At 39.9% G+C, this 57,671-nt stretch carries 48 protein-coding genes (1 of these 48 only partly in view); 23 read left to right on the top strand and 25 right to left on the bottom strand.

Annotated elements, in window-relative coordinates; all coding sequences use genetic code 11:
- Position 1: 1 nt before the first annotated feature.
- The 6 genes from H8S90_RS22370 to H8S90_RS22345 all read right to left on the bottom strand — a co-directional run bounded on the left by H8S90_RS22370 (position 2) and on the right by H8S90_RS22345 (position 5,692).
- Positions 2-955, bottom strand: a complete 954-nt coding sequence (locus tag H8S90_RS22370) for a transketolase family protein (RefSeq protein ID WP_187340008.1) — start codon at positions 953-955, stop codon at positions 2-4.
- 2 nt (positions 956-957) lie between these two features.
- Positions 958-1,803: a transketolase gene (locus H8S90_RS22365; protein ID WP_187340007.1), complete on the bottom strand. Its 846-nt coding sequence runs from the start codon at positions 1,801-1,803 to the stop codon at positions 958-960.
- 90 nt (positions 1,804-1,893) lie between these two features.
- Positions 1,894-2,355, bottom strand: a complete 462-nt coding sequence (bcp, locus tag H8S90_RS22360; RefSeq protein ID WP_187340006.1) for a thioredoxin-dependent thiol peroxidase — start codon at positions 2,353-2,355, stop codon at positions 1,894-1,896.
- A gap of 114 nt (positions 2,356-2,469) precedes the next feature.
- A complete protein-coding gene (locus H8S90_RS22355) occupies positions 2,470-4,194 on the bottom strand; it encodes a M23 family metallopeptidase (RefSeq protein WP_187340005.1) in 1,725 nt (574 codons plus the stop codon).
- A 58-nt stretch (positions 4,195-4,252) separates the two neighbouring features.
- Positions 4,253-4,864 (bottom strand): fumarylacetoacetate hydrolase family protein, encoded by a 612-nt coding sequence (locus tag H8S90_RS22350; protein WP_187340004.1) that lies wholly within the window; start codon positions 4,862-4,864, stop codon positions 4,253-4,255.
- A 306-nt stretch (positions 4,865-5,170) separates the two neighbouring features.
- Positions 5,171-5,692: a T9SS type A sorting domain-containing protein gene (locus H8S90_RS22345; RefSeq protein WP_187340003.1), complete on the bottom strand. Its 522-nt coding sequence runs from the start codon at positions 5,690-5,692 to the stop codon at positions 5,171-5,173.
- 290 nt (positions 5,693-5,982) lie between these two features.
- Between H8S90_RS22345 and H8S90_RS22340 the strand changes: the two genes are divergently transcribed.
- Positions 5,983-7,926, top strand: coding sequence for a KUP/HAK/KT family potassium transporter (locus tag H8S90_RS22340; RefSeq protein ID WP_187340002.1), 1,944 nt, complete (start codon positions 5,983-5,985; stop codon positions 7,924-7,926).
- Between the two features lie 9 nt (positions 7,927-7,935).
- Here the strand turns inward: H8S90_RS22340 and H8S90_RS22335 are convergent, their stop codons facing one another.
- A complete protein-coding gene (locus tag H8S90_RS22335; RefSeq protein WP_187340001.1) occupies positions 7,936-9,639 on the bottom strand; it encodes an amino acid permease in 1,704 nt (567 codons plus the stop codon).
- 106 nt (positions 9,640-9,745) lie between these two features.
- A complete protein-coding gene (locus H8S90_RS22330; RefSeq protein WP_187340000.1) occupies positions 9,746-10,432 on the bottom strand; it encodes a hypothetical protein in 687 nt (228 codons plus the stop codon).
- 211 nt (positions 10,433-10,643) lie between these two features.
- Here H8S90_RS22330 and tyrS point away from each other — a divergent pair, with 211 nt between their 5' ends.
- Entirely contained in the window at positions 10,644-11,936 is a 1,293-nt protein-coding gene (gene tyrS, locus H8S90_RS22325; RefSeq protein ID WP_187339999.1) for a tyrosine--tRNA ligase, read from the top strand.
- A 64-nt stretch (positions 11,937-12,000) separates the two neighbouring features.
- Here the strand turns inward: tyrS and H8S90_RS22320 are convergent, their stop codons facing one another.
- The 3 genes from H8S90_RS22320 to H8S90_RS22310 are packed head-to-tail and all read right to left on the bottom strand — an operon-like array spanning position 12,001 to position 15,856.
- Positions 12,001-12,987 (bottom strand): acyl transferase, encoded by a 987-nt coding sequence (locus H8S90_RS22320; protein ID WP_187339998.1) that lies wholly within the window; start codon positions 12,985-12,987, stop codon positions 12,001-12,003.
- Positions 12,988-13,012: 25 nt separating this feature from the next.
- Entirely contained in the window at positions 13,013-13,357 is a 345-nt protein-coding gene (locus H8S90_RS22315; RefSeq protein WP_187339997.1) for a hypothetical protein, read from the bottom strand.
- A 3-nt stretch (positions 13,358-13,360) separates the two neighbouring features.
- Positions 13,361-15,856: a penicillin acylase family protein gene (locus H8S90_RS22310; protein ID WP_187339996.1), complete on the bottom strand. Its 2,496-nt coding sequence runs from the start codon at positions 15,854-15,856 to the stop codon at positions 13,361-13,363.
- A gap of 740 nt (positions 15,857-16,596) precedes the next feature.
- On the opposite strand from H8S90_RS22310, the gene H8S90_RS22305 reads away from it, so the two are divergent.
- Together H8S90_RS22305 and H8S90_RS22300 are read left to right on the top strand one after the other, a co-directional pair.
- Positions 16,597-19,593, top strand: coding sequence for a SusC/RagA family TonB-linked outer membrane protein (locus tag H8S90_RS22305; RefSeq protein WP_187339995.1), 2,997 nt, complete (start codon positions 16,597-16,599; stop codon positions 19,591-19,593).
- Positions 19,594-19,651: 58 nt separating this feature from the next.
- Positions 19,652-21,169 carry a RagB/SusD family nutrient uptake outer membrane protein gene (locus H8S90_RS22300; RefSeq protein ID WP_187339994.1) on the top strand — a complete coding sequence of 506 codons (1,518 nt, stop codon included), beginning with the start codon at positions 19,652-19,654 and terminating at the stop codon, positions 21,167-21,169.
- Positions 21,170-21,221: 52 nt separating this feature from the next.
- Here H8S90_RS22300 and H8S90_RS22295 read toward each other — a convergent pair whose 3' ends face one another.
- Positions 21,222-21,515 carry a hypothetical protein gene (locus tag H8S90_RS22295; protein ID WP_187339993.1) on the bottom strand — a complete coding sequence of 98 codons (294 nt, stop codon included), beginning with the start codon at positions 21,513-21,515 and terminating at the stop codon, positions 21,222-21,224.
- A gap of 182 nt (positions 21,516-21,697) precedes the next feature.
- On the opposite strand from H8S90_RS22295, the gene H8S90_RS22290 reads away from it, so the two are divergent.
- The 11 genes from H8S90_RS22290 to H8S90_RS22240 all read left to right on the top strand — a co-directional run bounded on the left by H8S90_RS22290 (position 21,698) and on the right by H8S90_RS22240 (position 38,304).
- Complete coding sequence (locus H8S90_RS22290) at positions 21,698-22,708, top strand: LacI family DNA-binding transcriptional regulator (protein ID WP_187339992.1); 1,011 nt, start codon at positions 21,698-21,700, stop codon at positions 22,706-22,708.
- Positions 22,709-22,887: 179 nt separating this feature from the next.
- Entirely contained in the window at positions 22,888-24,777 is a 1,890-nt protein-coding gene (locus tag H8S90_RS22285) for an alpha-amylase family glycosyl hydrolase (protein WP_187339991.1), read from the top strand.
- Positions 24,778-24,840: 63 nt separating this feature from the next.
- The gene (locus tag H8S90_RS22280; RefSeq protein WP_187339990.1) at positions 24,841-27,819 is read left to right on the top strand and encodes a SusC/RagA family TonB-linked outer membrane protein; all 2,979 of its coding nucleotides are present in this window, start codon (positions 24,841-24,843) and stop codon (positions 27,817-27,819) included.
- Positions 27,820-27,839: 20 nt separating this feature from the next.
- Positions 27,840-29,426: a RagB/SusD family nutrient uptake outer membrane protein gene (locus tag H8S90_RS22275; RefSeq protein ID WP_187339989.1), complete on the top strand. Its 1,587-nt coding sequence runs from the start codon at positions 27,840-27,842 to the stop codon at positions 29,424-29,426.
- Between the two features lie 20 nt (positions 29,427-29,446).
- A complete protein-coding gene (locus H8S90_RS22270) occupies positions 29,447-30,496 on the top strand; it encodes a SusF/SusE family outer membrane protein (protein WP_187339988.1) in 1,050 nt (349 codons plus the stop codon).
- A gap of 35 nt (positions 30,497-30,531) precedes the next feature.
- Positions 30,532-32,385 (top strand): glycoside hydrolase family 13 protein, encoded by a 1,854-nt coding sequence (locus H8S90_RS22265; protein WP_187339987.1) that lies wholly within the window; start codon positions 30,532-30,534, stop codon positions 32,383-32,385.
- A 19-nt stretch (positions 32,386-32,404) separates the two neighbouring features.
- A complete protein-coding gene (pgmB, locus tag H8S90_RS22260) occupies positions 32,405-33,082 on the top strand; it encodes a beta-phosphoglucomutase (protein ID WP_255501699.1) in 678 nt (225 codons plus the stop codon).
- An 89-nt stretch (positions 33,083-33,171) separates the two neighbouring features.
- Positions 33,172-35,499, top strand: a complete 2,328-nt coding sequence (locus H8S90_RS22255) for a family 65 glycosyl hydrolase domain-containing protein (protein WP_187339986.1) — start codon at positions 33,172-33,174, stop codon at positions 35,497-35,499.
- A gap of 52 nt (positions 35,500-35,551) precedes the next feature.
- Complete coding sequence (locus H8S90_RS22250; RefSeq protein WP_187339985.1) at positions 35,552-36,910, top strand: MFS transporter; 1,359 nt, start codon at positions 35,552-35,554, stop codon at positions 36,908-36,910.
- Between the two features lie 353 nt (positions 36,911-37,263).
- Positions 37,264-37,716, top strand: a complete 453-nt coding sequence (locus H8S90_RS22245) for a hypothetical protein (RefSeq protein WP_187339984.1) — start codon at positions 37,264-37,266, stop codon at positions 37,714-37,716.
- 12 nt (positions 37,717-37,728) lie between these two features.
- Positions 37,729-38,304, top strand: coding sequence for a hypothetical protein (locus H8S90_RS22240; protein WP_187339983.1), 576 nt, complete (start codon positions 37,729-37,731; stop codon positions 38,302-38,304).
- 159 nt (positions 38,305-38,463) lie between these two features.
- On the opposite strand, the gene H8S90_RS22235 is transcribed toward H8S90_RS22240, so the two are convergent.
- The 4 genes from H8S90_RS22235 to pxpB are packed head-to-tail and all read right to left on the bottom strand — an operon-like array spanning position 38,464 to position 42,164.
- The gene (locus H8S90_RS22235) at positions 38,464-39,645 is read right to left on the bottom strand and encodes an NRAMP family divalent metal transporter (RefSeq protein WP_187339982.1); all 1,182 of its coding nucleotides are present in this window, start codon (positions 39,643-39,645) and stop codon (positions 38,464-38,466) included.
- On the bottom strand, positions 39,642-40,403 hold the full coding sequence (locus H8S90_RS22230; protein ID WP_187339981.1) for a LamB/YcsF family protein: 762 nt from the start codon (positions 40,401-40,403) through the stop codon (positions 39,642-39,644). The genes H8S90_RS22235 and H8S90_RS22230 overlap by 4 nt, the downstream gene beginning before the upstream one ends.
- 19 nt (positions 40,404-40,422) lie before the next feature.
- On the bottom strand, positions 40,423-41,415 hold the full coding sequence (locus H8S90_RS22225; protein WP_187339980.1) for a biotin-dependent carboxyltransferase family protein: 993 nt from the start codon (positions 41,413-41,415) through the stop codon (positions 40,423-40,425).
- An 8-nt stretch (positions 41,416-41,423) separates the two neighbouring features.
- Positions 41,424-42,164: a 5-oxoprolinase subunit PxpB gene (gene pxpB, locus H8S90_RS22220; RefSeq protein WP_187339979.1), complete on the bottom strand. Its 741-nt coding sequence runs from the start codon at positions 42,162-42,164 to the stop codon at positions 41,424-41,426.
- A gap of 170 nt (positions 42,165-42,334) precedes the next feature.
- Here pxpB and H8S90_RS22215 point away from each other — a divergent pair, with 170 nt between their 5' ends.
- The 3 genes from H8S90_RS22215 to H8S90_RS22205 all read left to right on the top strand — a co-directional run bounded on the left by H8S90_RS22215 (position 42,335) and on the right by H8S90_RS22205 (position 43,881).
- A complete protein-coding gene (locus H8S90_RS22215) occupies positions 42,335-42,478 on the top strand; it encodes a hypothetical protein (protein WP_187339978.1) in 144 nt (47 codons plus the stop codon).
- 85 nt (positions 42,479-42,563) lie between these two features.
- On the top strand, positions 42,564-42,938 hold the full coding sequence (locus H8S90_RS22210; RefSeq protein ID WP_187339977.1) for a VOC family protein: 375 nt from the start codon (positions 42,564-42,566) through the stop codon (positions 42,936-42,938).
- Between the two features lie 88 nt (positions 42,939-43,026).
- Entirely contained in the window at positions 43,027-43,881 is an 855-nt protein-coding gene (locus H8S90_RS22205) for an alpha/beta hydrolase (RefSeq protein ID WP_187339976.1), read from the top strand.
- Positions 43,882-43,898: 17 nt separating this feature from the next.
- Here H8S90_RS22205 and H8S90_RS22200 read toward each other — a convergent pair whose 3' ends face one another.
- The 4 genes from H8S90_RS22200 to H8S90_RS22185 all read right to left on the bottom strand — a co-directional run bounded on the left by H8S90_RS22200 (position 43,899) and on the right by H8S90_RS22185 (position 46,404).
- Positions 43,899-44,360, bottom strand: a complete 462-nt coding sequence (locus H8S90_RS22200) for an RpiB/LacA/LacB family sugar-phosphate isomerase (protein WP_255501698.1) — start codon at positions 44,358-44,360, stop codon at positions 43,899-43,901.
- Positions 44,361-44,444: 84 nt separating this feature from the next.
- Complete coding sequence (locus H8S90_RS22195) at positions 44,445-45,476, bottom strand: phosphotriesterase (protein ID WP_187339975.1); 1,032 nt, start codon at positions 45,474-45,476, stop codon at positions 44,445-44,447.
- Positions 45,477-45,481: 5 nt separating this feature from the next.
- Positions 45,482-45,973, bottom strand: a complete 492-nt coding sequence (locus tag H8S90_RS22190) for a GNAT family N-acetyltransferase (RefSeq protein WP_187339974.1) — start codon at positions 45,971-45,973, stop codon at positions 45,482-45,484.
- Between the two features lie 38 nt (positions 45,974-46,011).
- Positions 46,012-46,404: an NUDIX domain-containing protein gene (locus H8S90_RS22185; protein WP_187339973.1), complete on the bottom strand. Its 393-nt coding sequence runs from the start codon at positions 46,402-46,404 to the stop codon at positions 46,012-46,014.
- 226 nt (positions 46,405-46,630) lie between these two features.
- Between H8S90_RS22185 and H8S90_RS22180 the strand changes: the two genes are divergently transcribed.
- The gene (locus H8S90_RS22180) at positions 46,631-47,827 is read left to right on the top strand and encodes a glycoside hydrolase family 76 protein (RefSeq protein WP_187339972.1); all 1,197 of its coding nucleotides are present in this window, start codon (positions 46,631-46,633) and stop codon (positions 47,825-47,827) included.
- 95 nt (positions 47,828-47,922) lie between these two features.
- The gene (gene ligD, locus H8S90_RS22175; protein WP_187339971.1) at positions 47,923-50,424 is read left to right on the top strand and encodes a DNA ligase D; all 2,502 of its coding nucleotides are present in this window, start codon (positions 47,923-47,925) and stop codon (positions 50,422-50,424) included.
- Here the strand turns inward: ligD and H8S90_RS22170 are convergent.
- Positions 50,416-51,171 carry a Ku protein gene (locus H8S90_RS22170; protein WP_187339970.1) on the bottom strand — a complete coding sequence of 252 codons (756 nt, stop codon included), beginning with the start codon at positions 51,169-51,171 and terminating at the stop codon, positions 50,416-50,418. The genes ligD and H8S90_RS22170 overlap by 9 nt on opposite strands.
- Before the next feature lie 235 nt (positions 51,172-51,406).
- Here H8S90_RS22170 and H8S90_RS22165 point away from each other — a divergent pair, with 235 nt between their 5' ends.
- Entirely contained in the window at positions 51,407-52,552 is a 1,146-nt protein-coding gene (locus H8S90_RS22165; RefSeq protein WP_187339969.1) for a metallophosphoesterase, read from the top strand.
- Between the two features lie 3 nt (positions 52,553-52,555).
- Here the strand turns inward: H8S90_RS22165 and H8S90_RS22160 are convergent, their stop codons facing one another.
- Positions 52,556-53,512, bottom strand: a complete 957-nt coding sequence (locus H8S90_RS22160; RefSeq protein WP_187339968.1) for an endo-beta-N-acetylglucosaminidase H — start codon at positions 53,510-53,512, stop codon at positions 52,556-52,558.
- Between the two features lie 338 nt (positions 53,513-53,850).
- On the opposite strand from H8S90_RS22160, the gene H8S90_RS22155 reads away from it, so the two are divergent.
- Positions 53,851-54,855, top strand: coding sequence for an LLM class flavin-dependent oxidoreductase (locus H8S90_RS22155; RefSeq protein ID WP_187339967.1), 1,005 nt, complete (start codon positions 53,851-53,853; stop codon positions 54,853-54,855).
- A 37-nt stretch (positions 54,856-54,892) separates the two neighbouring features.
- On the opposite strand, the gene H8S90_RS22150 is transcribed toward H8S90_RS22155, so the two are convergent.
- Positions 54,893-55,432, bottom strand: a complete 540-nt coding sequence (locus tag H8S90_RS22150; protein WP_187339966.1) for a dihydrofolate reductase family protein — start codon at positions 55,430-55,432, stop codon at positions 54,893-54,895.
- A gap of 19 nt (positions 55,433-55,451) precedes the next feature.
- A complete protein-coding gene (locus tag H8S90_RS22145; RefSeq protein ID WP_187339965.1) occupies positions 55,452-56,063 on the bottom strand; it encodes a DedA family protein in 612 nt (203 codons plus the stop codon).
- 140 nt (positions 56,064-56,203) lie between these two features.
- Here H8S90_RS22145 and H8S90_RS22140 point away from each other — a divergent pair, with 140 nt between their 5' ends.
- Positions 56,204-56,578, top strand: a complete 375-nt coding sequence (locus H8S90_RS22140) for a DUF423 domain-containing protein (RefSeq protein WP_187339964.1) — start codon at positions 56,204-56,206, stop codon at positions 56,576-56,578.
- Between the two features lie 44 nt (positions 56,579-56,622).
- On the opposite strand, the gene H8S90_RS22135 is transcribed toward H8S90_RS22140, so the two are convergent.
- Positions 56,623-57,671: the final stretch of a TonB-dependent receptor domain-containing protein gene (locus H8S90_RS22135; protein ID WP_187339963.1), read on the bottom strand. The gene runs 1,426 nt beyond the window's last position; 1,049 of the gene's 2,475 nt are visible here — the last part of the coding sequence; its start codon lies off the right edge, out of view; it ends in the stop codon at positions 56,623-56,625.

The raw sequence follows: 57,671 nt of genomic DNA, 5'->3' as shown, positions 1-57,671 counted from the left end.
CTTATTTGCGCTTGATTACTTTTTGAACAGCGCTTACGATGTTATCGGCATTTAAGCCATATTTAGCCATTAATTGGGCCGGTGTACCACTTTCTCCGAAGCTATCGTTCACGGCCACATATTCCTGTGGGACAGGGTTGTTTTTTACTAAAACCTGTGCTACACTATCGCCTAGTCCGCCTAAACGGTTGTGTTCTTCTGCCGTTACCACACAACCTGTTTTTGAAACTGATCTTAAAATAGCTTCCTCATCAATAGGTTTGATGGTATGTATATTAATTATTTCTGCGTCAATACCTACTTCGGCAAGTTTTTCCCCAGCTTGTATAGCTTCCCATACGAGATGGCCAGTAGCCACTATCGTAACGTCGGTACCCTCGTTTACCATCCAGGCCTTGCCAATTTCAAACTTTTGATCAGGATCCGTAAATATAGGTACAGATGGACGCCCAAAACGTAAATATACCGGCCCGTCGTGATTTGCTATAGCAATGGTGGCCGCTTTTGTCTGGTTATAGTCACATGGATTAATTACTGTCATTCCCGGAAGCATCTTCATCAGACCGATATCTTCTAATATCTGGTGGGTAGCACCGTCTTCTCCTAAGGTTAAACCAGCATGTGAAGCACAAATTTTAACATTTTTCCCAGAATAAGCTATAGACTGACGGATTTGATCATATACTCTTCCTGTTGAAAAATTCGCGAATGTTCCGGTATACGGGATTTTGCCGCCTATGGTAAGTCCCGCAGCTATGCCCATCATATTTGCTTCTGCAATACCAACTTGAAAGAAACGCTCAGGGAAATCTTTTTTAAAGGCATCCATTTTTAAGGACCCAATTAAATCTGCACACAGCGCAACTACCTTGTCATTTTTTTTACCTATCTCATGTAAGCCAGCACCAAAGCCAGAACGTGTATCTTTTTTTTCTGTATATGTATATTTCTTCATAATTAATAATCACCTAAAGTTTCTTCTAATTGATCTAACGCGGCTGCTAACTGTTCATCATTTGGAGCCACCCCATGCCATTTGTGCGATCCCATCATAAAGTCAACACCATTGCCCATCTCCGTTTTCATCAATATCATAATGGGTTTGCCTTTGCCCGTACGATTTTTGGCTTCAGCAAGGGTATCCAAAAGCTGATTCATATCGTTGCCATTCGTTTCCAGAACATCCCAACCGAAAGCTTCCCATTTCGCTTTGAGATTTCCGAGAGATAATACCTGTTCGGTAGAGCCGTCTATTTGTTGGCCATTTAAATCAATTGTGGCAATTAAATTATCTACTTTGTTATGAGGTGCATACATGGCCGCCTCCCAAACTTGTCCTTCCTGAAGCTCACCATCACCCATTAATACATACACTAGCTTATCGTCGTGATTCAGCTTCTTAGCCCGCGAAGCACCTATTGCTACTGACAAACCTTGGCCCAAAGAACCAGAGGCCACCCGTATGCCCGGTAGATGTTCATGTGTGGTGGGGTGCCCTTGTAAGCGGGAATTTATCTTTCGGAACGTCGCTAGTTCACTTATGTCAAAATAACCCGCTCGGGCAAGCGTACTATAGAACACCGGTGAAATGTGACCGTTCGACAGAAAAAAGAGATCTTCATTGATGCCATCTAAATTAAATTCCTTTCGGCGACTTAATTGATGAAAATAAAGCGCTACAAAAAAATCTGTACAGCCCAATGATCCTCCGGGATGACCCGATTGGCAGCTATGTACCATGCGTACGATGTCTCTTCGTACTTGTTTTGCAATGCTTTCAAGTTTTGCTATATCTGCACTCATTATAATTTGTTGTTATTCAGTTTGAAGTTGCTAAGATAATGATTAGAATCTATATTTAGGTGATCTGTTTATATAAGCGTTTTTTTACATTTATTTAAACAGGTCTTTGATCTGTTGTGACGCATTTTTGTTATCAACCTTTCGCACAATATGTTGGATAACCCCGTCTTCATCGATAACGAAAGTTGTGCGTGCAGTGCCCATATATTTTTTTCCATACATATTTTTCTCTACCCATACACCGTAATCACTTACAATTTTTTTATCCTCATCAGCTAAAAGATTGAAAGGTAATTCAAATTTGCTGATAAATTTTTGATGCGATTGCTCACTATCTGTACTTACACCGATAATTTCGAAACCTTCGCCCAATAACGATTGGTAATTGTCTCTGAAATTACAAGCTTCTGTCGTACAACCAGGTGTATTGTCTTTCGGATAGAAGTAAAGGATTATCTTTTTGCCTTTAAAATCTTTTAATTCAACTGTTTCACCATTTTGGTTTTTTGCTTTGATCGCCGGGGCTTTATCCCCCTCTTTAAGTACCGCCATTTTTATTTGGTTTTATATTAGCAAACAGCTTGTTAGCCGTTTCTGTAAAAAAATATTCCTATATCATTGACTGATAACAATAACCGATTTTTGTAGTCTTTGATAACCTATGAGTTATCGAAGAAAGTTAGCTTCGAACGTTTTTTCGTTGTCTTTCCAGTCTTTAACAATCAATTTAAAGTGATGTTCACCTTTAGCTAATTCCTTTTCAAAAGTATGCCATAATGAAGCCGTTTTGGCATCGTATTCCATCAGCACCCATTTCCCATCAATATAACCATTAAACGATTGTATCCCCGATAGGTTATCTGATATTTTAAAGTTTATGCGGTTAACACCCGATAGATTTTTACCGGATATCAGGTTAAGAGACCTTATAGTTGGTGCAATAGTATCAACATTAATATAGAAACTGCCAAATGTTCTGGCAGTTGTCGTTACATATCCGTCTTTATAGTAGCCACCTACTGCACCACCCGTTGCTTCAACAATGATCGCTTTTGCCTGCAGATGGGCAGGAAGATCCCTGGCTTTTATTGACAGGCGGTAACCCGCATGTAATGGCACCATCCGGTTATGGAGATTCTGTATTAAGGAATACCCTCCTTTAGACTGTGCTCCTTGACTGTACTGAAAATACAAATCACTATATAAGGCTCCTTCCGGTAAGTTCATTTGAACGGCATCACTTTTAAATTCATTTTCCTTATCATATCGAAATATAGCTGCTTCAGCAGTTTTTTTTCTACTTACCGTATAGTGTTGGTTGTTCTTGATTTGAAAAGAAAGAGAGCTCGTATTTCCTAAAGCGTCCCTTACTTTGTAGGTTATTTCATGAACTGCTTGGTCAGTTAAATTGATAATACCGTTATCAACAAGTTTTTGATATATCTCTAGCTTATTCCCGGGCTCTACAAAACTTTTCTGTGTTCTTCTCTTATGTAAGATATAGCTGGCGTAATCGATGTGGCTGTTGATCGCTCTACTGTTCTCGAAAGAAAAGCTCTCCCATACCGCAGCATAGATTGGTCGATTATCCAATAGCAATTCAATAGCGTATACCCCATTATTATTTGGTGACACAGATGTACGGTCATAAGCAACTATTCCAAAACCTGTAGCACCGTTGACGTCTAAGGGTTGTTGTGTGTTCAATCGATAGTTTCCATTACTTCCCACAATCTGGAGATGTTCCCGAGGTGTATTTTCATCATACCCACTGTCTCCAAATCTATAAACCGTTAACCCGGTAATTAGAGGGGGAACTTTATCTGGAATGGTCAAACCGAAAAGCTGTGCGTTAATGGGGTGCTCTGAATGAGTGTCCCGCAGCTCAAAGTGTAAATGAGGGCCGGCAGAACCTCCGGTATTTCCTGAATAGGCAATCACTTCCCCTTTTTTAACAGGAACTATATGACTTTCCAATGGAAAATCTACATCAAAACGTTCGTCTCCATATTGCTTACTTTTTACATGAGCGGCTATTTTTTCATTATAGCGTTGCAAATGCATATATACGCTCGTGTAGCCATTTGGATGGTCAATATATAATGCATTACCTCCGCCGCCTATTTGCACCCTGACCCGTGAAATATAACCATCTGCTACTGCATAAACCGGGTAACCCTCGCGTTGATTGGTGCGATAATCTGTTCCTGAATGAAAATGATTGGCACGCAATTCCCCAAAGGAACCTGAGGCTTGGGGAGAAAGGTCGAGGGGAGGCCTGAAATAGTCTTTTGGGTAAGTTTTGCGTTGAATTAATGGTTCTTGAGAAGATGCATAGGAAAACATCAAAAGCAAAGTTATGATAGTAACAACGTGTTTTGTATATGCCATATTGCTGCTTATTGGGGATGCTTGTAAGTTGCTATTGTTACTGCCGAACAATTATTAATTATTTAATGTGAAAATCTAATAACTTGGTATCGGCTATGTAGCCTTCCAAATGGTCTCCTATCGCTATACTACCAACACCCGAAGGCGTACCGGTGTAAATGAGATCGCCTTTCCTGAGCGTGATATATTTACTTACAAACGTTATGATCGCTTCGAACGAGAATAACATGTCTTTAGTATTGCCTTCTTGCACAAGGGCCTGATTTTTATACAGGCTGAAATTTATATCATGTAAATCAGCGTATTTTTCTTTTGGATACAAGGTGCTGATCGGAGCTGATTGATCAAAGGCTTTAGCAAGCTCCCAAGGTAAACCTTTTTGCTTATGCTGAGTTTGTATATCACGGGCAGTAAAGTCTATGCCAAGACCTATGGCATCATAATACGTCGAAGCAAATTTTGGCTGAACATGCTTTCCTTCCTTACAAATACGGATAACTATCTCAATTTCGTAATGAACGTCATTAGAGAAAGCAGGTATATAGAAGTCTCTATTGTCTTTTAATAATGCCGTGTCTGGCTTTAGGAAAATGACAGGATTTTCGGGAACTGGATTTTCGAGCTCTTTCGCATGAGCTGCATAGTTTCTTCCAATAGCAATGATTTTCATTTAAATAATTTTTACTTTTATGGCAATGAAGCGCGCCTGAGTTGCTTTCAATTTTTACATGCGGTAACTCATGCGGGTTTCATTCGGATAAATTATTGATATTTTATTTGTTTGTTTGGTATCAACGAACCCGTTATACTCGGTACATATGGGCATTCCTTTACCTTATTTTTTTTGAGATTCAAACCTACTATAAAATATGCGACAATCAAAAAAGTTCTATCTTATAAAAAAAATCCACCTTCACTAGGTGGAGGCGGATTGATTATCAGAAAAAATTACAATGTTTCTTTTGGGGTGGTGATATTATAACACCTCTATTCGCTTAACAATAGTTTCTGTACCAGCTACTACCCGAATAAAATAAAAACCCTGATTAAGCTTACCTCCTACATTAAAAGAATTGTTTTGTTCACCGGATGAAAGCCGTTGCGATAATAAGGTCGAGACCTCATTGCCCAGTGCATCCATGATTTTTATGGAGACGTTACTATCCTTATTTAATTTAAAAGAAAGACTTATCTGGTCAGAAATCTGATTAGGAAAGACCTTTACATTACTTAAAACTTTATCACTTTCATTATTGGTTAGTTTTTGCATACCGCTAACAGGAGCGAAGGGCTTAAAACCGAAATGTAGATTATCTATTTTATAATCTTTATTATCAGAAACCCTACTCTTTTTTGTAGGCGTTTGTTGAGCATGTAAAGTAGTAGAATCCGCTTTAAATGTACTTGCCGGTACGCCTTGTGCTTCTACTGATGAAGCAAGCAATAGGCTTATACTAAAAAGGGATATATATAGAAAGGTAGAGTATTTATATGCCATATGTTGATATGCTAGTTAGCTTGTATACAAAAATATAATAAAAATAGATCATTTTTTAGAATCAGACAAAAAAAGATGTTATTTTAACAATTTTTAACAACTATTTTCGTTAACCTATTTTTTCGTGGTTTTTAAAATACGGTTTTTTTATCCAAAAGTACCTTTCATTATTGTTTAAACGTAGTTTTGTATCAAAAAAATTACTAGGTTTGGGGAAGCAATCTTTATGTTAAAGGGATCTTTTAAAAGAAAGATAATAGCTACATTTGCCGCATAATTAATTTAATTCAGTGGATATAACGAAAGATTTTCATAAGCTGAGTGCAGCTGGTCTGCTGATTAGTTTAGGTGTAATATTTGGCGATATCGGTACATCTCCTTTATATGTGTTTAAAGCGATTATCGGAACCAGTGTTATTACTTCCAATCTTATATACGGCGGTCTTTCCTGTATTTTTTGGACCCTGACCTTACAAACAACCGTAAAGTATGTGCTGATTACACTTCGAGCAGATAATAAAGGGGAGGGGGGGATCTTGTCCCTTTTTTCATTGGTAAAAAGGAAAGCAAAATGGCTGATTTTTCCAGCGATGATAGGGGCTGCCGCGCTGATGGCGGACGGTATGATCACACCTCCTATTACGGTTTCTTCAGCTATAGAAGGTCTGAAGATCTACAATAAAAATTTACCTACGGTGCCTATCGTAATCGGTATAATTTCGTTGCTTTTTATCATACAACGTTTCGGTACCTCGGTGGTTGGAAAAGTTTTTGGCCCCATTATGTTTGTGTGGTTTTCTATGATGGGGGTGTTAGGCTTTGTTTATCTGATAGAATACCCGGAAGTACTTCGTGCATTAAATCCTTATTATGCAGTACATATTTTGGTCAATTACCCGAATGCTTGGCTGATTCTAGGTGCTGTATTCTTATGTACGACAGGAGCAGAAGCGCTATATTCAGACTTAGGGCACTGTGGTAAAGCAAATGTACGTATCAGTTGGATTTATGTGAAAATTTGTCTGCTGGTAAATTATTTTGGCCAGGGAGTTTGGCTGTTACAACATCAAGGTGCATTTTTGAATGACCAAAATCCATTTTTTCTTTTGATGCCTAATTGGTTCCTTACGCCAGGAATCATTATCGCTACTATTGCTGCCGTGGTGGCCTCTCAGGCAATGATTTCAGGATCCTTTACTTTGGTCGCCGAAGGGGTACGGTTGAATATATGGCCTAAAGTAAAAATAAATTATCCAAGTAATCAAAAAGGACAGTTGTATGTGCCATCAGTAAATTTGTTGTTATGGTTAGGTTGCATGTTGGTGATTTTGGTATTTAAAGAATCGCGCAATATGGAAGCCGCGTACGGTTTAGCTATTAATATGACATTCTTGGCAACAACGATTTTAATGGCGGCATATCTAATGAAAAAGCATACGCCCAGATATTTGATTTTCTTGTTTTTAATGGTGTACCTAATCATAGAATTTTCCTTCTTGATTGGTAACGCTGCCAAAATTACTCATGGAGGCTGGTTAACGTTGCTATTAGCCGGTTTGTTGTTTGGCGTTATGCTCTGCTGGTGGTGGGCTCGTAAGGTTAAAAATAATTTTGTGCGTTATGTGGATATAGAAGGTTATTACCCTATCCTCAGCGAGCTGACGGAAGACGAAACTGTTCCACGTTTTGCGTCACAACTTGTTTATTTGACTAGCGCTAATTTTAGATCAGAAATTGAATCTAAAATCGTTTATTCTATTCTGCAAAAGAAACCCAAACGTGCTGACGTTTATTGGTTGGTGCACGTAGACGTCACCGATGAACCCTATACCAATGAATATAAAGTCGATCACCTGATCAAAGGTAAATTGATCAGAATAGATTTTCGCTTGGGCTTTAGGGTCGAACAACGAATTAGTTTGTTGTTTAGAAAGGTAGTGGAGGAGTTGGTGAAAAACAATGAGGTAGAGATAACTAGTCGTTACAAAACTTTACAAAAATATAATATGGTGGGAGACTTTAGATTTGTAGTGTTGGAGAAAGTGGTATCCCGTTCAAATAATCTTAAATTTACCCAACGGCTGGTTGTTGATATTTATAATTTGTTGAAGAATTTCAGCCTTTCGGAAGAAAGAGGTTTTGGTTTGGATTCCAGCTTCGTTACCATAGAGAGAGTTCCGTTGGTTATCTCAGGCACAAAAGAAATTAACATTGAACGTGTTTATTGGGAATAGCGAGATCATTTATGCGCTATTTATTGTTATGTTCTTATTTAACTTGGATTTTTTGTAGCCATAGAGGAAATAAATAGCCAAACCGATTACTAACCAAAGTGCAAAGATGATCCAGTTGCTGGCACCCAGCTCGGTCATCAGGTAAAGGTTTACCAAGATACCGGCGACGGGCAAAGCTGAAAACTTGTAGATATAGCTCAGCACGGATAGGGTAATCCAGGCCAACCAGAAAAATACCGTGAGTGACTTGTGCTGAACAACGGCTTGAAAAGATAAAGCTTTCCATTCTTGTATAACTTCCTGCCCATATAAGTAAAGCCCAATACAGGTTATCAGGAGTGCTATCCCGACAATGAATTTCCCATTAATATAAGGAACCCTGAACTTTGATTGTTTGGAAATTCCGGTGTGGTCAAGGTAAAGTACACCACCACAAACTAATATGAATGCGAAAAAGGTGCCAACACTTGTTAGGTCAACAAAAAAATCCATCTTAAAGAAAAGCGCAGGTACTGTTACCACAATTCCAGCAATAATAGTGGCAAAACCTGGAGTCTTATATCTCGGGTGTATGCTGGAAAATTTCTTCCAAAGTAAACCGTCGCGACTCATCGTCATCCAGATACGTGGTTGCCCCAGCTGGAAAACTAGCAGTGCACTTGTTATAGCTACAACAGAACTGATAGAAATAATTCCCGCCATGAAATCTAATCCGGTCGATTGGAATACAAAAGCGAGTGGATCGTTTACATTTAATTCTGTATAATTTACCATGCCAGTTAGCACAAGTGTAATTAAAACGTACAATACGGTACAGATCAGCAGGCAATAGATCATAGCTTTTGGCAGGTCTCGCTGTGGGTTCTTACATTCTTCTGCGGTGGTTGATATAGAGTCAAAACCTATGAAGGCAAAAAAGACCGCAGCAACACCACTTAGCACTCCCTTCATACCATTTGGTGCAAAAGGAGTCCAATTTTCTGGTTTTACATAAAAAGCTCCACCAATGATAACAAATAGTACAACGCCCACTTTTAATATCACCATCACATTACTGGCGGTTCTCGATTCTTTAATTCCAATATAAACGAGCCAAGTAACCAATACAGTGATAAGGCCGGCAGGAAGATTGAATACAAACGCTAGATTTCCAATTTGGGGTGCCGTTTCATAAGCAATCGCCGCTACTTTTTCAGAGCTACTTAGTGCATCTACTCCAACTTCTTGAAGTTTAGTGAAAGCTTCATATGCTGACTCTGAAGATGTTGTTAACCAGGTAGGTAAAGAAATGCCAAATCCTTTCAACATGCTCACAAAATACTCAGACCAGGATATGGCTACTACCATATTTGAAACGGCGTATTCTAATATAAGTGCCCAGCCAATTATCCATGCGAAAATTTCTCCAAAAGCCACGTAAGCATAGGTATAGGCGCTGCCGGAAACGGGAACAGTACTGGCAAATTGAGCATAAGAAAGTGCTGTAAATACACAAGCGATTGCTGTGAAGACAAAAAGTAATGAAACAGCGGGGCCTCCGTTATAACTCGCTAAACCGATGGTGCTGAAAATACCCGCACCTACAATGGCAGCAATACCCAGCGATACTAAATCTCTTACTCCTAGTACTTTGGCAAGACCTCCGCTCCCTCTATGTTGTGCGTCGTGCTGAATTTGTTCAACAGTTTTTTTGCGGAAAAGTTTGTTCGCCATAAAGTGCTAGGTTAATATCTATATAAACTAGCGCCAAACATAAAAAAAAATCGCTAAAAGCAGACGAAAGATGTGAAAAACGTTTAAAAAACTATCAAAATATCGATTATTCAAAATTTTTATTGAGATGCTCGGCAATTTCGTTAAATATCGATTTATAGTTGTGGTCTAATTCCACTTCGTATTCGGTTAAAGCTTCTGTAAGTAGCTTTTTTTTCTCTTGGCCCAAACCTTTTTTCCAAAATTTCTTACATACCTGATCTAAGGCATAACTTACCTGCTCCATATTCCTGTAAGTCCCTAAATACTTGTCGGCAATAAAGCTTTTGAAGAAAAATACAAATGAGGAAGCGTCTTCTACACCCGACAAATTTAAAAATTCCACTAATTTTTTCTCATCAACGTCTCCAAGTTGTTCATAAAAATCATTTTCATGTAACCAGCTGTCCTTCAGCAACAGTCTATCAAGCAATAACTCTAAGGCTATATGTGAAAGAAAGGAGGTGCGTATAGGTGTATCAATAACCACTGGAGTTAAATGAGCCTTTAACTGTCTTGTTTTGTCGATAAAAAAAACATTGTTATGAAAAACCCTATCTGTTTCTATATGTCGGCGCCAACCGCGAAATATATTAAGCAACTTAGCATCCTTCACATATATCTCAGCATGTTTTTCAGGGAAAATACGGATTTCCCTATCCATATTCCGCAGTAAATCAGGAAGAATAGATCCTAATGTCCGTTCGGGATTGTTCTTTTTTCTCTCAAAATAAAAATGTGATAGGAAGTTCATAAAATTATAGTCTTTCCGAAATATTATTGCTTTTATTCTGTCAGATGAATATACACTTTTTTACCGACTATTTGTTGACATACTAAAAAATGTTGTATAACGATTTGAAAAACGATGGGTTCATGAATATGATCCAGAACCTTTATAATAGGGAATTTTATGCTAAGTTTGCAGGTTTAATTTAATAATACAGACTAATAGCTATAGAAAAATGGAATTTGTAGAAGAATTACGTTGGAGAGGAATGCTACAGGACATTATGCCTGGAACAGAGGAACAACTGAATAAAGGGGTCACTGCTGGTTATATAGGTTTCGATCCAACCGGTGATTCGCTGCACGTAGGACATTTAACCCAGATCATGACACTCATTCATTTTCAGCGCGCGGGGCATAAACCGGTCGCTCTGGTAGGCGGGGCTACTGGAATGATTGGTGATCCGTCGTTTAAGTCTGCGGAACGTAATTTATTGGATGAGGAGACATTACGTTATAACGTGTCGTGCTTAGAAGGGCAACTACGTAAATTTTTGAACTTTGAAGAAGGCAGCAGTGTAAGAAACGGCGCAGTTATGGTTAATAACTACGACTGGTTCAAAGATTTTAAATTTTTGGATTTTATACGTGACGTAGGGAAATTGATAACCGTAAATTATATGATGGCCAAAGATTCGGTGAAAAAGAGGATCGAGGGAGAAAACGGACTTTCTTTTACCGAATTTTCCTATCAGTTAATACAAGGATATGATTTCTACTATTTATGGAAACATAAAGGGTGTATGGTTCAGATGGGCGGTTCCGATCAGTGGGGAAATATCGTTACCGGTGCTGAGTTTATACGTAGACAAGACGGAGGTGCGGCTTATGGGTTAACTACACAGCTGATAAAAAAAACGGATGGTACAAAATTCGGTAAGACAGAAAGTGGTGCAGTTTGGTTAGATGCCAAGAAAACTTCTCCTTACAAATATTATCAATTCTGGTTGAATGCCAGTGATGAGGATGCAAAGAACTGGATAAAAATATTTACACTTAAAACAAAAGAGGAGATCGATCAGATTATCGAAGAGCATGATGCCACACCTCACCTGAGGATTGTGCAAAAGGCATTAGCTCAAGATATCACCATTCGGACACACTCTGAAGAAGCTTATCAAACTGCTATAAAAACATCAGACTTTTTATTTGGTGGTGGATCCTTAGATTTTCTGGTTGATCTATCGGATGCAGAAGTACTTGATGTATTTGATGGAGTGCCGCAGTTTGTCATTAAAAAGGGTGATTTGCACAGTGGAATAAATATTTTGGATTTGCTGGCCGTTCATTCGGGTGTTTTTAATTCTAAAGGAGAAGCCAGAAAGATGATTCAAGGAGGAGGCGTTGCTATTAATAAGCAAAAAGTAAACAACATTGATCAACAATTTACGGGTACTGATCTCATTAACGGGAAATATCTGATTGCACAGAAGGGCAAAAAGAATTATTTTCTAATAATAGCTCAATAGGTTTCGGTGGTTGCGCGTTACCAATTGGTTGTTTTGTTAGCTAATGGTAACGCTATCTTATCTTCTACTGTATCAATAAATTACATCCCCTGATGTCGCTTTGGTCAAACCTACCCATAATTTCAAATGTTCCATCATGATGTGTCCTGCCTAAGTCTTGGGTAGCAATAAAAGAGCAAGAGTTTATGTTTGCAAGATCAATTACGTTGATAACACCTGTTTTACCAACTGGGAGTATAGCCAGTGGGTCGTTAACGTCCCGTATCATTACCTTCATCCATGGTGGACATTTAAAAATACCATTTCCTTTAGAATAAGCTTGTGATAATAATTCTGTCATACCGTATTCCGAGTGAATTTGATCAACACCGAAACCTTTGCGTAGTATCTCGTGAAGTTCAATCCGAATCATCTCCTTACGTTTTCCTTTCATGCCACCGGTTTCCATAACCATAAGGTTGGGGAAATTCATCGGAAAATTTTCTATGAAATCTAACAAAGCATATGTTACGCCAATCAGCAACGCGGGGGTATTACTTTCTTTGAGCTGCTGCATACGTACAGCCAACGCTTCGTGATTATAAAGAAAGTAATCACTATAAGCCGGGTGTCCTCCACTAATCAAATCGTCTACCATATAAATAAGCGATGAACCTGTCCTTTCCAAATAAGAAGGGAGTAACGCAAGTATGGCCATGTTTTTGATAGGTCCATAAAAGAGATGGAAAGCATTTCTATAACTGTGTTCATAAATACTTACATCACTGACCAGGTGTTTACTCTGCTGCATACCGGTAGTACCCGAACTGCTAAAGATAATCGATGGACTGAGCCCCCGGAGGATGACATCTTTAGTTTTGAAAAATTCTATGGGTAAAAATGGTATTTTATCTATCTCTTGCACGTTTTCCTTATCAACACCCAAATAGGATAAATAAGACGCATACACAGGATTTTCCGTTGCCTGTATTTTAAATATGCGAAGCACCAGTTGCTCAAATTGTTCAGCTGAGCTGATATTAAAAATTTCTTCTTTGCTAATAGTCGACATATGTTGCTCTTGCAAAGATAGTGGATTAATTGCTAAAATATTTTTTAGTGTACTGTCCGGCCAATCCAGCTAACCCAGCGGTAATAGCACCCGGCAAAGCACTGATTAGTAATATCCATATCCACCCATAGTCATCCGTTGGCAAACCCAATAGAATGGCTATTCTGTTTGCCAATATATGATCATTCGTAAAACTTAGATAAAAACTAATGATAAACCAGGCGGTGTAAACTGCCGCAAAACATATAAAGAACGAGTGCTTGGCATTTTTATTAAATAAGAAAGAAATGATAAATGCAATGGGCGATACGATCCACCAAGGTAAAATTAGTTGAGCAAGAACCGTGGTTATAATTAAAACAAAAAACATCAGCTATTTTTTAGTAAAGTTTGTCTGGTATTTTATACGGGGATTGTCGGCACGGTTGTTTTCTAAGAATAGTAGTTCCTTTAGTTCACCCGTTGCCCAGTAGTCGAGCTGATTATCATAAAATTTGCTCCCGGGATTACCTGATGCCCCACCTGGGAGTATACCAAAGCCGGTGGGTGTATCCCCCAAAGCTATCACCATCCGCCACGAAGGGCCATTTTTTTCCTGCAGGGCATTTACTGTTTTTGGGGATCCACCGATAATCAGTTTTGGAGTTCCTAAGCCCTTGATATTCGCAAGGTGAGGAACATGGCTGCTCTTAACCTTACCCCATTGCCATTTGTCCCCTAAGACGCCATATTGCTCTGTTAATTGTTGAACAGCGGTTTGCAAACTTTCAACAAGGAAATTCATCCGCGCGTTCTGCTGCCGGGTCAAGTCTTTGCTAAACCATATCGACTCGGGGTTTCCTAGCAGTATGCCCACTGTCCTGTCTCGACTGGGACGTCTCATTTTTAGTGTAGGTTGATTGAATTTATCATCCCAAAGCAGTTTTTCTATGGTTTCATACCAATGATCAAATACCGTTGCAGCGATAGATTCTTTATCGTAATGATGATCCCATGTCTTCAATAATTCTATAATTTGTTTCTCCTTGGTTGAGAACGTGTTGTTTTGCGCTATTACTTGAATGAGTGTGTCAAGTATGTCATCCGCAAGGATACTTTTTGTATCCATTTGTAAGCGTTGAAAACTATCAATACTAATTTCTTGTAAATGGCGAAGTTGCTGATTAATCCGATGTCCTCTATCATAGGAAGCGAATTGCCAATCTAAATAATAAGGATATGTCTGATCAACAGGTGATTGATTTGCCGAACTGACGAACCCGCGTGCTGGATTTGTCACTGTGGGATTATGTTCTACTGGAATTCTGCCTTGCCACTCATTTTCTGAAAGGCTACCATCCAATATATATTTACCCTGCTCATACCATTTCAACGGGAAATAGCCATTCGATGTAATGGCTATGTTATCCTGGTTGTCTGCGTATACAAAATTTTGTGCCGGCGCTGTAAAGTATTTCAATGCATGCTGATAATCTTTATGATGCTGGGCTCTATTCAATTCATAGAATGCCCTAAGGTCATTGGATGGTAAATGTGCAACCCATTTCAGCGCTGCGTTTTCAGGAATATTGTTCGTTGGGTTCCATTCCTCATCCTTTTCACCATCGAGATAACTAATAGGGCCGTAATGGGTATAATAAACGGTGTCATACACTGTTTCTCCTGCTCTAATTTTTATCTCTTCAATTTTTTTTGTTGTCTTCAACCACTGCTTGTCATATAGGTATAGGTCTTTTTGATCGTCTTTGAATGTGATTTGGTACCAGTCCAACACGTCTGAGCCCACGTTAGTAACTCCCCATGCAACCGATCGGTTAAACCCGATGATCACACATGGGGCACCCGGGATGGAAACGCCGTAACTATTATTCGAACCATTGGCCAACTGTATCTGATACCAGATGCTGGGCAAGGTCAAATTAAGATGCGGATCATTTGCCAGTATGGGTTTACCGGTATTACTCTTTTTGGATGAAACTGCCCAATTGTTACTACCTATATTTTCTTCTTTTTTGCCGGTAAGTAATGTGTTGTCCTCCCAAACATTCAGGTGTTCAGTGCTTTTTGTACTATTTTTGGTGTTGTTTGAAGACCGAATAACGGAGCTTGCTCCAGAGGGGGTGATGGCATCGAACTTCCATGGTGTTCCGGCAGGTATAATAGGATCTTCCCTATGAGGATAGTTGGGAAATAAATTGTCTGTGGTTTCTTTTCCAAAAACGTCCAGTATCCGTGTCATAAAAAGTTCGTCTGATCCACCCGATAAGGTTGCCGACATCAGTTTCAATAAAAGGGCCGAATTTAATGGTTTCCAAGGCTCTGGTTTGTAATCTAATATTTTGAATTCCAGTGGATAGTCTTTTGGCGAAAGTTCTTTTATATAAGCGTTCACTCCATCAGCATAGGCGGTTAACAACAATCTACTTGTGGAATCTTTAAAACTTTCTTCCAGCATTTTTTCTGCTCCGTAGACCATTCCCATTCTACGCTGATAGCGGTCTAACGGAAGCGCCTGTTTACCCACTACTTCTGCAAGTCGGCCACTGGCGTAACGGGTTTGGAAGTCCATTTGCCATAAGCGGTCTTTCGCTGTGATATATCCCTGTACAAAATAGAGATCATAGTCATTTTGAGCAAAAATATGTGGAATATGCTCATCATCATAAAGCACCGAAACATGGTCAGTTATACCATCAATCGATAATTCGACATTGCTCTGGTTATCAGAGGTCGGTTCAGCATTTTGCCAAAGTCCCTTATAAGGATCGAAGAATTTTCCCAGAGGTGGTATATTGCCTATTTTGTTGTTTAATAATACTGTAACAGTTATACATAATATGAGGGTAATAATGGCTTTTATAAGTTTCATATAAATGATATTATAATCTGTGACAGTTGCGTGTAGGTTTCGGTATTACTGTATGTCTGCAATTTACATAGATTGTCCTTAAATTCCAACGAATTCATCTGTAGAAATTGTAGATAAAAAAATGGACGGATTAATATATGTTGATACGCTCGACAATATATGGATCTCTTTGTCTTACAATCTGTTTGGGAACGTTTTCATTTTAAAATAACGGAACCAGGTTTACTTCGATTATTTAAATCGATAACTTGTATAAGATAGACCAAATAATACCGGGATATCAATCAACATAATGATAATTTTTTCGAAGGCCAATTTTTTTAATATGCTGTTTGATATTGGCATTGCAAAACGTACGACTGTTACTTAAAAGCTTACTGAATCCAGAAACCGTATATTGAAATAGATGGATGTTAAAATGATTTAGCAACACAATTGTAAAACCAATTTAATTAAAATTTGCAAATGTTTATATGGTTTCTTTAGATTTGCACTATCCTATACAACTAAATTATGTGAAAATTAACCGTTATGGAGCGCCAAATTACTATTATGAAAACATACAATACCCACTTAATATCCGTATATAAAGTATCAGCTAATAGGCATAGTACCTATACCACAAATATATTAAGTGATTAACCACCAACCGGTATGCAGCAGTAGTGTATCGTTAAACGCTAAAATCAATTATTTTTTTGTATTGGCTTATCTAATAAGCTATTAACTAACTCAATTTTATGAATAAAGCCTACTTATTATTCCTAGCTATTATCTTACAGATAACTACGGGAACGTTTGCATTTGCTCAGAATGGCAGTATACGTGGAAAAGTACTGGATGAGCAGAACCAGCCGCTGCCAGGGGCATCGGTTCAAATAAAGGAACTCCAGCGCTCCGTTGGTACAGATGAAAACGGAAATTTTAACTTGGAAGGAGTTGCCGATGGTACGTATACATTAACGGCGTCCTATATTGGTTATAGGTCATCTGAAGTTAGGGTTACAGTTTCCGGTAGTCCAATTGTACAGAATTTTACCCTTGATCCGGATGCGCAGGGTTTGGATGAAGTAGTGGTAGTGGGATATGGCACACAGCGTAGGAGCGACCTAACTGGAGCTGTGGCATCTGTGGGGGAGAAAGATTTTAACAAAGGCCCCTTGGTTGCCGCGGATCAGTTGATTCAAGGTAAAGTGGCAGGTGTACAAATGATCAATAACAGTGGACAGCCAGGGGGTGCTACAACCGTTAGGATTAGAGGTAACTCGGCAGTTACTGGTACCGGCCAGCCCTTATATATTGTGGATGGCGTTGCACTAGATGGGCGATCAGCTCGGCCAAATCAAAGTGGAGGAATAGGTACTAGCCCCGCAGGTAATCCTATTAGTTTTATTAATCCGGCAGACATCGCTTCCATGGAAATTTTAAAGGATGCCTCTGCAACAGCAATTTACGGTTCAAGGGCGGCTTATGGCGTGGTGCTCATTACTACAAAGCGAGGACAATCTGGCGATCTTAAGGTAGATGTGAACTCTTCTGGAGGGATCAGCAACATCATGCGCCGAATTGATATATTGGATGGCAACCAATATAGGGATGCACTTAATCGTTATGGTCTTACATCCGGAGATTTTGGAGAGAATGTCGACGCGTTGGACGCGATATTGCGAACGGCCTATAACCAAAATCACAATCTCTCGTTTAGTGGTGGGAATGAAGATAATAAATATCGTGCTTCTTTTGGTTACCAAGATCAACAGGGTATTGTAGAAAAGACAGGATTTAAGCGTTTAAGCGCAGCTTTTAACGGAAATTTTAAGATGCTGAAAAGCAAAAAGCTTGGCTTAGATGTTAATTTATTGACCAATCAAAATATAGAAAACATTGCACCAATAGTAACAGATGCCGGCGCCACCGGAAGTTTACTTACACACGCTTTGGCTTGGAATCCCACAAGGCCTTTACGTAACCCTGATGGTAGCTTGTTGATTGAGCGAGGAAATATCATTAATCCACTTGCGATGTCTGAAGCCTATAATGACCGTTCAAATGTTTCCACTATTTTAGCAAGTTTGTCACCTTCCTATAAATTTAACGACTGGTTAGAATATCGTATGTTGTTAAGTATTAATTATAGTACGGGTGAACGTCGGTCATCAACCCGTAGTTTTATTAATATTCCATCAATAATGGAAGACCCTGATAATAACTTTTTGGGAGGATATGCAAGCGTTGCAAACAATGAGTTGATCACGAAGCAATTGACACACACGTTATCCTTTAACAAGGAAGTTGCAGATAACCTAAACATTAATGCGGTATTAGGATATGAGTATATGGATTTTGTCAATCGTGGTACGGACATGAACGCGAGAGGTTTTGGCAATTTGCCGGTGGATTATACAGATGTCATGCAGGCTACTGCGCCCGCTAATAGAGTATTGAATTCTTTTAACGATCCTACTACGCAATTACAATCTTATTTTGGTAGGGCTACGTTCAACTTTAAAGATCGCTATCTGTTAACGGCTACCGTCCGTGTCGATGGTTCTACACGCTTTGGTGAAAACAACAAATACGGAACATTCCCTTCATTCGCCGGCGCTTGGAATATAAAGAATGAAGATTTCCTGGCAAATGCAACATGGCTAAATCAGTTAAAAATAAGGGCTGGTTGGGGCCGTACAGGTAATCAGGAATTCCCTTCCGGTTCATCGCAAAGAAGATATTCTTATGGCTTCCAGGGAGGCGAGCAACGAATTATCGCTGTAAATAACGAGAATGCTAACCTGCGCTGGCAATCAGACGAGCAGATGAACCTAGGAGTTGATTTTGGATTCTTTGGAGGCAGATTGAGTGGATCTGCGGATTATTTCCAAAAACGTACCTCTGACCTGCTGTTTCCGCAGATACCATTTTACCCAGCTGCTGCCGATGCTTCGGTTACATGGATAAATTTACCTGGCCAAGTGGTTAATAAGGGATTGGAACTCAATTTGAATGGTGTTGTGATTGAAAATGATAATTTCCGATGGGATTTAGGAGGTAACGCGACGTTTGTAAATAACAATGTTGAGGATTTAGGAAACACCATTATTCGCACAGGAAGTTTAAGTGGTCAGGGGCTAAGTGATGTAACAGTTGAAGTTATTCAGAATAATTATCCATTGTTTGCAATGGTTACGAGAGAATATCTCGGTTTGGACGAAAATGGCTTTTCGGATTTTACGGATGACGGTTTTGTTTTCTACAGAGTGGGAAATCCCAATCCAAAAGTGCTTCTTGGGATAACGACTGCTTTGGACTATAAGAACTTTTCTCTTACAGCGAACTTTAATGGGGCTTTAGGCCATGATATTTATAATAATACAGCAAATGCCGTGTTACCAATCTCTAATTTAGGCACACGGAATATCGCATCCGAATTGGTAAACTCCTCCATCCTGGAGTCGCCTGCAAATCCTATTGCTGCTTCTTCGAGGTATATAGAGAATGGTAGCTACCTGAAATTAGCAAACGCAACACTTAATTATAGGATTGGAGATCTAGGTAGTGCTATCAAAAACTTGAACGTTTTTGTTAATGGACAAAATCTTTTTGTTATCACAAAATATACAGGATTCGATCCCGAGGTTAATGTAGACAAATCAGTAAGTGATGTGCCTTCTTTAGGGATAGATAATGTAACTTATCCTCCCGCAAGAACTTTTAATTTTGGGGTTAATTTTTCATTGTAATAATTGTTGAAAATCTATAGTTGCTCAAGCTACTACAGTTTAAAATAAAAGAAAAGTCATGACTAAAAGAATATATATAACAATCACTGTCTGTACATTTTTATCCTTTTTGGGTTGTACAAAGTTAGACGAGGATTTGCACGGACAGGTGGGTACCGGTGGCGTGGATAGCGAAAATGTTCCCGCTTTATTGAATGCGGCTTATATCGCTATGCGAAATCCGTATTATGGCCCCTATGGTTGGTGGGCCTTACAGGAGTTTCCTACGGACGAGGCAATCGTACCGACAAGAGGAGGGGACTGGGACGATAATGGCGCCTGGAGGGCCTTACATTTACATCGCTGGGAATCAGATCACACTAGGATACACAGTGTATTCAGGGATTTACTTAGCGTGAGCTATGTCGCTACGGATGTGCTGCAGTACGGTCCAACTGCACAACAGGAGGCACAGGCGAGATTTTTGCGTGCCTTTGCAGAATTCTCGATATTGGATGGCTGGGGGCAGGTACCCTATCGTGGTCCTGGTGAAGATGTTACGGAACCACCTAGTGTTCGTACAGCTGAAGAAGAGATTGGTTACCTTTTATCGGAGCTCAATGAGATTATAGATAACCTGCAAACCGAAAGAGTTGATAGGGCATCTCCAGATGCGGCTAAGATGTTGCTGATGAAGATCTATTTGAATAGAGGCGCTTTTCTAAACAGACAGTCTCCAACATTTGCGAACGAAGATTTGCAGGAGGTTATACGTTTAGCCGATGAAATTATCAACAGCGGTAAATATGCATTAATAGATGATTACTTTCTTAATTTTGCGCCAAATAATGGGCAGTCAACAACAGAGAACATTTTTACCGGTGAGAATCGGGGAGGAGAAGACGCAGCAACCGGTATGACCAATATGTGGGTGGCTACTTTGCATTATAATCAAAATCCGAGTGGTAACAATGGCTTTTGCACCTTGTCTGACTTCTACGATAAATTTGAAGAAGACGATCTACGTATAGGCGGAAGCTACCCTGGAGTTACTAATGTAAGTGGTGTACGGGTTGGCTTTTTAGTCGGTCAACAGGTGAACCAGAATGGTGTAAATCTTACCGATCGGCGGGGAAACCCACTATCTTTTACAAGGGAAGTTAGTATTATAGAACGTGATCAGGATCATTTGGAAGTTGCAGGCATCCGTGTTATCAAATATCCTATTGATTATGCTAATGGCTCCACTAGTTTATTAAACAACGACTGGGTATTCTATCGTTATTCCGATGTGCTTTTAATGAAAGCAGAAGCGCTTTTTCGCTTAGGGCAATCGGGCGAAGCATTGAATTTGGTTAATGAGCTGAGAGCCGCACGTAATGCTTCCAGTTTGACGGAAATCGATGAAAACATATTATTAGATGAACGGGGAAGAGAATTTTATTGGGAAGGTCATAGAAGGCAGGATTTGATCCGCTTTGGCAGATTTTTAGAAGAATGGCAGGAAAAACCTGCGTCTGATCCAAAAAATTTGTTGTTTCCAATTCCTTTAAATCAGTTGGGCAATCCCAATTATATACAAAACCCTGGATACTAAAGGAAAAAAGGGCCGTACAAGGCCCTTTTTTATATTTTTTGTTTTGATGTCGCTATTTTGTGCTGTCTATATCCTGTTGCTCACGTAATTGGTCCACATTGTTTTTATCGCCGAAATTTTCTGTTTTTTGGGCAAAATCTTCAAGAAGACCACCAATAGCGTCAAAATTGTCGGCTGTACGTTGATGGATTTCAGGTAATATATTTTCGAGGTTTTTATCACCTAATTCAATATTATCCACCTCAATTTTGCCAATCTTTTCCAAAACGGCCTGTTGGCTGTTTTTCAAATCTTCCAACTGACGGACAATTTTCTCCATCAATTCAAACTTCTTTAATTTGTCCATATTTATCTGTTTTAATAATAAAAGAAACAACCTTTCGATTTAATTGTTTGCCGACCATATTGGAAGCATTGACGAATTGAAGACAGCTGTGGTAGATTGCAACGCTTAATATGTACACCAAATAATTATTATTTGTAACAACGGAAGCTTGTTTTAACTTTGGATACGAATAGTGTATAACCATGAGCCAAATCAATATCAAAAAGTTAGCGGCAGAGCTGGGACTTTCCACATCTACTGTCTCCAGAGCCTTTCGAAATAATAGCGATATCAATCCGCAAACGAAAGAGCGCATTTTAAAAGTGGCAGAAGAACTGGGATACTCGCCTAATATTTATGCCAGTAACCTGCGCGAGTCAAAGAGCCGTACTATCGCTATCATCATCCCAGAATTTGGAAATAATTTTTTTTCCCAGGCGATCAAAGGTATTGAACAGCAAGCTCGAACAAACAATTATCATACACTGATATATGTTACCGAAGATGATATCAACCAGGAAGCTGCCTTTATCCGTGCATTGTGTAATGGCAGGGTCGAGGGGGTGATTATGTCGGCTTCGGGCGAAGGCCTCAAACATTCGCATTTGGAAATGCTAAATGAAAAACATATTCCTATGGTATTTTTCGACCGTTATTATGAAGACGTTGAGGCTACCTGTGTTACGGGAAATGACTATGAAAGTAGTTATCAGGCTACTAAACACCTCATAGAAAGTGGCTGTCAAAAAATTGCTTATCTGGTGATCAATAAACGGATATCCATCGGTAAAATAAGAATGCAAGGTTATCTGGATGCATTGAAAGATGCGGGTCTACCGGCAGATGAAGAGTTGGTGGTTGAGTGTACCAATGATAAAGAAGACATTTATCGGACAGTAAAGAATGCCTTTGGCCATTTGAAACCCGATGGGGCGCTGGCCTCCGTCGAGAGGTTGGCCATTGCGTGTTTACGCTTTTGTCAGGATGAAGATATCAACATACCTGAAGATTTTAAATTGATATGCTTTTCCTGCATCGAGATAGCCGATGTATTAAACCCGCCGTTAAGTACGGTCAAGCAGCCGGCTTTTGAAATGGGAGCAAGAGCGGCCGAAGTTTTATTCGAAGCCTTGACTAGTAAGAAGACAGCTACCAGAAAGGAATTGATTTTGCTTCCTTCATCTATTATGATCAGAAAATCTACAGAAAAGTAGTTTACTTAGTGTTTTAATTACACTGTTTTCTAAAGAAAATATATTATTTTTTTCTTGTTAATCTCACTGGAAGAAAATACTTTTACATATATTTTCGGGAACGTTCCCAGTAAAGAGACTTAAGTTTCGGGAACGTTTTCAATGGATGCTAACAATTATATTTGCTAACCCAATTGACCATGAATACGCTGAAATGGCTTTTATGTGCACTTTTTGCCCTATGCTCTGTTACTTGTAAAAAAGCAACTGAATCTGATAAGACCGGTAATGGCGGCAATGTTGAATTTCCTGCCCAAGCTGAAGATAATGGTGTTTCTTTTGTCAATGACGGTCGATCAGCTATTGTTACCATTTGGGCCCCTGAAAAAGAATCAGTGCACCTCCTTGGCTCGTTTAATGATTTTGTTGCGAATGATCATTCTTTGATGACAAAGACTGCTGATGGAGATCGCTGGTGGACACAAGTAGATGATTTAGATCCTGACGGCGTTTATTGTTATCAGTTTCTTATTAACGGCGACGAAAAGGTTGCCGATCCCTATACAGAATTGGTGCTTGATGCGATGAACGATCCATACATTCCTTCCGAGATATACCCCGGTACTATTGCTTATCCCTCCGATAAAACTACTGGCCTGTTGGGGATTATGCGATATCGAGAAGAATCTTATCAGTGGAGAGTAGCTGATTTCACTCGACCACATCCGCATGATTTGGTTATTTATGAGCTTTTAGTTCGTGATTTTGTGGAAACGCATCACTATCAGACTTTGCGCGATACATTGTCGTATTTGACGAACTTGGGCGTGAACGCTGTTGAACTTATGCCGGTCAACGAATTTGAAGGTAATTCGAGTTGGGGTTATAACCCTTCTTTCTATTTTGCTGCTGATAAATATTACGGAACGAAGAACGATCTAAAAGCTTTCATTGACGATTGTCACACTAAAGGTATTGCGGTTATTGTGGATGTTGTGTTAAACCACTCGTTTAGTCAATCGCCGATGGTGCAACTATACTTTCAAGACGGTAAACCAACTGCTGCCAACCCGTGGTTCAATGTGGATCCTACGCACCCCTATAACGTGGGATACGACATGGATCACGAGAGTCCTTATACCAAAGCGTTTGTAAAGAATGTATTGAAGCATTGGGTACGGGAATATCACGTGGACGGTTTTCGCTTTGATCTATCGAAAGGTTTTACACAGAAAAATTCTGGTACTTCTGAAGCAAGTGTAGCGGCATGGAGTGCTTATGATGCTACCAGGGTTGCAATATGGAAAGATTACAATAACTATTTAAAAACACTTGACGCGGGGCTGTATGTGATTTTAGAACACTTTGCCGATGATCAGGAGGAGCAGGAGCTAGCAAAGGAGGGAATGCTCTTTTGGAATAACCTGAACTACGGGTTCAATGAGGCTACCATGGGGTGGACAGCTATCGGTCAATCAGATATTTCCAGAATAATTCCGGCAACACATGGTTTTGATTCGCCCAATTTGGTTTCTTATATGGAAAGTCACGACGAGGAACGACTAATGTTCAAAAATCTTGCCTACGGAAATAGTCATGGGAATTATGATACAAGAGAGCTTAAAACTGCACTTAAGCGGGTGGAGATGGCTGCCGCATTTTTGTTTTTGGTGCCCGGACCTAAAATGATCTGGCAGTTTGGAGAACTCGGTTACGATGTGTCTATCGACGAAAATGGCCGTACGGGGGAAAAACCTATAAAATGGAATTACAACCAAGGCGATCGTCGAGAACTGTATCAGGCCTTCGGCAACCTCATCCATTTTAAAAAGAATAATGAGGTGTTCCGTGATGGCCAAGTCGAATATCACCTTCGCGACGGCCTGAAATATATAATAATAAAGAAAGGGGAGCAAGAGGTGTGCGTTGTAGGAAACTTTGATGTCAAACCAATTCAGGCTGAAATCGATAACACTGTCGGTATCTGGTTTGATAACCGATCAAAAATGCCTGTGCAGCTAAACGAAAGGTTTGATCGTTTATTGGCTCCCGGCGAATATCATATTATAAGTAAAAACCAATTAAAATAAAAAAAATCAGCAATATGTTAAGGAGAAAACAATTGCTTTTTTAATCAAACAAAAACCAATCTAATGAGAGTAATTTACATGAAACGCGTAGCAACCTTCGTTCTACTCGTAATGGCTAACATGGTAGTCTTTGCCCAAAGTGGTGGTATCCGAGGTCATGTGTATGACGACACTAACCAAACTTTGGCTGGAGCTTCCATCTTTGTTCGGGAGCTAAACCGAAGTGTAGGGACAGACGAGAAGGGAAATTTTTCCATTCCCAATTTGTCCGACGGCAGTTACACACTCCTTATTTCTTATATAGGATATGAAACTACCGAAAAGAATGTCGTAGTCGCTGGACAACTAGTCACAGTGGATGTGCAGTTGTTGCCGAGTGCAGAGGGCTTGGATGAGGTAGTGGTCATTGGTTATGGTACCCAAAAGAAAGGGGAGCTTACCGGTTCTGTTACAACGGTGAATTCCAAAGATTTTCAGAAGGGCGTGATTACTACTCCAGATCAGTTGATTTCCGGTAAAGCTGCAGGGGTGCAGATAACACCTGCAGGTGGAAGGCCCGGTTCTGGAAGCACTATTAGGATACGGGCGGGAGCTTCTCTAAATGCTAGTAATGATCCCTTAATCGTTATTGATGGCGTGCCGCTTTCATCATTTAAGAATGCAAATGGTGATAATATTTTACCAGGTACAGCGAATCCGTTAGGCTTGATTAACCCGAATGATATAGAAACGTTTACCGTATTGAAAGATGCAAATGCTACGGCTATTTATGGTTCAAGGGCATCGAATGGGGTGATCTTGATTACCACGAAAAAGGGAGCAAGCGGACGGCCGACTGTTAATTTCACCAGCCAAAATTCGGTAGCTACGCTGGCTAAAACAATGGATGTCTTATCGGCACAGGAATTTAGGGATTATGTAATCAATAATGGCTCAGCAGCGCAGATTGAAAGACTTGGAGAGGCTGATACCGACTGGCAAAAGGAAATTTTTAGGTCAGCATTGACCACCGATAACAACTTGAGCATCGGTGGTGCCTATAAGTCACTGCCTTATCGTTTTGCATTGGGCTACCTGAGTCAGCAGGGAGTATTGAAAAGAGATCATATGGACCGTACTACAGCGGCTATTACGCTTAGTCCGAAATTCTTTGACGATCATCTGAAGGTTGACCTGAATTTAAAGGGATCTTTGCAAAATGCGATGTTTGGCAATCAAGACGCAATTTTTAATGCCATCCAATTTGATCCAACAAAACCTGTACACGAAGAGAATGATTTTGGAAATTATTTTGAATGGATGCAAGGAGCCAATCCACACCCCTTAGCGCCACGAAATCCCGTTGGTCTCCTGAATTTAAGGGATGATAATGGAAAGGTTGCCCGTAGTTTCGGTAATATTCAGCTCGATTATTCCTTTCACTTCCTGCCAGAATTAAGAGCTAACCTTAATCTTGCTTATGATATCTCTAGAGGTAGAGGCGGTGCTGAAGTGCCGGCTTTTGCCGCGATGAATTTTTCTACAGGTGGTTCTATCACCAGATACCTGACGGATATTAATAATAAAGTTGGGGAGTTTTTCCTGAATTATAATAAGACGGTAGAACATATCAACAGTAATTTTGATATCACAGCAGGTTATGGATATTATGACTTTGAAACCAAAACAAATAATTACCCGACCTTACGGGCCGATGGCTCTGTCCTAACAACCCCCCCGTTTCCTTTTGATATTCAACAAAATAGATTGATTTCTTACTATGGTCGGGTAATTTATACCTTAAATGATAAATATATTTTATCAGGAACTGCCCGTACTGATGGCTCTTCACGTTTCAGTCCACAGAACAGGTGGGGCTTTTTTCCTTCGGCAGGTTTTACTTGGCGCATCAATAAAGAAGAATTTCTTCAAAATGTAGAGCCCTTATCTCAGTTAAACCTCAGATTAAGTTATGGGATTACCGGACAACAGGATGGAATTGCCAATTACTCTTATCTGCCGAATTACTACCTCAGTGTGAACGAATCCCAATATCAATTTGGTAATCAATTTTATCCGACCTATTCGCCCATAGCCTATGATCAGGATATACGATGGGAGAGCACGGCAACCTATAATGGTGGTTTAGATTATGGTTTTCTCGACGGTCGTATCAGCGGAAGTATTGATGTATATTACAAAAGGACGAAAGACCTGTTAAGTGTTATCCCTATTCCCGTAGGAACTAATTTTAGTAACCTTTTACTAACTAATGTGGGAAACATGGAAAATCGCGGGGTGGAGCTAAACTTCAATGCTACGCCAATTAAGCAAGACGACTTTGTTTGGGATGTCAATTTCAATTTCACCTATAATCATAACAAAGTAACCAATCTTACGGCTGTTGAAGATCCTAATTATTTTACTGAAGTGGGGTATATAGAGGGAGGTACGGGGCAAAATGTGCAAGTGCATACCGTAGGTTATAGCCCATTCACCTATCGACTGTACAAGCAGGTCTATGATGATAGCGGAAAACCTTTAGAAGGGGTATATGCCGACCTCAATGGCGATGGTGAAATTAATGATCTTGACCGACAATTGAGGCATTCACCATTACCGAAATACCTCTTAGGTTTCAGTACCAATTTTAATTATAGGAAATGGACACTTAATGCCGTTTTACGATCTAATATAGGCCATTATGTATACGATAATGTCTCTTCCAATATGGCGATCAGAAATAATGTTTTAAATCCGGCAGGTAACCTGAATAATGCTCCTCGGGATTTTCTGAACAGTAACTTTCAGATAAATAATGCCATCAGTGATTATTACTTGCAGAATGCATCCTTCTTACGGATGGATAACCTGGGGTTGATCTACGATATCGGTCAGCTTTCCTTTAATAGTACGGCAAAGCTTTCCATTTCTGCTAATGTACAAAATGTCTTTACCATCACAAACTATAAAGGGGTTGACCCTGAAATACAGGGAGGTATCGATAACCGGGTTTATCCACGACCAAGAACATTTGTTTTAGGCTTAAATCTTGGCTTTTAATTATTTATTGAAAATTGATCATGAAAAATATACTAAATATATATACAGGAGTGATGCTACTGGCCATGCTTGTTTCATCCTGTCATAAAGATTTGGATCTGCAACCAATCAATGATATCACCGCAGATATCGTTTATTCATCACCAGAAGGCTATAAGCAGGCCTTTGCCAAAGTATATGCAAGTTATGCACTCACAGGGGGAGGTGGCTCCGGTTCCAGTGATCTGGGAGGAATAGATGCGGGAACTTCTGATTTTCTGCGGCTTTATTGGAATGTGCAGGAGTTAGCATCCGATGAGGCCTTATGTGCATGGCAGGATCCGGGTATTCCGGAACTTAATTTTATGACATGGAATTCGAATAATGTCTTGTTAAAAGGTCTGTACGCCCGTTCACTTTATCAGATTACCGTTGCTAATGACTTTCTTAGGGAAAGTACCGATGACAAGCTCACTGCTCGAAATATCAGTGATACCAACGCAGAGCAAATTAGGATCTATGCATTGGAAGCACGTTTTTTAAGGGCTTACCAATATTGGATATTGATGGATCTCTTTGGTAATCCCACTTTTATTACTGAGGAAGATGCGATCAGTAAAGTACCACCGCAGCAGATCAGTAGAACAGACTTGTTCCATTATATCGAATCGGAATTGCTGGCGATAGAAGCAGGAATGGCTGAACCACGCCAAAATGAATACGGAAGAGCCGATAAAGCTGCGGCATGGCTCTTGTTGGCGAGGCTATACTTGAACGCAGAAGTCTATTTAGGCAGTGGCAATGGGAAATATACGGAAGCGATTGAATATGCCAATAGGGTAATTAACTCGGGATATATGCTCCAAACAAATTATCATCACTTGTTTCTGGCAGATAACGATCAAAATAACACCGAAATTATTCTAACCATTAATTACGACGCTATCCGGTCACAAAACTTTGGTGGCACAACATTCTTGATCAATTCCTCTATCAGTGGTGACATGAATCCGGCTTCCTTTGGCGTGCCTAATGGTGGATGGGGAGGTAATAGAAGCAAAGCAACACTTCCGCAGAAGTTCAATGATATTACTGGAGCAACGGATCGTAGAGCCATGTTCTTTGGCAGTAGTCCGGTAATAAATGACGTTGCCGTGTTCGCTCAGGGCCTGGCGGTTACGAAGTTCCGTAATGTGGATGTGAATGGAGAGCCGGCTCCTTCTAACGATGGTACGCAGACGTCAGTTGATTTTCCTCTATTTCGTTTGGCGGATGCCTACCTGATTTACGCCGAAGCGGTATTGAGAGGTGGTACAGGTGGTGATCAGGCCACTGCGCTGAATTATGTCAATCGCTTACGTGAACGTGCCTATGGCAATACATCGGGTAACGTAACGAGTATTTCGCTGGATTTCATATTGGAAGAGCGTGCACGTGAATTTTATTGGGAAGCCTATCGTCGTACAGACCTCATACGGTTTAATCGGTATACGGAGGCAACTTATACTTGGCCGTTTAAGGGAGGCAATCAGACGGGAACTGGTGTACAGGATTTCCGTACGATCTTTCCGCTACCGGCCTCTGACGTGATCGCTAATCCAAACCTTACACAAAATCCAGGTTACTAACCTTAGCTTAAAAAACTGAAATGAAACTTGTAAATAAATGGGCCCTTTTAAGTGTGTTGGTTATCACACTTTGGTCATGCAAAAAAGATGAAGACAAGGTGATTGTCACTACTGGAGATGCACCTGTTTTAAGTACCTCGGCACCAGAGACCTTGGTGCTAAGGCAAGATGACGCTGAAAATACCATCACGTTCTCCTGGGAGGGTTATGCCTATAGTTGGTCGGACCCCAATGTGTCAACTGATGTGCTCAATTATGTGCTCCAGATAGGTCGGTCGGGTGTTGATTTTAGATCCACTCTTTCCGAAAGATCTACTAAATCAACAAGTTTATCTTACACCATAGCAGAACTTAACGCTGCATTACTGGACTTAAGATATGAACCGGGGGTTGCCGCCAGTGTTGATATACGTTTAATTGCTTCGTTGGCACCCAATAGACCGATTTATTCCAATACGATTACCCTCCAGGTTACGCCGTATGAAGATATGATCATGTATCCATCGCTATTCTTGGCAGGTAGCTTTAACGATTGGTCGCATGCCGATGCACACCGCGTAGGTTCCGTGGAAGACGACGGTAAATATGAAGGATATGTATATTTTCCAAATGCTAATACTGAGTTTAAATTTTCTAGTCAGGCAGGGTGGGACGGTACCAATTTTGGTGATGGCGGAGAGGGAAGTCTTGATACAGATGCCGGCGCGGGAAATTTAGTAGTTGCTGAAGCCGGATACTATCTGTTAAAAGCGGATACGGAAGCACTTACGTGGTCGGCTACAAAAACTGAATGGGGCATCATTGGTGACGCAACAGGGAGTTGGGATAGCAGTACGTCCATGGACTATGATACCGAAACGGGGCTGTGGACTGTTACCGCTAATCTGTCGACCGGCGAATGGAAATTCCGGGCCAACGACGAATGGGTGATCGACCTCGGTGACAGCGACAAATCGGGTGTTTTGGCATATGGTGGTGGTAATTTTGAGATCGAAGAACCAGGTACGTATTTGATTACCTTGGATCTTCGGAATGCCGCCTATTATACCTATTCTCTGGAAATACAATAATAAATGTAAGTGGTTAAATAACAGATAAATAAAATATGACAAAAATAAAAAAGCTTTTCGCCGCCTTGTATTTCTTGTGCGCTATTCATCAGCTTTCCGGTCAGGAGCTGATCAAGCGGGTAGAACCATCAAATTGGTGGGTAGGTATGTATAATCCCGAGCTACAATTGATAGTCTACGGAAACGATATCTCAGGAGCTGAAATTGAGCTAGATTATCCCGGTGTACAAGTAGAAAAAGTTCATCGGGTCGAAAATGCCAATTACCTCTTCCTAGACTTGACCATAGCGAAGGATACCAAACCAGGTACATTTGATATCATGCTGCAAAAGAATGGCAAAACGCTTGATAGCTATACCTATAAATTGAAGCAACGGGATACCAAACTGGTAAAAGCACAAGGCATTAACAGTAGCGATTTTATCTATCTGTTAATGCCTGATCGCTTTGCAAATGGCGACCCAAAAAATGATGTCGTCGAAAATATGCGTGAAAATTCCCTTAATCGCGACTCCATGTATTATCGGCATGGAGGCGATTTACAAGGAGTTATGGATAAACTGGATTATCTACAGGACTTGGGCGTAACGGCAGTTTGGATGACACCGGTCTTGACCAATGATATGGAGCAGGCCTCCTATCACGGTTATGCGAATACCGAAAATTATCAGATCGACCCACGTCTAGGAAGTAACGATGAATACAAAAGATTAGGAGAAGAACTCCACAAAAGACAAATGAAACTAGTGCATGACGTGGTACCTAATCATGTCGGGCTGAACCACTGGACGGTATTGGATAAGCCGATGACCGATTGGGTTCATCAATGGGACGAGTATACAAATACGACCTATAAAGATCAAACGATTTATGACCCTTATGCGGCGGAGGCAGACACTAAGAAAATGACCGACGGATGGTTTGTTCCGTCAATGCCAGACATGAACCAAAGTAATCCTTTCGTGCAGAACTACATCATCCAAAGCCATATCTGGTGGATTGAATATGCGGGCATTGACGGATTTCGCATCGATACTTATCCATATAACGATTTGGACTTTATGGCGAAATGGTCTAAATCATTAAACGATGAATATCCGAATTTTACCTGTTTTGGCGAGACCTGGGTGCACGGTGTGGCGAATCAAGCATATTTTACACAAGGTAAAACCCTGGGACAACCCTTCGATACGCATCTTCAAGGGGTAACCGATTTTCAATTGCAATATGCAATCAGTGATGCCCTGAACAACAAGATGGACTGGACAGGGGGTGTAAATAAACTTTATACCACATTGGCAACGGATTTTGTTTATCAAGATCCTACGCGAAATGTGGTTTTTTTGGATAATCATGATATGAGCCGTTTCTTTTCGGTGATTGGCGAGGATATCGATAAATATAAATCGGCCATGGCTTGGTTACTAACAACTCGGGGCATTCCGCAGATCTACTACGGCGCAGAAATTCTGATGAAAAATTTCTCGGATCCCGATGGTAAGGTGCGTGACGACTTTTCAGGTGGTTGGCCAAGTGATCAAAAGGATAAGTTTTCAGTGGAAGGTAGGAGCGAAGTCGAAAATGAGATGTTTAGTTATCTCAGAAAGTTGGCCAATTATCGAAAAAATAATGCTGTACTGCATACAGGGAAATTGATACAGTTTGTGCCTGAAGAAGGAGTTTACGTTTATTTTCGGTACGATAACCAAAAAACGGTTATGATTATTATGAATACAGAAGATCAGCAGATATCCTTAAAAACCGATCGTTTTTCGGAAATGATAAAAAGCCATAAAAAGGCCTTAGATATTATGCACAATAAAACATATGATGATATTACAGCGCTCAGCTTATTACCCAAAACAACAATGATACTTGAGCTACAGTAATTTGATGACGATATAGGATATGACGCAAAACAATTTACATGGTGGCCAATTTTCAATGCCTAACGAAATACGTGCAGTAATTTTTGATCTTGATGGTGTTTTGGTAGATACGGCGGTTTTCCATTTTCAAGCTTGGAAGCGATTGGCTAATTCCCTTGGTTTTGATTTTACCCGAAAACAAAATGAACAATTAAAAGGCGTGAGTCGCAGTCGTTCGCTTGAATTGATTTTAACATGGGGAAATGTTCACAAAACGCAGGAAGAACAAGAACAGTTAGCAAAGCAGAAAAATGACTGGTACCTGGCACTTATAAATGATATGCAACCCGGAGATACGCTGCCGGGTGCGGTGGAGGTGTTGACATATTTAAGAGCGAACCATTATAAAATAGCTCTGGGCTCAGCAAGCAAGAATGCGCGATTGATTTTAAAAAATACAGGTATCGTCCATTTCTTTGATGCGGTGGTCGATGGTAACGCTGTACAAAGGTCAAAGCCCGATCCGGAGGTGTTTTTGAAAGGGGCTTTAGCTTTAGCGGTGCCAGCAGATAAATGCGTAGTAGTCGAAGACAGTCAAGCTGGAATCGATGCCGCACGTGCTGCAGGAATGCAAGTTGTTGGTTTGGGCTCCATTGATGATTTAACAGGAGCAGACTATTTAATTAGTTCTGTAAAGGAATTATTAAGTGATCAATAGTCAATGAATAGTGAAATACTGGTGATAAGGTGCTTAGGAAAACAGATGGGTGCGCAAGTGGATAAAATTACAGATAGACTTTTAAAGGAATGAAGAATTACATTATAAAAGACGAATGGAACATTATTGAAGAAGGCTTTGATGCTTCCTTGGGCAAGATCTCAGAAAGTATCTTTAGCATCGGGAATGGCAAGATGGGACAACGGGCCAATTTTGAAGAGCAATATTCAGGTGATTCCTTTCAGGGATCGTATGTAGCGGGTATCTATTATCCCGATAAAACTAGGGTGGGCTGGTGGAAAAATGGCTATCCGGCATTTTCCCATAAAGTAATCAATGCCACTAATTGGATAGGATTGAATATCGATGTTAATGGTGAAGCACTCGATTTAGGTCGGGTAAACGTTACAGAATTTCATCGTATGCTGAATATGAAAGAGGGATATCTCAAACGGACTTTCATAGCCGAATTAAATACCGGTATACGTGTAAAAATTACGGCCACACGGTTTTGCAGTATTGTTGATAAGGAAGCCGGTACTATATGTTACGAAATAACACCGTTAAATTTGGCAACTTCGCTTAAAATAAGCGTTTATCTCGATGGTGACGTAAAAAATGAAGATGCAAATTACGATGAAAAATTTTGGATCGAACGCGCAAAAAAAACATTTCAGCAAGGGGCCTTACTTACCATGGAAACCAAAAGAACCGGCTTTTGGTTGACTACAGCGATGCAATACGCTATGCAGATTGACGGCGAAATCATCGTGGCGAAAGAAAAGCAGATACTAGACGAAAAATTTGTTGCACAGGAGGTCGACGTTATACTTGAACCGGAGCAAACGCTGCGTATTTATAAATATGCAGTTAATTTGTCGTCAGAAAATTATCCAAAAGAGTTGATGGAGAATCATGCACAGCAGATTTTGCAAAAAATCGTTAAAAAGGGATATGATCAGCTGAAGATCGAGCAGGCAGCGGCTTGGAAGAATAAGTGGGAAGAAAGTGACGTGTTGATTGAAGGAGATATCGCTGCTCAACAAGCAATCCGATTTAATATTTTTCAACTTTACCAGACTTACACGGGAGAGGATGCCCGGCTAAATATAGGCCCTAAAGGATTCACTGGAGAAAAATATGGCGGTGTGACCTACTGGGATACGGAAGCATATTGTTTACCATTTTATTTAGCTACAGCTAATCAGCAAGTGGCAAGAAATCTATTGATTTACCGATATAAACATCTGGAGAAGGCTTATGAAAATGCTCGCATGCTTGGTTTTTCAAATGGTGCCGCGCTATACCCAATGGTAACCATCGATGGGACGGAGTGCCATAACGAGTGGGAGATCACCTTTGAGGAGTTGCATCGGAATGGAGCAATAGCCTTTGCTATTTACAATTATATTCGATATACAGGTGAGCATTCGTATTTGGAACAATATGGCTTGGAGGTATTGGTAGGTATCGCGCGTTTCTGGGCGCAACGTGTAAGCTGGAGTGCAGCCAAACAGCAATACATGTTATTGGGTATAACCGGACCAAATGAATATGAAAATAATGTCAACAATAATTGGTATACCAATACCATTGCTGTGTGGTGTCTAAAATATGCACGGGAAGCCATAATCTATGTGAAGGAATCGAATCCGGACAGATATGAGGATATCGCGAAAAAGTTGGATTTCCGCGAAGATGAACTGAGCTGTTGGAAAGCTATCGAAGAAAATATGTATTATCCAGAAGATCAAAAGCTGGGGATATTTTTGCAACAGGATGGATACCTGGATAAAGAACAGATTTTGGTTAAAAACCTACCATTATCAGAGCGACCGTTGAATCAGAAGTGGAGTTGGGATCGCATTCTGCGCTCATGCTTTATTAAACAAGCAGATGTATTGCAAGGATTGTATTTTTTTGAAGAGCGATATAGCGATGAGGTTATTCGCAGGAATTACGATTTTTATGAAGCGCGTACAGTCCACGAGAGTTCCCTGTCTCCGTGTGTACATGCGATTCTTGCCGCTAAACTAGGTGATGAGAAGCGTGCGTACGAGTTTTATTTGCGAACGGCCAGATTAGATCTCGACGACTATAACAACGATACGGAAGACGGCCTACATATAACTTCTATGGCAGGAAGCTGGATGAGCATTGTCGAAGGTTTTGCAGGTCTTCGGGTGAGAGAAAACACCCTTCACTTTAAACCTTTCATTCCAGAAGGTTGGCAATCATATACCTTCAGGATACGTTTCAGAAATACCATATTTCAGGTTAAGGTTTCAAAGCACGAAATTTCGATCACCAACCAATCGAGTGAAGAAAGAGATGTATTGGTTCATAATAAGCATGTGAAAGTTCCTGCTTACGGTACTTTTAAAGGTGAATTGGTAGGATGCCAGCAGATAGTTTAAATAAAAGGTATTTTTTTCTAAAATATTTGTACATTAGGTGTTACGATCAATTATGACCAAAAAATCGAAACCTTTTTTAAGTACCGGACAGCTGATTAATATGAGTTTCGGTTTCCTCGGAATTCAGATAGGCTTCGCCTTACAGAGCGGTAATGCCTCCCGTATTTTACAGACTTTCGGAGCAGATGTGGAACACTTGTCGTTATTCTGGTTGGCAGCTCCATTAACCGGTATGATTGTTCAACCCATTATTGGACATTACAGTGATAAAACCTGGACAAGGATCGGGCGTCGCAGACCCTTTTTTTTAGTGGGAGCATTGTTCACAGCTTTAGCGCTGGTGCTTATGCCTAATGCCGCCATCCTTACAACAATTTTACCCCCTTTGTTTATAGGAGCGGGATTATTAATGATCATGGATGCATCCATTAATGTGACTATGGAACCCTTTCGAGCCTTGATAGCTGATAATCTACCTAATGGTCAACGTAGTCAGGGATTTTCTATTCAGACATTTTTGATCGGTATAGGCGCAGTCGTCGGATCTTGGTTACCCTATGTGTTGGCAGAATGGCTGGATGTTTCCAAAATAGCAGCACCCGGGCATGTGCCCGACAACGTGATATTTTCTTTCTATATAGGTGCGCTGGTTCTTATTTTAACTATCCTTTGGACGGTAATCCGTACTCCGGAGTACACTCCGGAGGAGTTGTCTTCTTTTACGGAAAGTAGGGAAATACCTGCTGATCAGGAAAAAAATAAAGGCCTGCGTGATATTGTCGCTGATTTTAAGCAAATGCCAAAAACGATGAAGCAACTCGGACTCGTGCAGTTTTTTTCCTGGTTTGCGCTGTTTTCCATGTGGGTTTTTACAACACCTGCTATCGCCACACATGTGTATAATGTCGAATCCGGCGATTCTTCGTCCACTGCATTTGCCGATGCGGGCAACTGGGTTGGTGTACTTTTCGGCGTCTATAATGTGATATCAGCGCTGTATGCATTGACGCTACCAGCGATGGCTAAGCGATTTGGGCAGAAAACCACTCATGCTATTTCGTTATGTTTTGGGGGCATTGGATTGATAGCAATATATTTTATAAAAGATCCTTATCTACTATTGTTACCTATGCTTGGTATTGGAATGGCGTGGGGGAGTATATTGTCAATGCCTTATGCCATGCTATCAGCGACTTTGCCCGCAAGGAAAATGGGTGTATATATGGGGATTTTTAATTTTTTCATCACCTTTCCGCAAATTGTAAACGGTCTTTTCGGTGGATACCTGGTTAAATATGCTTTTGGCGGACACGCTATCTATGCCTTAGTACTAGCGGGGTTCTTCATGTTGTTTGCTGCGGCAGCTGCGTTACGAATCAAACACAATTCGGAGCTAGCACGAGGTAATTAGCCTATTTTTGTATATCCGGGAAGCTAAACCTCTTTGGAAACCTTCATTATTTCTTATTCATTAAATCAGTGTGTTTCATTTGAATTGATGGAAGACCAAGTAGGTGTTTTATAGGTTTATAATTCCAGATGAGTCCAGTATGAATCCAATTTTCAACTGTATTTACTGGAGTTATATTGGAGTTAATTTTGATTGAATATATTTACATATGAAAGTAGTATGGTATAAAGTACAGTTTTAGTGTTGTGAAGGATCTGTTGGTCGGTTAATAAGCGTAAACAATTTGTTTATGGGTGGTAAATTATCTAAGTTTGATCTAACTAAATTTGTTTACAGCTAAATATAGCAAATTCATGAAGGAATATGCGCAAACTTTATTGATGATGGTTATGTTGCCTATTTTTTTCTGTGCTTGTAGGGATTCAACCATGCAAGACCCTATTCCCATTTGTAGGGAGGTATCTGAAAATGTGCCCTGGACCATAAAAACTGAGGATGATACCGATAATTTAATAAATATCTATTATAATGATGGACGTCCGCAGATTTATCTAAATGGTAATTTTCGACATTTTCAGCAAGGAAATAAACTGATCTCCTTCGTAGACCAAGCCGATTCGGTAAGTATTATTGAAAATCCGTACGATAGCTATACCGGTGTCTATTACGATGTAAGCGAGGAAGATATCGAAAAACTTGTATCACTGGATATAGACAGCCTAGCAGGTTTGAAAATATATGAAGGGATGCGTTTTAGTTTAAAAAACACATTCATTTGTTTTAGGGAACGGAATAAGGTCCGTTAATTAAGGTTATTCATGTTGTTTAAGCAGCGGATACTGGAAGGTATCAAGTCAGGAAACATCTCATTGGCATTTCGCAAGTGGAAGAAAGCTTCGATAAAGAAGGAGACAGTGATCAAAACGGCTATTGGTTTGGTTGCAATTGTTGATGTGGAAGAGATAAACCCAGGTTCTATTTCGCCGGAAGACGCCATCCAAGCGGGATTTGAACAAGTAGCGACACTCCTCAAGTCGTTGGGTAACGGCACCGGAAAACTTTATAAAATTTCTGTTAAATATGCCGGAACGGACCCCCGTATACGCATGCGAGAGAAGGAGCAATTGTCGGATGAAGAGTTGGAATTGCTAAAAAGTAAAGTCGATAGGCTCGATAGTTATAGTAAAAGTGGTTATTGGACTACCGAAATACTACAAGCTATAAAAAAAAATCCTAAGTTAAGGGCTGTAGATTTGGCGCTAAAAACGGGGAGAAGTAAAGAATGGATAAAGATAAATATTCGAAAATTGAAAAATTTGGGGTTGACGATTAGCCATGAAACGGGTTATACACTTTCGCCACTGGGCGATTTTTTTCTAAATCAGCAAAGGTAATTTTCCGGAAAACACGAAGTTTTTGCCTCTTTACAGTTGATAATGAGTTGTTGCCCTGTCATCGTCTAACAAGCATCGATAATAAGTTTAGACGATTCGGAATGGCATGTGATGAAAAAGCAATTATAGGAACTAAAAGAAAGACAGTACATTGCGAAGTTACCAGTTAAAGAGCTGTACGATTGTCCCGTAACCCATCCATGTCATTATAATAACCACAGCGCCGCCAGTGATGGTGAGCCAAAGAGGTTGTTTATAACTGTTGATAATCTTTGAACGGTAAGCGGCTACTAAGATAATACCTAATGATATTGGAAGAATGAGACCGTTTAGTGCACCAACTGCTATCAATGTTTTTATAGGATGACCAATGATTGCGTATAAACTCGCTGCAGCAAGAATGAAAAAAATAGTCATATAACGTTTTAACCGTTCAATAGCCGGATGAAAACTTCGTATAAATGATATGGAAGTGTAAGCAGAACCAACCACTGATGTAATGGCTGCCGACCACATAACGAGCCCGAATAATTTATATCCCAGATGACCACTGGCGAGCATAAATATGGAGGCGGGAGGGTTCTCAGAGTCTAAAGTATTACCGGCGCTAATAACACCTAATGCTGCAATAAATAGCAATATACGCATGAGTGAGGCGATGCCAATGGCACTAACCGCGCCCCTATTGACAGCAGGTAAGTTTTGCTTGCCGGTGAGATTAGCGTCAAGTAACCTATGAGCACCGGCAAATGTAATGTAGCCACCTACTGTACCCCCCACAATGGTTAATACTGCCGTGAAACTAAATTGTGTAGGTGCTATTGTTCTCGCGATAGCTTCTCCGATAGGAGGTTGACTTTTAATGGCGATATAACAAGTTAATAATATCATTACCCCCCCGAGAAGCTTAGCGAATAAGTCCATCATTTTGCTTGCCTCTTTATAGATAAAAATTCCGATGGCAAGTACGGCGCTCAACAGCGCACCATGTTGTACGTCCCATCCGAATAAAACATTTAAACCCAATCCGGCTCCCGCCAGATTTCCAATGTTAAAAGCAAGACCTCCAACGAAGACCAAAAAAGAGAGTAGATAACCTAAGCCCGGCAGTACTTTGTTGGCAATCTGTTGGGCAGGCATTTTGGCTACCGTAATAATACGCCAAATATTTAGTTGCGCAATAGCGTCTAGTAAAATGGATAGTAAAATGACAAAACCGAAACTGGCACCCAATTGGACGGTGAAAACAGCGGTTTGCGTTAAAAAACCTGGACCTATTGCAGATGTGGCCATTAAAAAAGCAGCACCTAATAGTACACTCCAGTTGTATTTTTTCATCATGTATATGGTGCTTGAATGCTGACTCCTTCTTCTTTTAATCGATTAACAATGTATTGAGCAAATAAAAACGCATTGAGGTTGTCACTATGTAAGCAAAGTGTTTCGGCCTGTATAGGTATCAAGCGATCGTTGATCGTTGCTACTTGTTGATTTTTTACTAATAGGATTACTTGATCGATGGCTTTTTTTTCATCTGTTATCAGCGCATTTTGTTCTGTTCGGGGTGTTAAAAGACCGTTATCCTGATAGGTTCTATCGGCAAAAACTTCGGCAGCAGTTTTTAGTCCTTTCTTTTTCGCAGCCGTAATCATTTCGCTTCCCGCAAGTCCATAGATTGTTAATGACTTGTCGAAGTCATACACGGCCTGCGCAATGGCTTCTGCCAGCACAGCATCTCTTGCGGCCATATTATAGAGTGCACCGTGTGGTTTGACATGATGAAGTTTAGCTCCGGACGCTTTTATGAAACCGTAAAGAGCCCCAATTTGATATACAATGAGCTGATAAGCTTCGCTTGCAGCTATTTTTATTTCTCGCCTTCCGAAGCCTTGTAGGTCTGGCAAACCTGGATGAGCCCCTATCGCTACGCCTTTGTACTTGGCAGCAGCTACTGTTTCCTGCATAATTTGAGGATCACCTGCGTGAAAGCCACAGGCAATATTTGCTGAGCTAATGTAGTCTAATAGCAAGTGGTCATTTGGTATACGGTAATTACCAAATGCTTCACCTATATCAGCATTTAAATCGATCGACAGCATATTTAAATGATAAAGAAAACTAAGAAAACTTATATTTTAAAGCAAGGGCTACTTTCTGTAACTGTTGCTCTCGTTGAATATATAACTTTTCTGCATCATTTCGACTAATTTCACTGAAATAAATAAGATCGTTGGGTTTGAGCTGTCCGCAAATAGGCATGTCTACCGCTGCAACTTGTGCGATGCGTGGATAACCTCCAGTTGTTTGACAATCTGCCATTAACAACACCGTAGAACCATCTCCTGTTATTTGTATAGTGCCCGGTGCCACTGCAGTAGAAAGAATTTCTTTATTCACGAAACGACGAAGGGTAGGCCCTTTTAAACGGTATCCCATACGGTTGCTGTTGAGGCCCAAAGTGTAGGGTTTCGATAGAAAATCTACTACCGATTCTCCATGAAACCAAGTAAACTCCCTGCCGGGTACTATTCGTACCGTATTTTTTTTGTTAAGTAAGAAGGACTGTCGCGACAGCTTCCAGTGAGGGAAATTTAAATGGTCGCCGCTTAGATTGTGGAGTATTTTTCTTGAAACTGCTGTGAACAGTTCCTTGTTGCAGAGGATGTCTCCGCTTTCTAATGCTCTACCCTGAAATCCACCCAATGAAGCGGTTATATACGTACTCTTACTATCCATAATGTCTGGAATGTCCCACCCACCAGCAATAGAAAGATATGTTCTTGCTCCGTGAGGGGTGGCTTTGAGACTTATGATCGCTCCAGATGGTATAAACAACGGTCTTTCTCTGGGCAATATTTGTTGCCCTATTTTTAAAAGTGCACCGTCTCCGGCGTAGGCTACCAAAAGAGCTGTCTCTGCTTGAAAAGATGCTTGGGCATAAGTGAATTCTATCACTGCCTCTCTATCGGTATTGCCAACAGCAAGATTTGCTATTCGTGCCGATAGGGAATCCATGGCACCAGAATGGGGTACACCTTGAGAAAGATGAGTAAAGCGCCCCGTGTCTTGTATGGTGGTTAGCATTCCGGATTTGATTAAACGTATTTTCATAGCGATGATTACGGCTTTGAACGTTTGGCGTGAAACTCAAATTCTTCAGCACTTATGCGCTCAAAAGTTACCCGGTCGCCGGATGAAAGTAAGGAGGGGGCTTTACGTTGAGCATCAAACATCACAAGGGGTGTTCTTCCAATGATCTGCCAGCCACCGGGTGTATCTAAAGAATAAATACCTGTTTGTACTCCCGCTATACCGATAGATCCCGAAGGTATTTGAACCCGGGGACTTTTTTTTCGGGGGGTTGCGAGCGCTTTGGGTAAACCACCAAGGTAGGCGAATCCAGGCACAAAACCAATCATATGTACGTTATAAATTGCTTCAGTGTGCAGATGAATCACCTCTTGAACATCCATGTGATGTACTGCGGCGACTTCATTAAGATCGGGGCCAAAGTCTCCTTCGTAACAAACAGGAATGGTTATCTCCCGGTTGTTTTGCTCAGTACCTTTATGTGGTGTGCTTTCAAGATCTGTAATGTAATTAGAAACCTTTTCGAAACAGCTGTGACCAATTAAAGTTGACTGATGTACCTCGATTGGATCAAAAAAGGCACTTAAGCTTGTATAGGCCGGTACCGCCGAACGAAAGCCAGTAAAAGGTTGTTGTTCCAACAGTTTGCGCAGTCTGTTAATACGGTAAGATGCGTGATCGCTGATTGTTTCACCAAATGATACCGTAAGTGCATATTCACATAATGAATAAATAGAAAAACCTTCATTTATCTGTTTAGGTATTAACATGACGACAGTTTTAAATAGTTGATTATTAACATAAACCTAGATGAGTTGCTGCTTTTCACATTTTTAGTTTTTTTGTTTATGTTGGTTTCACTGGCATATGCATATTACATAAACGGTATATCATCTCTGCCAAAAGAGGCAGAAGCCGGAGTGCATTAAAGTAAACGCAAATGAAAAAAGCATTTATTCACTATGGTAGCTTTAAAGGCGTTCGTGATTATACACTAATTATCGGTTTTCATAGAACTTCTTACTTTATTGATGAAAACGTATCAAGTTTAAGGAAAAAGCTTTGTGATGACAAGTTTTTCTAACAGAAGATTTTTTCTTACAAACTAATGTCTTCCAATTCTGTATATTATTAATAATTGATATGTTGTTGTACTAAAAGAAAAAATTATGTTCAAACATACAAAGGCCTTAAGTGGTTTTTCTGTGGACGATACGGAAAAAGCTAGAAAATTTTACGAGGAAGTGCTGGGGTTGGACGTTCGTGAAGGGGCGATGGGAATACTCGAATTACATATTCAAGACAGTAATCCTATTATTGTATATCCTAAAGAAGACCATGTACCAGCAACTTACACGATACTCAACTTTCCAGTAAACGATGTAGAGGAAACAGTAGATGAGCTCACGAAAAAAGGAGTAACATTCGAAAGATATGATGGGGAGATAGCAACAGATGAAAAGGGTATTTGTAGGGGAGGAGGAGGCCCTACAATTGCGTGGTTCAAAGATCCGGCCGGCAATATTTTTTCGGTTTTGGGTTAAGGCATTATAGCAAAGAAAGCCTTTTGCATGACTGAAGTTTTATGACCGATTATTATAGTTTTTAATGCCATAATATTAACTTTGAGGAATGCAGGCATTAAATCGATTAAAAGCTATCAATATTCCCTTTGCGGTAATCTTATTGTTACTGGTTTCTTCATCTTTTAGCTCTTTTTCTCAAGAGTTAAGGTATGAGCGGGTAGAGGATATTTCTTATTACAAGGAAGAAGACCTGTCGGAGGATAAATATCGGCAGGAGAGGTGTAAGCTCGATTTTTACTATCCCACAAATAAAAAGGGGTTTTCCACAATAGTGTGGTTTCACGGGGGGGGATTAACTGGCGGTGATAAAGAAATTCCTAAAGTGTTACTAGAGAAAGGACATGCCATTATTGGTGTAGGTTATAGACTATCCCCTCAAGCTAAGGGTAAGGATATCATTGAGGATGCATCAGCTGCGGTTGCGTGGGTTTTTGAAAATATTAAAGAATATGGCGGAGACGATCGATTGATTTTTGTCTCTGGGCATTCCGCAGGCGGTTATTTAGGTATGATGCTAACGCTAGACAAACATTATTTAAAAAAGTATGGTATTGACGCCAATCGCATAGCGGGTCTAATCCCATTTAGTGGGCAAACTATTACCCATTTCACTATTCGGAATGAACAGGGAATTGAAGAGATTCAGCCTACAGTCGATCAATATGCGCCGCTATTCCACGTAAGAGCCGACGCACCACCACTTCTATTGATTACTGGAGGGCGCGAATTGGAACTCTTGGGAAGGTATGAAGAAAATGCTTATATGGCGCGAATGATGAAACTTTCTGGACACCAATCTACACAAATAATTGAACTGGAAGGATATGGCCATGACATGACCTATCCTGCGTTTCCACTATTATTAAAAGAAGTAGAGCGTAGATCGAAGGAATTATTATAAAAGATACTTATTTTTTGTTAGGGGCTTCCGAACTTTTCTTCTAAGGCAAGTACTTTGTTTAAGCGGCGTTGAAAGCGTTCATCACCATGGTACTGTGCGTTTAAATATGTAGTAACCAGTTCCCAGATCAGGGCATATCCTAATACTCTACCTCCTAAACATAAGAGATTCATATCGTCATGCTCCACTCCTTGATGTGCGGAATACGTCTCGGTTATTAAAGCAGCCCTTACTCCTTTTATTTTATTGGCTGCTATTGATACGCCGACGCCACTTCCGCAGACGGCAATACCTCTGTCCACTTCTTTACGTGAAATAGCAAAAGCTAAGGGCATGATAATGTCTGGATAATCATCTCCTGGATCGTATATTTTGGCCCCATAGTCGATTACATGGAAATGCTGATCAGCTAAATCTTTGATGAGCAGCTGTTTCTGATCAAAACCAGCGTGATCGGCTGCTATACCTAATGTTATCATTATTTATTTACTTAACGAATAATTGTTTAAAGATAAGGAATATGATATTAACTTTTATTTACATGGGATATTGTTAATGAAGAGCTATATTTTTTTTCTGTCTGCTATAGCTAAAGCATTGATGGGGTTAGAATGGAAGAGAAGATCGATATCTTCTTTGCTGAACCCTTCCTTTCGTAGAATAGGTATAAGTATTTTAAAAACAGTATCATATGGTCTAAAATTACCACCTTTTGGTTCTCCCACATGATACCACCCCGCATCGTGAGAAATTAAAGCTTTATTTAGCAGCTGATGGGCTTTCATGTCTTTTAAGAATTGCGTATATATGCCAACAGACTGCGCAGTTAAACCATCAAAGGAGACCCAGCCGCCCGCTTCGGCTACCTGTAAATGAGTTGATCTGTTTGATTCATTTTGGGCATGTATCCAAATCCAAGCGCTTGGACGCACGCCCATACTTTTGATGATGTTCATTTCCTCCAAAGCTGCTTTTCCACTGCCGGTATGTATGCCAATGGTCAAACCTGTATTTAGATGGGTAAGCGCTGCGGCTTCGATGAGTTTACGTTGAGTCTTTGTCAGAGGATGGGAGTCGACTCCTGATTTTATAAAGCCTGGTTTAATATCCGTGCCGTCAATACCATCTTCCCATTCTCCTGTCCAGTATGAAGCCAGCTTTTCTGCGGAGTCGGTATAGGTGTTTGAAGGTAAATATTTTTCCTGTGAGGCACCATAATAACCCGTGTTGGTAATAATATGTAGGTTGCTGGCTATTGCCAATTTCTGCAGTAAACGTACGTCTCTGCCTAACCATGCAGGCGTGCATTCAACCAATGTATGGCATCCTAAAGTTTTAGCTTGCTTTAAATAGGGAAGGGCTGTTTCAAATACATCGTCGCGATTATAGCGGTTGACATTGACTTTGTCGGCTCCTATAAAATCAACTAATACATGTTCATGAGGCAAAGTGAGGCCTGCTTTATCTAGTGAAATTGGCCCATTTACGGTCATGAGGAAACTGTTGGAAAAAGTATTCTTCTCCAGGTTTTTAACGGGGAAGAGCATAGGAGCGGCTAACAGTAGTCCGGAATGGATAAATTTTTTTCTGTTCATAACATTTATAACACTTTGCTCAGGATCTCGCCCGGAAGTCCTTCAATTTCACCTACCTTTTCAGTGGTAAAATTATGGTTCAATAATATCTTTTTCGAGGCCGTATTCTTTGGATCAATAACAGCAGATACTTTCTTTAATGTAGGCTGCTTGCTTGCCTTATCTAGCATAAAAGAAGCTATTTCCTTCCCATATCCCATGCCCCAGAATTCAGGTAGGATCATATATCCTAATTCTGCTTCGTGATCGTATTTAGCCTTAACTTCGAGCTTAGCTAAGCCTATAAAATGGTTACTCGAATATTCATAGACTTTAAAATTTCCAAATACGTCATGTACATCGTTGTTTTCCAATAAGTGGTTATAGTCTTTTTTAGCTTCGTCTAAGGTAATGGCTCTTTCGGTAATCATAGCCATTACTTCTAGGTTGCTTACCAGTGAATAGTATGCATCGAAATCTCCGGCATTAAATTTTTCTATATAGATTCGGTATGCCATATCCCGCTATTAAATGTAAACGACACTGATTTTTATTTCTAATGTAAAAGCTCTTTTGCTTTTAAATGATCAAATATAATCTGATCTACAGGAGAAACTTGGTATCTGTTGTCATAACTAAGCCATACGACTTCTTCTATTTCAGTGGCAGCCTGTAGTTTGCCTTCATAGGAGCCAGTATAACAGCGCATGTTAACAAATGTTCCTTCAGGATGACCGTGCGCTTGCGCTCGGAATTCTCCAAAAAAGCAGATAGAAGATGGGATTAATTGTATGGTTAGTTCCTCCCGAATTTCACGAATTAATGCCTCGGTATCTGATTCACCACTTTCTCTCTTACCTCCGGGGATATAATATACATTCTTCCCTTTACTTCGTGTAGATAAGATTTTATAGTTTTTTATCTCGATTAGCGCTAATTTGTCTATCATACTATACTTGATTTACTAGTGGATGTGCAAAAAAGTATACTAAGATAAGTGATGCTGATAATAAAACGGATAAATATAGTAAACGAAAAATGGATATTTTTGGGTGAAGCATTCATTTGTCAATATTTTGTCATGTTTGTGGTTTAAAGGATGTTTTATTGTTGAAAATGCTGAAATGTTTTAGCTTTAAATATAAGCTAAATTTTAATATAAAAATTAATAACCAATGAACCGACTATCCATTACATTAACATTGCTGTTAGGCTTTTTATTGATAAGTAGTTGTAACGCCGTAGAGCATGAAGAAACAAATCAAACAGATCTACATCGGGCTCAGACTACCCTAGATGCTATTTATAAGCATTATGGGGTAAAGGATATTTCCTTACTGCGCGAAAATTATCCCTTTGACGAAGCATATAAAGCGAGTTATCTAGCAACCGACGAACAAGGAGAAGAACCAAACAAATATGCTTATTTGTGGCCTTATTCAGGTACGTTCTCGGCGGTTAATGTGCTGCTTCAGACTACAGGCCAAAAAAGATACCACGTTTTATTGGATGAAACTATTTTGCCAGGCTTAGAACATTATTTTGATAATAAAAGAGCGCCAGCGGGATATGCTTCATATATCGGTACAGCTCCAGCTTCTGACCGTTTTTATGATGATAATATCTGGCTAGGGATAGATTTTACGGAGCTTTATGCGCATACCGAAGAACAAAAATACCTAGACAAGGCGAAAGTGATATGGGATTTTGTAATGAGCGGGATGGACGATAAGCTTGGTGGTGGCATTTATTGGTGTGAGCAGAAAAAAACGTCAAAAAACACTTGCTCCAATGCGCCAGCAGCTGTACTGGCACTGAAGCTATTTCAAGTAACAGGCGATAGTGTTTATTTTTCTCATGGAAAGGAATTATACGAATGGACGCAGCAACAGTTACAGGATAATTCGGACTATTTATATTTTGACAATGTAAGTCTCGACGGAAAAATCGGAAAAGCGAAATTTCCTTACAACAGTGGGCAAATGCTGCAGGCTGCGGCACTGCTTTACCAACTTACAGGCGAAAATCATTATTTAACGGAAGCACAAAATATTGCTCAATCGAGTTACCAATACTTTTTTTCGTCGTTCGAAACCGAGGACGGTCAACAATTTAGGCTATTGAAAAAAAGTGATGTGTGGTTTATCGCCGTGATGTTAAGAGGTTTTGTAGAACTGTATAATGTTGACCAAAATAAGACATATATTTCGGTATTTAAAGAAAATCTTACTTATGCATGGAACCATATGCGGGAGGAAGATGGACTTTTTAACAAAGATTGGAGTGGACAAGAGAAAGAAGAAAAAAAATGGGTACTTACGCAGGCTGCTATGGTGGAGATGTATGCCCGACTAGCTGGAATTGCAATATAGATTGCGACAGTGAACGGTAAACTTCATCACATTTATAAACCAATCCCTGTTTTCATTGTTTGTAAGGGAACGGTCGATCAGCAGAGAGCCATTATATGTCGGTAACTTTAAAAACATATCAGAAAAAGAGAAATTTTAATAGTAGTTTGGAACCAAAAGCCGGTGCCGGAAAACGCCAGGGTAAGCGTCTACGTTTTGTTTTGCAGCGGCACCATGCTTCCCGGTTACATTACGATTTCCGCTTGGAAATGAAGGGAGTGCTTAAGAGTTGGGCGGTACCTAAAGGACCATCACTCAACCCGTCTGATAAACGTTTAGCGATGATGGTAGAAGACCATCCCTACGATTATATTAGGTTTGAAGGAGCGATACCTAAAGGTAACTATGGCGCGGGTACCGTATATGTTTTGGATAGAGGTACTTATAACAGTACCGAAGAGAATGGCGTGGGAGAAAAGGCCTTACTTCGTTCTCTGGAAGAGGGCAATATCAAAATTACACTGAAAGGCAAAATACTGAAAGGAGAATTTGCTCTCGTTAAAATGCAAAACAGTGATGATAATGCCTGGCTACTGATTAAACACCATGACAAATATGCGGTTAGCGATAAGTTTAATTTGGAAGACTTGGTTCCGAAGGAAATAAAGGAAGAGGGCATTGCTTTTAAAAAAGAGCACACTGAAAAATCTGATCAAAAGACTGGAAAGAAGCGAAAAAAAAGTCCAATACCTGATCAGGGAACGGCGCTGATTAATTTGCAAAAACTGGACGGACCTATGTTGGCAACGCTTCAGGAAAATTTGTTGGAAGACCCCGATTGGTTATACGAACAGAAGCTGGATGGGTACAGGATTATGTCAATAATAGATAAAGCAGTTATTCTTCGTACGCGAAACGGCATAAATTACAATAAAAAATTCCCTTCCATTGTCCAAGCTTTAAAAGAAGTTAAACACATGGCTGTATTAGATGGTGAAGTAGTTGCCGAAGATGAAAATGGTGACCATGTTTTTCAAACCCTACAACAGCATGCAGAAGAAATTGATTACACGCTAAAATACTATATTTTTGATTTATTGGCACTTAATGGCTATGACCTCCGCGAACTTCCCTTAGCGGATCGTAAGGAACTTTTGGTTCTTCTTCTAGACAAAGTGCGTCATCCCCAAATTGCTTTATTACCTTATTCGCTAGAGAAGTCTGAAAAAATGATAGCAAAAGCAAAACATATGAATTGGGAGGGTATTATCGCAAAAAAAATAGATAGCCGATATCTATCCGGCAAGCGTTCATCCCTTTGGCGGAAGCTGAAGATAAGAAGTTCACAAGAGGCAATTATTGTAGGCTTTACGTCACCGGAAGGGAGTAGGAGTTATTTTGGAGCATTGGTGTTAGCGGTTTATGAAGAAAAGCAATTGATTTATATAGGTAATTGTGGTACAGGGTTTAAAGATGTTATTCTTCAGGAGCTCTATAAGGAAATGAAACAAATAGAAGTCAAAAAGAAACCTTTTAATAAAAATATTACCGTTCAGAAGGAAAAAAAAGTTACTTGGATAAAACCAAAAATCATATGTGAAGTATATTATAGTGAATGGACGGCAGACGGACGCTTGCGACATCCAGTGTATAAAGGTTTGCGTCCGGATAAAAAGAAGGAAATGGTGAAACAGGAAAAACCAATAACAGGAAGAGAAAACGATATAACCCGTAAATTCGGTCGTAAAACACTGATTTTAACCAATCAGCAAAAATTATACTGGCCGAAAGATTCCATTAGCAAAGGTGATCTGGTAGATTATTATGAGCAAATGGCCACTTATATTCTGCCATACATTAAAGACCGACCTTTGTCGCTGCATCGTTTTCCTAATGGAATAAATAAGTCTGGCTTCTTTCAGAAAGATTTGGAGATCGATCAGATTCCCACATGGATAAAAACAACACCGATATATGCTGAAAGTGTTGAAAAAGAAATTGATTACCTTGTTTGTAATGATGTAGCCAGCTTATTGTGGATGGTGAATTTGGGCTGTATTGAGATCAACCCTTGGATGAGCACTTACCGTAAACAGGAGCAGCCGGTATTTGCCGTGCTTGATATTGATCCAAATGGAGTAGATTTTACCAAAGTAATACAAGTTGCTTTAACGGCAAAGGGTGTGCTAGATTCGGTTGAAGTAAAATCGTACATCAAAACGTCTGGATCAACCGGTTTACATATATTTATACATCTTGGTGCAAAGTATGATTATACGATTGCAAAAAACTTTATTCAATTATTGGCAGAATTGGTTCATGAACAACATGCTGATGGTACCAGTTTGGAGCGCAGTCCATCAAAACGTAAAGGAAAAATTTATCTTGACTATTTGCAGAACAGGAAAGGGCAAACGATCGTCTGCCCATATTCCGTTAGACCAAAACCGGAGGCCCCAGTATCTGCACCTTTGCATTGGGAAGAGGTTTCGTCTGACTTGGACATAAGAAAATTTACCTTACATAACATGCCTAAACGGGTAACCAATGAAAATCCATGGCAAGCTATTTTTAACCAGTCTGTTAATCTTAAAACCGCACTGAATAAATTAAGCTAAACTAGCTTTTAGTTTGTTCAGTAGATCTGCACTTTTGGTATTCTCAATTTTTATTTTACGGATGGTAGGATGTTTGCCCTTCGCTTTTGCACGAATAATTTTCATTAAGTCCTTACTATATTCATCTTTATATTTTTGCATCTCTAGAGGGGCCGTATGACGTTTAATCAGTTCCACTGCCATATCTATTTCTTCGTTCTTGATTTTAAGATTACCAGGAAGTTTTAAGTCATCAACAGCTTTAACTTCTTCATGAAAACGAAGTTTATTCAACAATAGCATATTACCCTGGGGTTTTATGACAGCCAAATTATCAGTAGAGCGCATGACAAAAGTGGATAAACCCACTGTTTTCGTTTTCAGAAGTGCACGAAGTAGTAGGCGATAGGCTTTTTCACCTCCCTTTTGAGGTTCTAGATAATAAGGAGTATCGTAATAGATACTGTCAATTTCAGTGCTTTTCACGAACGATTGTAAATTGATCAATTTATTTTTTTCCGGACTCGCTTCCTCAAAATCAGCGTCTTCCAGAACAATATACTTATCTTTGAGAAAATAGCCTTTCACGATATTGTCCCAGTCAACTTCTTTTCCTGTATTTTCATTGATACGTTTATAGCGTATCCGTGATTGATCTTTTCGGTCCAACATGTCTAGATCAGGCCTGCTGGCTGTTGTTGCGCTGAATATTTTAATTGGTATATTTACCAGTCCAAATCCAATGGCTCCGGTCCAGATAGCTCTCATATGACAATTTTTATCTTCCTTGGTACAACATTCAAAAAGGAATACTGTTTGTTAGTGGCGTGAAGACTATGTTGACAAAAGGATAAATATGGTGTTTGTTAATTGTAAATTAACATTTAGATAACATTTAGAAAAATATATTCGCTTATTTTTGGCGTAAAGGTCGAAAATTTGAAAGCACTTCCGTTCAATAGTGGGTGCCCTATAGCAATGTTCACAGCTAAATGGATAAAGGATGATAGATGTACGAAATAAACCCCTGTTTTTAAAAGAAGTTCCTCAGGATGTGTCGCATTTTTTAGAGGCGCCGACACCTAGCGGAAGTTATCCATACGAGTTGGATATCAGTCAGGTGACTGGAAACGTGCAGGCGATTGATAGCAGGATGCTGTTTCATATGGTTGGTGATACCGGTAGCCTTAGACATTCTGATTTTCAACAACTTGTGGCCAATGAGTTGGCTTTACAAATAAATAATGGTAGTGAAAAAGGTGCTGTGCCCTCCTTTCTTTTCCACTTGGGTGATGTTGTCTATAACCATGGAGAAGTGCAGGAATATCCCAGACAATTTTTTGTGCCTTACGAAATATATCCGGCACCTATTTTTGCATTAGCGGGTAATCATGATGCCGATATAAATCCCATAACCGAACGACCGTACGAAAGTCTATACGCATTTAGAAAAGTGTTTTGTGATACGAAGCCGCGGGAGATTGCGTTTTCAGGAGGAAGCACGAGAAAAAGTATGATACAGCCGCATGTCTTTTGGGTATTAAAAACCCCTTTGGCCAATTTCATCGCTCTTTATTCTAATATACCGAAGTTTGGATATATCCCGGAAGAACAAAAGAGCTGGTTTATAGATCGCTTAAAAGAGGCTAATAAAGAAAGACCCAACAAAGCATTGATTGTATGTTTACATCATGCGCCTTACAGCGCCGACACGAATCACGGCTCCAGTAAAAATATGATTCAATTTCTCGAAACGTCTTTTTTAGAGGCCGATGTCAGACCGGATATTGTTTTTAGTGGGCATGTGCATAATTATCAGCGTTTTAGTAAGCAATATCCTGATGGTACAACAGTACCTTTTATTGTAGCAGGAGCAGGGGGATATGCCGATTTGCATCGAATAGCACAAACGGACGATAATTTAGCGGAAGATGATGACCCAGTTTTCGATGGCGTGCAGTTAGAAAATTATTGCGATGATCGATACGGTTTTCTAAAGATTGCTATGGAGAAAACAGCTGGTGGATTACAATTAATAGGTCAATATTATACGATACCGAAGAATGCGTTACAGCTTAAAAATTGGGATACGGAACTTTTTGAACAGTTCCGTATCCCAATAATTCATCGGGAATGCTCCGTGCAATAAGTACTAGGGTATTGGCCAGGGATAGGAATCTCCGCTCATCTCTGTACCTTCACCATATAATACATTGGTAATGGACGAGAGGTAAGCAGACGAATTCGTTTGTGGTAAATCGTAATAGAGGAAAATTCCATATTCTTCATCTATTGTTCGTTGTGCAAGGGCAGCAGCGCTTGCTTCGCTTGATGGTTGTTGGTGAATCCATACCGCCGCAGGCCCCAAATTATTCTTATCCGTTAAACCAGCAATATTGGGTGCTCCATAGTTGCCGTAATAGGCCTGCCAACTATAGTTGATATAGTCGCCCGCTCTTTTGCCCTGCCATTCCGTGTTGGACGCTGCTGGGCCAATGTCATATAAGGAAATGATTTTATCGGGGATTAACTGACGTAATTCTTCTACTAGCATGACGAAGGAGCTGTCATTTGCAGCAGGTTGCCCGTTTTCACCGTATCTAGCATACTCGTCATCAAAGTCGATTCCATCTAAATCATAAGCATTTACAGCATCTGCCAGTTGTAAAGCAAAATTGTGTGCTGCACTTCTACTGGTAAAATTAGCTATTCCAACACCTTGATGATTTCCGAGAATGGATAAGAGAACTTTTATACCTTTGTCTTGCAAAGGTTTTATAATAACATTCCTATTTTCCAGTACTTGAGTGACATTTTCATTGTGATGAAGAACAGCCTTTTCCTGATCAGCATCGTAGTTTATATTTGAAGCAAATACAATTGCTATATCAAATAATTGTTTACCGCTTTGTGCTAAGGTATAAGAACCTGCATTAAGCAGGTTATGGTTGTTTACCTCGATATAAACCACACTTTTAGGCCCTTCTTTGTTTGCTGGATCGTTTTCGTTATCAACGGGATGGAGTTGCCCTCCTTTTTCACAAGCAATAGCGATAGCCAATAAAGATAATATTGGCCAGCACTTGAAATTAAATAATTTTTTGTCCATAATTTTGATTTTTTACTATTTAAATAAAATTATGAATCAAATTGTTTGTGCGTAAGATGATTTTGTAAAAGGTAATTTATGCTAATATTTTCGAATTAAAATGCGTACCTGTTTACAGGACGCCCCAATCCCAGATGCGTTTTTTATATATTTATGGAAAGTGTTGTAACTATTTCAGGAATTGTTTTATTTATGACGGTACCATTACGATGTTATTCTTCGATGATGAGCTGGAAGTTTAATTTTGTGCTTTGAAGCCTGCATGGGCCGCCGCTCAAAAAGGGCATAAAAGAATTGTTCATGCAAGCTTCATTACCGTTAAAAGACAAATTATTCGAATGAAAAAAAAGCAGATCCCCCTTTCGGCACTTGAGTTGGCTGTTGTGACAGCTGGAGGCGATGCGCGGAAAGCGATTGACCAAACTGTAGCAGTTGCCCAACATATTGAAGCTTTAGGTTATAAACGTGTTTGGCTGGCGGAACATCATAATATGGAACATATTGCCAGCTCAGCTACTGCCATTTTGATAGGTCATGTTGCCGGAAATACCAAACATCTTCGGGTAGGTTCCGGAGGGATCATGTTGCCTAATCATACGCCATTAATCGTTGCTGAGCAATTTGGTACTTTAGAAACACTTTATCCCGGTCGTATTGACTTAGGTTTAGGTAGAGCTCCGGGGACTGATCAATTAACAGCCATGGCTATACGGCGAAATAATATGCACGCTGCATACCAGTTTCCAGACGATGTGCAAGAGCTCCGTCAGTTTCTAGATAGCGAAAACGTTGATAGCAAAGTGCGGGCTTTTCCGGGAGAAGGATTGGATATTCCGATTTGGATACTGGGATCAAGTACAGACAGTGCACATCTGGCCGCAAAATTAGGCTTGCCCTATGCGTTTGCTTCACATTTTGCTCCGGCGCAATTTGATGCTGCGGTAAAAATATATAAACAGACCTTCCAGCCGTCTGAACAGTTAAAGGAACCTTACGTAATGGCCTGCGTAAACGTAATTGCCGCAGAAACAGACGAAGAGGCAGACTTTTTATCTACCAGTTTATACCGTATGTTTATTGGGATATTAACGGATGTACGACAGCCTTTACAAGCACCTGTCCCTTCCCTGAATCCTTATTGGAACGCTGAAATTCAGTATGCTGTCAATAAAATGACAGCCTGTACATTTGCCGGCAGTAGCCATACGCTTAAAGAGAAGTTATCGACCTTCATTGCTAAGCACGATATCGATGAACTGATGGTTACTTCCTACATCTATGATCAAGAAAAAAGGTTACAATCATTTACGATTCTGAAAGAAGCCTTGCAGGATAACTATTAAGACTTGAATGCGTTTAAAATTTTGACGCCCTTTGCTATTAATAGTCGATCTTATACGTTGGAAGTATTATACCGTTCTGATAATGCTTTAGATCGAGTAACGTCAATTTAATTTTTCTCTCACTAGCGCCAAAAAGAGGGATTCCCTGCTGGATGATAATCGGATTGACCTTTAGAATGAGCTTGTCGAGCAAGCCAGCGTCCAATAAGCTTCCAGCAAGTCCTCCGCCTCCGCACAGCCATAAAGTTCCTTCGGTGTTGGCTTTAAGTTCTTTAACATAATCGATAGCATTTCCACTGATAAGTTGTACATCGTCATTAGATTCAAAGCTAAGTGAGCTGGAGAAAATATAGTGTTTTACCCCTTTGTAAGATGGCTCTCCGGGCGATAAGCCGAACTGAAAGCCAAATTCATAAGTATTGGATCCCATCAATACCCCGGCACACTTCTGTATAAAAGATAAAAAGTCAGACACGTGATCCCCTTCGTAAAAGAAAAGCGAAGCGTCTGCCTCTCCGTTAGGTCCTGCAATAAAATGATCGACCGTACTAGCAACATAATAAGTTAACTCAGCCATTTTTAATTAATTATATCGTTCAGTTCTTGTGATCATTAACACCTTGCTTCAAGGTCCGTATAATACGAATAATGATCGGCGTTGTAACCAACAATAGAAAAAGTACAACAAAATAGGTTAGATAAGGTTTTAGAAAAGGCATCTTACCGGTAAGATACCCCGCTAATACGAAACTAAAGACATAAGTGATTGAGCCAATGCTTGTAAATAACAGGAAGCGGTAAAAATTCAGTCTGATCATCCCCGATACAATTGGAGCGAAAGTTCGTATAATTGGTAGAAATAATCCCACTATTAAGGCTACGGCACCATATTTGTGATAGAAATTCTCTGCAGATAACAGATAGTGCTTCTTAAAGAACCGCGAATTTTTCCGCTTAAGCAATAGGTGAGCTGTACGGTTGCCAAACCAATAACCTGTAGCATTACCTGCTGCCGCGGCTAAGGTCAGTAACAGGCAAACAAACCATATATTATAGTTATAATGACCGCTTGCGATTAATATTCCGGCAGTAAACATCAGTCCACCGCTAGGTACAAAGAAACAGAAGAAGAATCCGGTTTGTGCATAAACAGACAGCACAATTAAAATTAGTCCTCCGTAATCTATTAAGGATTTGGCATCCAGCATATCCAATGTGTTATATCATAACCAGGAAAAAGTATATTTATGGCCGCATTGAACCTATAAGCGTATTTTTCAAGGCTTAGATTTTTTTATACCGTTAAAGATAATAAGATTCGCTAATTTTAAGATTTAAAAATAGAAATATGATAGCACAGATTTTTGGGGCAGCCTTTGGCTTGCTTGCCGTTATTCTTGGCGCCTTTGGTGCGCATGCCTTAAAAAAAAAGTTCACTGTGGAACAGCAGCAAAGTTTTGAAACGGGGGTCAGGTACCAGATGTACCATGCCATTGTATTATTGTTATTTGGCCATATCGTTGATGCGTCAACCGAATTGGTTCAGGTAACTACGATTTTGTTTATTCTAGGTACAATCTTGTTTTCTTTCAGTATCTACGGTTTATGTTTAAGCTCAGCCTTCGGCAAGAAGCTCAGGTTTTTAGGGCCGGTCACGCCACTTGGCGGACTGCTGTTGGTAGGGGCGTGGTTTTTGCTGTTATACCAAGTCGTTATAAGCTAAAAAAACAAACTTTGAGAAAAACACCACGCACACCTCAAGGTGGTTTACTTACCTACCCTGTTTTTTTCACTACTATCCAAATCGCGTTGAGAGGTCTTTAATTTTTGATTTCCAAAGTTATAAGTAAAGGTAATGCGGCCCACTCTGCTTTCATACTGGTTGAAGATCCGGACATTCAGATTATTATAGTCTGTATGTACGTCATTGGGCCTGGTATTGAAGATGTCGGTAACAGCCAGTTTGATCTGTGCACGCTTGTCCCAAAATGATTTGTTAATACCAAGATCTATTCCCCATGATGTGCCAATCTGATAAATACTCCAACGTAAAGGAGACTGATATTGTGCGGTTGCCTCCAGTTTGAGGCTTTCCGTAATATTAAAGGTATGATTACTGTTTACCTGGACTGCAAATTTACCGAAGTCGATGGGGGCATTAGCTATATCGGCCTTATAACCCATATAAAAGTTATGAATGTTGGTGTTGCTGCTCCATACTTTGCCTACCGATATTGGGATATTTAGATTTAAAGAGTAAACCCGCTCTTTTGCTATGTTTTCCTGCGTGATTAGCAATACATTGGTTTCGTCATTTTGATACATCACTTCTCCCACCATATCATTCGTTTGCTGATATCCAGCTGTGATGTTATAATGCTTGAATAGGGTGTATGTTAACTCGTAGGCGTTTGTGAAAGAAGGATTCAAGAAAGGGTTTCCCTGTTGGTAACTGTATGGGTCAACATAGTATAAAAATGGATTCAGGTTACCGTAGTTTGGACGATTAATCCTTCTGCTATACGATATACCCAATTGATGATTATCTGTTAGTTTTTGATTGATCGATAAATTGGGAAAAAGATTGGTATAATCTCTTTTATTACGTGTATTTAATGTGATGGAATTTCCATCAGAGTAAGTATGTTCCATACGTAACCCAGCTTTAATCTCGGTGTTATTTATCTGCTGGCTATAAATGGCATATGCTGCCGAAACTCTTTCTGTGTATATAAAATGATTAGACATGCCCGTGTTGTTTTCCCAATTCCCGTTATTCAATATCAAGAAAGCCATGTCGTTGTCACTTTTTACGC

This window comes from Olivibacter sp. SDN3 (genome assembly GCF_014334135.1).
GTDB lineage: Bacteria > Bacteroidota > Bacteroidia > Sphingobacteriales > Sphingobacteriaceae > Olivibacter.
The sequence above is the reverse complement of the archived record's forward strand: the minus strand, read 5'-3'. Positions and strand labels throughout refer to the sequence as shown.

Coding starts and splice junctions, on each gene's coding strand:
- H8S90_RS22255 (WP_187339986.1), top strand. CDS start 33,172: ATGAAGAATTACATTATAAAAGACGAATGGAACATTATTGAAGAAGGC.
- H8S90_RS22265 (WP_187339987.1), top strand. CDS start 30,532: ATGACAAAAATAAAAAAGCTTTTCGCCGCCTTGTATTTCTTGTGCGCT.
- H8S90_RS22210 (WP_187339977.1), top strand. CDS start 42,564: ATGTTCAAACATACAAAGGCCTTAAGTGGTTTTTCTGTGGACGATACG.
- H8S90_RS22165 (WP_187339969.1), top strand. CDS start 51,407: ATGATAGATGTACGAAATAAACCCCTGTTTTTAAAAGAAGTTCCTCAG.
- H8S90_RS22305 (WP_187339995.1), top strand. CDS start 16,597: ATGAATAAAGCCTACTTATTATTCCTAGCTATTATCTTACAGATAACT.
- H8S90_RS22320 (WP_187339998.1), bottom strand. CDS start 12,987: ATGTCGACTATTAGCAAAGAAGAAATTTTTAATATCAGCTCAGCTGAA.
- H8S90_RS22350 (WP_187340004.1), bottom strand. CDS start 4,864: ATGAAAATCATTGCTATTGGAAGAAACTATGCAGCTCATGCGAAAGAG.
- H8S90_RS22250 (WP_187339985.1), top strand. CDS start 35,552: ATGACCAAAAAATCGAAACCTTTTTTAAGTACCGGACAGCTGATTAAT.
- H8S90_RS22295 (WP_187339993.1), bottom strand. CDS start 21,515: ATGGACAAATTAAAGAAGTTTGAATTGATGGAGAAAATTGTCCGTCAG.
- pxpB (WP_187339979.1), bottom strand. CDS start 42,164: ATGTTAATACCTAAACAGATAAATGAAGGTTTTTCTATTTATTCATTA.
- H8S90_RS22335 (WP_187340001.1), bottom strand. CDS start 9,639: ATGGCGAACAAACTTTTCCGCAAAAAAACTGTTGAACAAATTCAGCAC.
- H8S90_RS22235 (WP_187339982.1), bottom strand. CDS start 39,645: ATGATGAAAAAATACAACTGGAGTGTACTATTAGGTGCTGCTTTTTTA.
- H8S90_RS22155 (WP_187339967.1), top strand. CDS start 53,851: ATGAAAAAAAAGCAGATCCCCCTTTCGGCACTTGAGTTGGCTGTTGTG.
- H8S90_RS22180 (WP_187339972.1), top strand. CDS start 46,631: ATGAACCGACTATCCATTACATTAACATTGCTGTTAGGCTTTTTATTG.
- H8S90_RS22160 (WP_187339968.1), bottom strand. CDS start 53,512: ATGGACAAAAAATTATTTAATTTCAAGTGCTGGCCAATATTATCTTTA.
- H8S90_RS22285 (WP_187339991.1), top strand. CDS start 22,888: ATGAATACGCTGAAATGGCTTTTATGTGCACTTTTTGCCCTATGCTCT.
- H8S90_RS22310 (WP_187339996.1), bottom strand. CDS start 15,856: ATGAAACTTATAAAAGCCATTATTACCCTCATATTATGTATAACTGTT.
- H8S90_RS22150 (WP_187339966.1), bottom strand. CDS start 55,432: ATGGCTGAGTTAACTTATTATGTTGCTAGTACGGTCGATCATTTTATT.
- H8S90_RS22355 (WP_187340005.1), bottom strand. CDS start 4,194: ATGGCATATACAAAACACGTTGTTACTATCATAACTTTGCTTTTGATG.
- H8S90_RS22170 (WP_187339970.1), bottom strand. CDS start 51,171: ATGAGAGCTATCTGGACCGGAGCCATTGGATTTGGACTGGTAAATATA.
- H8S90_RS22330 (WP_187340000.1), bottom strand. CDS start 10,432: ATGAACTTCCTATCACATTTTTATTTTGAGAGAAAAAAGAACAATCCC.
- H8S90_RS22240 (WP_187339983.1), top strand. CDS start 37,729: ATGTTGTTTAAGCAGCGGATACTGGAAGGTATCAAGTCAGGAAACATC.
- H8S90_RS22200 (WP_255501698.1), bottom strand. CDS start 44,360: ATGATAACATTAGGTATAGCAGCCGATCACGCTGGTTTTGATCAGAAA.
- H8S90_RS22280 (WP_187339990.1), top strand. CDS start 24,841: ATGAGAGTAATTTACATGAAACGCGTAGCAACCTTCGTTCTACTCGTA.
- tyrS (WP_187339999.1), top strand. CDS start 10,644: ATGGAATTTGTAGAAGAATTACGTTGGAGAGGAATGCTACAGGACATT.
- H8S90_RS22345 (WP_187340003.1), bottom strand. CDS start 5,692: ATGGCATATAAATACTCTACCTTTCTATATATATCCCTTTTTAGTATA.
- H8S90_RS22140 (WP_187339964.1), top strand. CDS start 56,204: ATGATAGCACAGATTTTTGGGGCAGCCTTTGGCTTGCTTGCCGTTATT.
- H8S90_RS22290 (WP_187339992.1), top strand. CDS start 21,698: ATGAGCCAAATCAATATCAAAAAGTTAGCGGCAGAGCTGGGACTTTCC.
- H8S90_RS22205 (WP_187339976.1), top strand. CDS start 43,027: ATGCAGGCATTAAATCGATTAAAAGCTATCAATATTCCCTTTGCGGTA.
- bcp (WP_187340006.1), bottom strand. CDS start 2,355: ATGGCGGTACTTAAAGAGGGGGATAAAGCCCCGGCGATCAAAGCAAAA.
- H8S90_RS22245 (WP_187339984.1), top strand. CDS start 37,264: ATGAAGGAATATGCGCAAACTTTATTGATGATGGTTATGTTGCCTATT.
- ligD (WP_187339971.1), top strand. CDS start 47,923: ATGTCGGTAACTTTAAAAACATATCAGAAAAAGAGAAATTTTAATAGT.
- H8S90_RS22225 (WP_187339980.1), bottom strand. CDS start 41,415: ATGAAAATACGTTTAATCAAATCCGGAATGCTAACCACCATACAAGAC.
- H8S90_RS22190 (WP_187339974.1), bottom strand. CDS start 45,973: ATGGCATACCGAATCTATATAGAAAAATTTAATGCCGGAGATTTCGAT.
- H8S90_RS22230 (WP_187339981.1), bottom strand. CDS start 40,403: ATGCTGTCGATCGATTTAAATGCTGATATAGGTGAAGCATTTGGTAAT.
- H8S90_RS22370 (WP_187340008.1), bottom strand. CDS start 955: ATGAAGAAATATACATATACAGAAAAAAAAGATACACGTTCTGGCTTT.
- H8S90_RS22315 (WP_187339997.1), bottom strand. CDS start 13,357: ATGTTTTTTGTTTTAATTATAACCACGGTTCTTGCTCAACTAATTTTA.
- H8S90_RS22270 (WP_187339988.1), top strand. CDS start 29,447: ATGAAACTTGTAAATAAATGGGCCCTTTTAAGTGTGTTGGTTATCACA.
- H8S90_RS22185 (WP_187339973.1), bottom strand. CDS start 46,404: ATGATAGACAAATTAGCGCTAATCGAGATAAAAAACTATAAAATCTTA.
- H8S90_RS22275 (WP_187339989.1), top strand. CDS start 27,840: ATGAAAAATATACTAAATATATATACAGGAGTGATGCTACTGGCCATG.
- H8S90_RS22195 (WP_187339975.1), bottom strand. CDS start 45,476: ATGAACAGAAAAAAATTTATCCATTCCGGACTACTGTTAGCCGCTCCT.
- H8S90_RS22300 (WP_187339994.1), top strand. CDS start 19,652: ATGACTAAAAGAATATATATAACAATCACTGTCTGTACATTTTTATCC.
- pgmB (WP_255501699.1), top strand. CDS start 32,405: ATGACGCAAAACAATTTACATGGTGGCCAATTTTCAATGCCTAACGAA.
- H8S90_RS22365 (WP_187340007.1), bottom strand. CDS start 1,803: ATGAGTGCAGATATAGCAAAACTTGAAAGCATTGCAAAACAAGTACGA.
- H8S90_RS22145 (WP_187339965.1), bottom strand. CDS start 56,063: ATGCTGGATGCCAAATCCTTAATAGATTACGGAGGACTAATTTTAATT.
- H8S90_RS22215 (WP_187339978.1), top strand. CDS start 42,335: ATGAAAAAAGCATTTATTCACTATGGTAGCTTTAAAGGCGTTCGTGAT.